Annotated in this window: 56 protein-coding genes (2 of these 56 only partly in view); 7 read left to right on the plus strand and 49 right to left on the minus strand. The window is 44.7% G+C overall.

The window, feature by feature from the left end; genetic code table 11:
* Together essC and BK126_RS01985 are read right to left on the minus strand one after the other, a co-directional pair.
* On the minus strand, positions 1-2,954 hold the 5' portion of the coding sequence (gene essC, locus BK126_RS01980) for a type VII secretion protein EssC (RefSeq protein WP_076311050.1). The gene continues 1,042 nt to the left of window position 1, outside the view; the window shows 2,954 of its 3,996 coding nt (coding positions 1-2,954); its start codon is at positions 2,952-2,954; the stop codon falls past the left edge of the window.
* A 56-nt stretch (positions 2,955-3,010) separates the two neighbouring features.
* Positions 3,011-3,331 carry a hypothetical protein gene (locus BK126_RS01985; protein WP_076311051.1) on the minus strand — a complete coding sequence of 107 codons (321 nt, stop codon included), beginning with the start codon at positions 3,329-3,331 and terminating at the stop codon, positions 3,011-3,013.
* A gap of 443 nt (positions 3,332-3,774) precedes the next feature.
* Between BK126_RS01985 and BK126_RS01990 the strand changes: the two genes are divergently transcribed.
* Positions 3,775-4,014, plus strand: coding sequence for a hypothetical protein (locus BK126_RS01990; protein WP_076311052.1), 240 nt, complete (start codon positions 3,775-3,777; stop codon positions 4,012-4,014).
* Positions 4,015-4,122: 108 nt separating this feature from the next.
* On the opposite strand, the gene BK126_RS01995 is transcribed toward BK126_RS01990, so the two are convergent.
* From BK126_RS01995 to BK126_RS02035, 10 genes are all read right to left on the minus strand, one after another.
* Positions 4,123-5,769, minus strand: coding sequence for an extracellular solute-binding protein (locus tag BK126_RS01995; protein ID WP_076311053.1), 1,647 nt, complete (start codon positions 5,767-5,769; stop codon positions 4,123-4,125).
* A 118-nt stretch (positions 5,770-5,887) separates the two neighbouring features.
* A complete protein-coding gene (locus tag BK126_RS02000; protein ID WP_256702678.1) occupies positions 5,888-7,543 on the minus strand; it encodes a response regulator transcription factor in 1,656 nt (551 codons plus the stop codon).
* Positions 7,540-9,276: a sensor histidine kinase gene (locus tag BK126_RS02005; protein WP_076311055.1), complete on the minus strand. Its 1,737-nt coding sequence runs from the start codon at positions 9,274-9,276 to the stop codon at positions 7,540-7,542. The genes BK126_RS02000 and BK126_RS02005 overlap by 4 nt, the downstream gene beginning before the upstream one ends.
* A gap of 100 nt (positions 9,277-9,376) precedes the next feature.
* The gene (locus tag BK126_RS02010) at positions 9,377-10,267 is read right to left on the minus strand and encodes a carbohydrate ABC transporter permease (protein WP_076311056.1); all 891 of its coding nucleotides are present in this window, start codon (positions 10,265-10,267) and stop codon (positions 9,377-9,379) included.
* Between the two features lie 19 nt (positions 10,268-10,286).
* The gene (locus BK126_RS02015; protein WP_076311057.1) at positions 10,287-11,192 is read right to left on the minus strand and encodes an ABC transporter permease; all 906 of its coding nucleotides are present in this window, start codon (positions 11,190-11,192) and stop codon (positions 10,287-10,289) included.
* Positions 11,193-11,378: 186 nt separating this feature from the next.
* Entirely contained in the window at positions 11,379-11,537 is a 159-nt protein-coding gene (locus BK126_RS29250; RefSeq protein ID WP_177178615.1) for a hypothetical protein, read from the minus strand.
* 190 nt (positions 11,538-11,727) lie between these two features.
* Positions 11,728-12,255 carry a GNAT family N-acetyltransferase gene (locus BK126_RS02020; RefSeq protein WP_076311058.1) on the minus strand — a complete coding sequence of 176 codons (528 nt, stop codon included), beginning with the start codon at positions 12,253-12,255 and terminating at the stop codon, positions 11,728-11,730.
* 71 nt (positions 12,256-12,326) lie between these two features.
* Positions 12,327-12,665 carry a L,D-transpeptidase gene (locus BK126_RS02025; protein ID WP_076311059.1) on the minus strand — a complete coding sequence of 113 codons (339 nt, stop codon included), beginning with the start codon at positions 12,663-12,665 and terminating at the stop codon, positions 12,327-12,329.
* A gap of 51 nt (positions 12,666-12,716) precedes the next feature.
* On the minus strand, positions 12,717-13,829 hold the full coding sequence (gene rsgA, locus BK126_RS02030) for a ribosome small subunit-dependent GTPase A (RefSeq protein WP_256702679.1): 1,113 nt from the start codon (positions 13,827-13,829) through the stop codon (positions 12,717-12,719).
* A gap of 373 nt (positions 13,830-14,202) precedes the next feature.
* Positions 14,203-14,796 (minus strand): DUF2087 domain-containing protein, encoded by a 594-nt coding sequence (locus BK126_RS02035; protein ID WP_076311060.1) that lies wholly within the window; start codon positions 14,794-14,796, stop codon positions 14,203-14,205.
* Positions 14,797-15,018: 222 nt separating this feature from the next.
* On the opposite strand from BK126_RS02035, the gene BK126_RS02040 reads away from it, so the two are divergent.
* The 3 genes from BK126_RS02040 to BK126_RS02050 all read left to right on the plus strand — a co-directional run bounded on the left by BK126_RS02040 (position 15,019) and on the right by BK126_RS02050 (position 17,139).
* Positions 15,019-16,002 carry a YpdA family putative bacillithiol disulfide reductase gene (locus BK126_RS02040; RefSeq protein ID WP_076312506.1) on the plus strand — a complete coding sequence of 328 codons (984 nt, stop codon included), beginning with the start codon at positions 15,019-15,021 and terminating at the stop codon, positions 16,000-16,002.
* A 21-nt stretch (positions 16,003-16,023) separates the two neighbouring features.
* Positions 16,024-16,467, plus strand: coding sequence for a DUF441 domain-containing protein (locus BK126_RS02045; RefSeq protein WP_076311061.1), 444 nt, complete (start codon positions 16,024-16,026; stop codon positions 16,465-16,467).
* Between the two features lie 153 nt (positions 16,468-16,620).
* Positions 16,621-17,139 carry an ADP-heptose synthase gene (locus tag BK126_RS02050; protein ID WP_076311062.1) on the plus strand — a complete coding sequence of 173 codons (519 nt, stop codon included), beginning with the start codon at positions 16,621-16,623 and terminating at the stop codon, positions 17,137-17,139.
* Between the two features lie 112 nt (positions 17,140-17,251).
* On the opposite strand, the gene BK126_RS02055 is transcribed toward BK126_RS02050, so the two are convergent.
* Both BK126_RS02055 and BK126_RS02060 read right to left on the minus strand, forming a co-directional pair.
* Entirely contained in the window at positions 17,252-17,764 is a 513-nt protein-coding gene (locus BK126_RS02055) for an NUDIX domain-containing protein (RefSeq protein ID WP_083655684.1), read from the minus strand.
* 3 nt (positions 17,765-17,767) lie between these two features.
* On the minus strand, positions 17,768-18,061 hold the full coding sequence (locus BK126_RS02060) for a HesB/YadR/YfhF family protein (protein WP_047909628.1): 294 nt from the start codon (positions 18,059-18,061) through the stop codon (positions 17,768-17,770).
* 495 nt (positions 18,062-18,556) lie between these two features.
* Here BK126_RS02060 and BK126_RS02065 point away from each other — a divergent pair, with 495 nt between their 5' ends.
* Both BK126_RS02065 and BK126_RS02070 read left to right on the plus strand, forming a co-directional pair.
* Positions 18,557-20,302 carry an ABC transporter ATP-binding protein gene (locus tag BK126_RS02065; RefSeq protein WP_076311063.1) on the plus strand — a complete coding sequence of 582 codons (1,746 nt, stop codon included), beginning with the start codon at positions 18,557-18,559 and terminating at the stop codon, positions 20,300-20,302.
* Positions 20,303-20,319: 17 nt separating this feature from the next.
* Complete coding sequence (locus BK126_RS02070; protein ID WP_076311064.1) at positions 20,320-22,386, plus strand: ABC transporter ATP-binding protein; 2,067 nt, start codon at positions 20,320-20,322, stop codon at positions 22,384-22,386.
* 77 nt (positions 22,387-22,463) lie between these two features.
* On the opposite strand, the gene BK126_RS02075 is transcribed toward BK126_RS02070, so the two are convergent.
* From BK126_RS02075 to BK126_RS02125, 12 genes are all read right to left on the minus strand, one after another.
* Positions 22,464-22,988, minus strand: a complete 525-nt coding sequence (locus BK126_RS02075; protein WP_179085500.1) for a YdcF family protein — start codon at positions 22,986-22,988, stop codon at positions 22,464-22,466.
* Positions 22,989-23,058: 70 nt separating this feature from the next.
* Entirely contained in the window at positions 23,059-23,559 is a 501-nt protein-coding gene (locus BK126_RS02080) for a hypothetical protein (RefSeq protein WP_076311065.1), read from the minus strand.
* Between the two features lie 82 nt (positions 23,560-23,641).
* Positions 23,642-25,399 (minus strand): cache domain-containing sensor histidine kinase, encoded by a 1,758-nt coding sequence (locus tag BK126_RS02085; protein ID WP_076311066.1) that lies wholly within the window; start codon positions 25,397-25,399, stop codon positions 23,642-23,644.
* Between the two features lie 22 nt (positions 25,400-25,421).
* Positions 25,422-26,585, minus strand: coding sequence for a response regulator transcription factor (locus tag BK126_RS29695; RefSeq protein ID WP_076311067.1), 1,164 nt, complete (start codon positions 26,583-26,585; stop codon positions 25,422-25,424).
* Between the two features lie 119 nt (positions 26,586-26,704).
* Complete coding sequence (locus BK126_RS02095) at positions 26,705-28,378, minus strand: extracellular solute-binding protein (RefSeq protein ID WP_076311068.1); 1,674 nt, start codon at positions 28,376-28,378, stop codon at positions 26,705-26,707.
* Between the two features lie 68 nt (positions 28,379-28,446).
* Entirely contained in the window at positions 28,447-29,343 is an 897-nt protein-coding gene (locus BK126_RS02100; protein WP_076311069.1) for a carbohydrate ABC transporter permease, read from the minus strand.
* Between the two features lie 37 nt (positions 29,344-29,380).
* Positions 29,381-30,244 carry an ABC transporter permease gene (locus BK126_RS02105; protein WP_445321900.1) on the minus strand — a complete coding sequence of 288 codons (864 nt, stop codon included), beginning with the start codon at positions 30,242-30,244 and terminating at the stop codon, positions 29,381-29,383.
* Positions 30,245-30,670: 426 nt separating this feature from the next.
* A complete protein-coding gene (locus BK126_RS30315) occupies positions 30,671-30,871 on the minus strand; it encodes an ATP-binding cassette domain-containing protein (protein ID WP_445321895.1) in 201 nt (66 codons plus the stop codon).
* Between the two features lie 16 nt (positions 30,872-30,887).
* A complete protein-coding gene (gene argS / locus BK126_RS02110; RefSeq protein ID WP_076311071.1) occupies positions 30,888-32,600 on the minus strand; it encodes an arginine--tRNA ligase in 1,713 nt (570 codons plus the stop codon).
* A gap of 97 nt (positions 32,601-32,697) precedes the next feature.
* Positions 32,698-32,898, minus strand: coding sequence for a hypothetical protein (locus BK126_RS02115; RefSeq protein ID WP_076311072.1), 201 nt, complete (start codon positions 32,896-32,898; stop codon positions 32,698-32,700).
* 91 nt (positions 32,899-32,989) lie between these two features.
* Positions 32,990-33,337 (minus strand): four-helix bundle copper-binding protein, encoded by a 348-nt coding sequence (locus BK126_RS02120; RefSeq protein WP_371264508.1) that lies wholly within the window; start codon positions 33,335-33,337, stop codon positions 32,990-32,992.
* Positions 33,338-33,433: 96 nt separating this feature from the next.
* A complete protein-coding gene (locus tag BK126_RS02125) occupies positions 33,434-34,429 on the minus strand; it encodes a CobW family GTP-binding protein (RefSeq protein ID WP_076311073.1) in 996 nt (331 codons plus the stop codon).
* A 107-nt stretch (positions 34,430-34,536) separates the two neighbouring features.
* Here BK126_RS02125 and BK126_RS02130 point away from each other — a divergent pair, with 107 nt between their 5' ends.
* Positions 34,537-35,052 (plus strand): MogA/MoaB family molybdenum cofactor biosynthesis protein, encoded by a 516-nt coding sequence (locus BK126_RS02130; protein WP_076311074.1) that lies wholly within the window; start codon positions 34,537-34,539, stop codon positions 35,050-35,052.
* 140 nt (positions 35,053-35,192) lie between these two features.
* Here BK126_RS02130 and BK126_RS02135 read toward each other — a convergent pair whose 3' ends face one another.
* The 23 genes from BK126_RS02135 to yfmF form a co-directional block, all read right to left on the minus strand.
* Positions 35,193-36,215: an acrylyl-CoA reductase family protein gene (locus BK126_RS02135; RefSeq protein WP_076311075.1), complete on the minus strand. Its 1,023-nt coding sequence runs from the start codon at positions 36,213-36,215 to the stop codon at positions 35,193-35,195.
* Positions 36,216-36,360: 145 nt separating this feature from the next.
* Entirely contained in the window at positions 36,361-37,806 is a 1,446-nt protein-coding gene (locus BK126_RS02140) for a nicotinate phosphoribosyltransferase (protein ID WP_076311076.1), read from the minus strand.
* Between the two features lie 51 nt (positions 37,807-37,857).
* Complete coding sequence (locus tag BK126_RS02145; RefSeq protein WP_076311077.1) at positions 37,858-38,421, minus strand: cysteine hydrolase family protein; 564 nt, start codon at positions 38,419-38,421, stop codon at positions 37,858-37,860.
* A gap of 20 nt (positions 38,422-38,441) precedes the next feature.
* Positions 38,442-39,242 (minus strand): NUDIX hydrolase, encoded by an 801-nt coding sequence (locus BK126_RS02150; protein ID WP_076311078.1) that lies wholly within the window; start codon positions 39,240-39,242, stop codon positions 38,442-38,444.
* Positions 39,243-39,351: 109 nt separating this feature from the next.
* Entirely contained in the window at positions 39,352-39,756 is a 405-nt protein-coding gene (locus tag BK126_RS02155) for a PaaI family thioesterase (RefSeq protein ID WP_076311079.1), read from the minus strand.
* Between the two features lie 170 nt (positions 39,757-39,926).
* The gene (locus BK126_RS02160; RefSeq protein ID WP_076311080.1) at positions 39,927-40,376 is read right to left on the minus strand and encodes a YlbF/YmcA family competence regulator; all 450 of its coding nucleotides are present in this window, start codon (positions 40,374-40,376) and stop codon (positions 39,927-39,929) included.
* A 67-nt stretch (positions 40,377-40,443) separates the two neighbouring features.
* Positions 40,444-41,997, minus strand: a complete 1,554-nt coding sequence (gene miaB, locus BK126_RS02165; RefSeq protein ID WP_076311081.1) for a tRNA (N6-isopentenyl adenosine(37)-C2)-methylthiotransferase MiaB — start codon at positions 41,995-41,997, stop codon at positions 40,444-40,446.
* A 244-nt stretch (positions 41,998-42,241) separates the two neighbouring features.
* A complete protein-coding gene (gene pduL, locus BK126_RS02170) occupies positions 42,242-42,814 on the minus strand; it encodes a phosphate propanoyltransferase (RefSeq protein WP_076311082.1) in 573 nt (190 codons plus the stop codon).
* Positions 42,815-42,923: 109 nt separating this feature from the next.
* A complete protein-coding gene (locus BK126_RS02175) occupies positions 42,924-43,880 on the minus strand; it encodes a dipeptidase (RefSeq protein WP_076311083.1) in 957 nt (318 codons plus the stop codon).
* A gap of 170 nt (positions 43,881-44,050) precedes the next feature.
* Positions 44,051-44,311, minus strand: coding sequence for a stage V sporulation protein S (locus BK126_RS02180; protein ID WP_019005392.1), 261 nt, complete (start codon positions 44,309-44,311; stop codon positions 44,051-44,053).
* A 271-nt stretch (positions 44,312-44,582) separates the two neighbouring features.
* Positions 44,583-45,380: a TIGR00282 family metallophosphoesterase gene (locus BK126_RS02185; protein ID WP_076311084.1), complete on the minus strand. Its 798-nt coding sequence runs from the start codon at positions 45,378-45,380 to the stop codon at positions 44,583-44,585.
* Between the two features lie 118 nt (positions 45,381-45,498).
* The gene (rny, locus tag BK126_RS02190) at positions 45,499-47,046 is read right to left on the minus strand and encodes a ribonuclease Y (protein WP_076311085.1); all 1,548 of its coding nucleotides are present in this window, start codon (positions 47,044-47,046) and stop codon (positions 45,499-45,501) included.
* A gap of 317 nt (positions 47,047-47,363) precedes the next feature.
* Complete coding sequence (locus tag BK126_RS02195; protein WP_076311086.1) at positions 47,364-48,101, minus strand: regulatory protein RecX; 738 nt, start codon at positions 48,099-48,101, stop codon at positions 47,364-47,366.
* Between the two features lie 110 nt (positions 48,102-48,211).
* Positions 48,212-49,273, minus strand: coding sequence for a recombinase RecA (gene recA, locus BK126_RS02200; RefSeq protein WP_047909651.1), 1,062 nt, complete (start codon positions 49,271-49,273; stop codon positions 48,212-48,214).
* Positions 49,274-49,532: 259 nt separating this feature from the next.
* Positions 49,533-50,798, minus strand: coding sequence for a competence/damage-inducible protein A (locus tag BK126_RS02205; RefSeq protein ID WP_076311087.1), 1,266 nt, complete (start codon positions 50,796-50,798; stop codon positions 49,533-49,535).
* A gap of 137 nt (positions 50,799-50,935) precedes the next feature.
* Positions 50,936-51,523: a CDP-diacylglycerol--glycerol-3-phosphate 3-phosphatidyltransferase gene (gene pgsA, locus BK126_RS02210; protein WP_076311088.1), complete on the minus strand. Its 588-nt coding sequence runs from the start codon at positions 51,521-51,523 to the stop codon at positions 50,936-50,938.
* Between the two features lie 231 nt (positions 51,524-51,754).
* Positions 51,755-52,246 (minus strand): YajQ family cyclic di-GMP-binding protein, encoded by a 492-nt coding sequence (locus BK126_RS02215; RefSeq protein ID WP_047909654.1) that lies wholly within the window; start codon positions 52,244-52,246, stop codon positions 51,755-51,757.
* Between the two features lie 157 nt (positions 52,247-52,403).
* Complete coding sequence (locus tag BK126_RS02220; protein ID WP_076311089.1) at positions 52,404-53,399, minus strand: helix-turn-helix domain-containing protein; 996 nt, start codon at positions 53,397-53,399, stop codon at positions 52,404-52,406.
* 78 nt (positions 53,400-53,477) lie between these two features.
* A complete protein-coding gene (locus BK126_RS02225; protein WP_076311090.1) occupies positions 53,478-54,245 on the minus strand; it encodes a DUF3388 domain-containing protein in 768 nt (255 codons plus the stop codon).
* A gap of 187 nt (positions 54,246-54,432) precedes the next feature.
* Entirely contained in the window at positions 54,433-54,687 is a 255-nt protein-coding gene (locus BK126_RS02230; RefSeq protein WP_047909657.1) for a DUF3243 domain-containing protein, read from the minus strand.
* 109 nt (positions 54,688-54,796) lie between these two features.
* Positions 54,797-55,567, minus strand: coding sequence for an elongation factor P 5-aminopentanone reductase (gene ymfI, locus BK126_RS02235; protein ID WP_076311091.1), 771 nt, complete (start codon positions 55,565-55,567; stop codon positions 54,797-54,799).
* Positions 55,567-56,847, minus strand: a complete 1,281-nt coding sequence (gene yfmH / locus BK126_RS02240; protein ID WP_076311092.1) for an EF-P 5-aminopentanol modification-associated protein YfmH — start codon at positions 56,845-56,847, stop codon at positions 55,567-55,569. Before yfmH ends, ymfI begins: the two co-directional genes overlap by 1 nt.
* Positions 56,848-56,850: 3 nt before the next feature.
* On the minus strand, positions 56,851-57,671 hold the 3' portion of the coding sequence (gene yfmF / locus BK126_RS02245; protein WP_076311093.1) for an EF-P 5-aminopentanol modification-associated protein YfmF. The gene runs 460 nt beyond the window's last position; the window shows 821 of its 1,281 coding nt (coding positions 461-1,281); the start codon falls outside the window, past its right edge — the gene reads right to left on this strand; it ends in the stop codon at positions 56,851-56,853.

A 57,671-nucleotide genomic window follows, 5' to 3' on the forward strand; every position in this document is an offset into this window, starting at 1 on the left:
GCCATTTCAAAAGAAACCGCATTAGTTATGTTGCTTCTGATCTTCTCGAAAATGTCGGTTATCCGATTGGCTGTGACTACAAAAGTAATCCCGAGGCTTACGCCTTCCCTTAAGAACAGCTCCAGCTGCTCATTCTCATCCGGGTAAGAATTTCTGAAGGATAAGTACCCGTCAATCCATACGATAATTTGCGGCAAGGTTTGTCCTGTGCTTCGGCGATAGGCTGTAACCGTCTTGACCCCTGCTTCTGCAATTAATTCTCTTCTTTGTGTGAAGACTTTGGCTAAATAACGAAACAGCCGCTTAATTCGGTCATCATCCTCAGCAGACATCACACCACCAATTTGCGGAAGTTGTCTAAAGTCACGCATCATTCTTCCCATATCAATAACATAGCCATGCCAATTGCTGCAGCTTCTGGCAAGCGACATGATCATCGTCTGTACAAAGGTTGTTTTGCCAAGACCAGGCATTCCGTATACAGCCAGATGACCTTGTCCTAAGTTAATGGACATGGGCACCTGCTTCTGGTTCGTCAGATCATCTACAATACCGACAACCGGTTCCAGCTGGTCGGTAAGGGCCGAGCCTGAGCTCTCTGAAACTGCCCCATCCATAACCAGCTCTTCCCATTGAATTAATTCTGGCAATGGAGGGAGCCACGGACCTTGTAATCTCTCAATACCCGCTTGCTCGGCTACCTCTGAGATGTGATCAATAAAGACTTGAAGCTGCTTGGAGGAGCCTTCCGACTGCATCATGGATACTCTCTCGCCCGTTAACAGAGGCTCTCGCTTACCATTTAATCTAACTTCCATAAGGGGAAGTGAAGAAGCACTGTCATCCGTATGTGAGGTATAAGGAGCTCCACTCCATGCAAATTGCATTTCTTCAAATACTTCGTCACTGCCGACCTGGAAATAACCACGGCCCGGCTTCGTGATCCAGGCAGCATTCGGAATCTTGATCATATCCCGGCTGTCTCCCTCGCTTTGAACACGTAAACATATTCTAAATCTGGAGTTACTCCAAATCTTATCGTCAACGACACCAGCAGGTTTTTGCGTGGCCAGGATCAAATGCACGCCAAGTGTTCTGCCGATGGCAGCTATACTGATCAGTTCATCCATGAACTCCGGCTGTTCCCGTTTCAGCTGTGCGAACTCATCAATAATAATGACAAGATGCGGCAGCGGCTCAGCCTGGTGTGAACCCAGCCATTTATAATACTCATCGATGTGCTGCAAATTTCCAGCATCATTCAGAATTTTTTGTCGACGTACCAGTTCTGCACGAAGTGATATTTTTGCTCTTTCCATTAGTGATTGGTCAAGGTTTGTAATCGTCCCGACGACATGAGGCAGCTTCTCAAATGTGTTAGACATCCCACCGCCCTTATAGTCGATCAGCATAAACGCCAAGTCATGAGGGTGAAATTCGGAGGCTAGAGATGCAACGATCGATTGGATAACCTCACTCTTACCCGATCCTGTTGTTCCGGCAATCAGACCGTGCGGACCGTGTCCCTGACGCTCGATCTTGTCATGAAGATTAAGATACACTCTCTTGCCGCCAGCTCTGACCCCCATGGGTACCGGCAATGTGTTAGGAAATCTGTTCCGGGACCATCTGTCTGCTACATCAAGCTGTTCCACTCTGGATACTTCCATCATGTCGAATAAAGGCAGCAGAGGAGGTATTTCGGAAGCAGAGGATCGCTTCAATCGAAGCGGAGCCATATTTCGCGCACAAATTTCCGCCTCGGACCGTGTCATTCGATCGGGTACAAAAGTCTGATGAACGACATCCGCCTGTTCGGTCTTCTTGGAGTAGCTTCCTTCGTTCTTCCGAGCCTCCACCACGAGCTGACAATGCATTGGCAAATGCTCTTTGCGGGAAGCCAGTATAATCGTACAAGTTGTGATTGCTTCAGGATCTTCCAGGATCAGAGGCAGCAAAGGCTCTTCTTCAATAATGTCACGCTCCGACATTAGAACCACATACACCGGAATGTCCGGCCCTTTCTTACCCCGCTCTTTCCTGGAATTCTTACGTCGGTTCAGCGTCGTGTACAGACTATCTGCCAGCTGATGCGCACCGCTGTGTCTGTCCGCCATAAACCGCTGTCCGCGTTCATCATCCCAAATGTGAGGGAACCAGCGCATCCATTCGAATTCATCTGCTTCTTTTTCTTCATAAAAAGCAGCAAGCTTGACCTCATCCGGCGAATGTCTTGTCGTAATCTGTGTAATAATTACACGCAGCATAGACAAGACGTCCTCACGATCACCTACAATACCTACAATTTTAGACTCGTAGATGGGCAGTGCAATGGATGCCCCTTCGACGGTAATAAAATCCTCAGCCAATTTATGAGCAGCCTCGATCAGCGGTTCGCGCTCATAACCATCGAATCTTGGAGGAGCAATTGTAATTCGAAAAGGTTCAGCACCGATACCGGCGCGGACGGCCAGAAAATCATCATCATCCGGTGAACGCTCCCACAAAGAGCTGTGTCTGTTCTTTACAATCTGGCTGCACACTTCTGGATCCCCATGAATTTCATGAGTGATCTGTACCTGTCTTGCGGCTTCTGTCTCAAGCTCTTCACGATGCTTCGCAAGCTGAGATGTGTACATCTCTTCTCTCTCAGCGAGCCGCTTATGATATTCTTTCTTATTACTGAGGTATACAAAGAAAGGAATCGTATACGTTGCGAGCATCACCGTCATCATGACCATTTGAATGGTCATGAAGCTACTGTTGCCCAATCGGCCGGTACGGCTCAAATAGAAATAAACTCCCACTGTAGCCAATGTCATGACGAGTGGTATGATTAATGAAATGATCGAGAAAGAAGGCTTACTGGGCTCCATCGGAGGACGCAGAATCTCCAGTGTCTCCTTCTTGAGCACTTCCTTCATTCGTGGAGAACGCTGATATAACACGTTCAAGAAATTTCCTCCCTTCAAAAAGGCATAAACGCGCTTCACATTTGAATCTCGACTTATTACCCTGAATTTTTATTTTGAAACAACAATCTTCTTCCATGTACAGGGGCTTCGCTTTCCGTCGTCGAAAAAGCCTTTTGCAAACGGACAAAGTTCCCTTCTCTCAGTCCTGTTTCCGTTAATTGTTTTGCGTCAGGCAGCGTAAACCAGTTGCCTTCCGGGAATTTAGCTTCCAATATATATTGAACATTCTCTTGAGGAGGCTCGTTGAATATGCGTACAGAAAGTACAGATTTGAAATACTGGACGGTGCTCTCATCTGGAACCTCAATATCAATCCATTCTCCCTCTCGTCTTGACTGAACGACTGTCAGAATCATCCCATCACACCCTTTTTAGCTATGTCCATCGTCCTAAATCCTTTTATACACATTTTGGCGAATTGCCTTACTATTAATCTACCATATTTTCTAACAGAAGACCCTTTATTGCAATCTTAACTATACATTTTTAAAGCGAAATACCTATATAATCCAACGGACTCTATTACCATAGTCTCAGCTTTTCGTTACCTTACCATTTCAACAATATGAAAATTCGACATTTTTGCTGTCATCCCTCCAAATTCTGATATATTATAGTTTCCTATTCTATTCAGGTTTTTGTACAATTCGATGTCATTACTCCCCTCTCATTTGTGAACAATTTTCAAACACTTATCATCTTTATGTTTCCATAAGCTAATTTTAAGGTAATTTTAAGCAACGTTATTTAGAATTAGCAACATGAAACAACTCTAGTAATCTAGTTGAGGTGATTTCTAATGAGAACATTGATCTTTTTCCAAAACAAAAAAATTCCGGTTTATTTTAATGCTGAGAACAAGCAACCTGTACAAAAAACATTAAAGCTGCTAAGCAGCGCATTAGAAGATAAGATTAATAATGGTAAGCGCGCTTTACAAAAATGTTTGCATACATTAATCAGTATTGAAATTATCGGAAGCGAGGCGATTCTTCACAGTATCAGAGAAGACGACACGCTCGCACTATCCCTTTACTAAAGGGATAGTGTTTTTTTATATCCAGCAATGACAAAGCCACAATACGCAAAAATCGTATTGTGGCTTGCTGGCACCAATCTCATTGGTTAGGTCTGAATCTTGCATTCATCATTTACTTGCGTTAATCAGCTCATTCACTTCCTTCGTAATTTCATCTCCGCCGAGCTTCTTCCAGTTGGCAACGAAATTATCAAACTCATCGATTGGCAGATTACCATATATAATCTTAAGGAAGGTTTCTGCTCTCAGTTTATCCAGTGTTGCTGATTTGGTATTCATCGTTTTGGTTGGTGCATATATGAATTCGTTCATAACAATCAGATCGTTATCACGATAGTGCTTAATTACTCCTTGCGAGCTCTCAGGTCCGAAGATCCGTTCCATATGCCATTTATCCAGGTTACCTGAACGATAATCCATAATATCGTCATAGAACAGCTTCGCCTCAAGACCAAGTCCTGATGTATCCCCTGACTCTAGTGCCTTCTCAACCTCATCCTGAGCCTGCACGTTCTTGTTAGCAGGGAGATTTGATACGGTTGCATTCTGGAAGCCGAGTCCTGTCATACCATTCAGGTAGTCCGCACGCTCTGTCTCCGCCGCTTCTCCAAACATTTTTTCAGCTTGGAAGTTCAGCAGCTTAATTAGTGCTTCCGGATGCTCATATCCTTTACGTACAGCGAATATACCGCCGAGCGTCAGATGGTTCTGAGTCTTGGCCGGCTGATCATCAATGGATTGAACCGGGTATGGAAGCCAATCGACATTAGGGTCATTCTTGATCATCCCGCTGACTTGGAATGGTGCCCATTGCGGCAGGAAGAACATACCTGACTTCCCTGCATTGACGTCCTCCATCATTTTCGCGAAATCCTTCACACCAAATTCGGGATCAATGACGCCATCCTTATACAACCTTTGGAGCTCTTGAAGACCTTCTTTGACTTCAGGCTGGATTGTACCATTCACGACTTGTCCGGATTCGTCCTTAATCCATGTTTCAAGATAACCATGGTAGCCAAGCAAGAATCCATTAATCGGCAGATCTTTGTTCAGTGCAATACCGAAAGTATCCTTTTTGCCGTTTCCATCTGGATCGTTAAATGTAAAGGCCTCTGCAATTTCAATGACATCCTGCATGGATTGTGGAGCGTCAAGACCTACATTCTTAAGCCAATCTTGACGAATCCAGATCATATCCGAGGAATCCAAGGAACCTGGGAAGCTCACCATCGCGTAGATCTTACCATCTTTAGTTACAGGCTTCAGACCCGCACCGTCCTCCGCTGACAGAAACTCTTTAACGAGATCGGAAGCGTATTTATCATAGACCTCGGTTAAATCTTCCAGCATGCCGGCTTCATACAATTGCTCAAACTGCACCGCGCTCACTTTCAGGACATCCGGCAAATCACCGCTGGCAAGCGTAACATTCATCTTGTCATTATAGTTGGCATCCGCTACAACCCAGTCATAGGTAACTTCAATTCCGAGCTCATCCTTATAGCCTCTAAGCCAGATATTATCTGTATGAGTGTCACCTTCAGCTAAAGTTTCTTTTCCCGTCTCGTTCATCGTGGATCTCAGCTTAATTGGCGGATCATATTTGGTAAGCGGACCTCCTGCATCCTGCTGTGGTGTCGTAGGTGTGGATTCTGCCTCTGTACTTCCTGATCCGGATGAACAAGCAGCTAGTGCTGCTGTAAGTACGACAGACATCGATAACATTGTTATTTTCTTAAATGACATTCCCATGCGAATCCCCCTTTATTTCCTCCCCTGAGGTATATACACATCGTACTAAGAAAGCGCTGACATGAGCGAGTGGTACGTCTTTACATCCGGTATCTTTTATTTACCATTTAGGGTCGGATCAGATTTTTTGATCTCGATATTCTTGTGGTGTGCAGCCAATCGCCTTCTTGAAGAAGCGATAGAAATAATGCTGATCACTGAAGCCCACCTTGGCTGATATCTCATGCATTTTATATGTGGACCCCAGCAGCAGCTCCTTGCTTCGCTCCACTCTTTTTTCATAGATATAGTCAGAAATGCCTTTCCCTGTAATCCGCTTGTACCACCTTGATAAATAGGAAGGGTTTAATGATACTTCCTGGGCAATCCGAGTCAGCGAGAGATCATCCTCCAGATGATTTTTGATATAAGCATGGATGGCAATCAGTATTTGAGATTGGTCTGTAATTCGGCTGTCACTTCTCTTGGATACGATCCACTCAAATGAGGATTGGTAGAATCTAACGATATCCGGCCACCGAGTCTGTATATTAAAATGGAGCATTTGAGACAGATCAATCTCTTTCAGAGCCACTTCGTACAAGCCAAGCTCCTGCAGAACTTCCAGCAAGCAGCTTCCTGCAGCTGTATATATTCTCATTCGAACAAACGGATCTTCAAGTCCCTCGGAAGCTGTATCCCTCCATTTGCGGAAGGACTCACTCCAATCCTTATCTCTCGTCGTCACCCTCTGTTTAATCTGCTCTAAATGAAGGGATACGACAGCCAGCTTGTTCATCAGCAGCGGCGTGTGACTAACTTCATTATGAATGTCAACACGCAGCAGCTTCTCCATTCCTTGACCCGGCCCCTCCATCGCGGATAGACGAAGCTGAGCAATGACCTGACTAAGCTTTACCCAGCTCACAGGCTGCTCACTGACCATGATGGATACCGAAATATTGAGACAATTGGCGATGGACTGCTGTACGGTTTCAAGCGTTCCATGCACAAATCGCAGCGTTCGTACCCACTTTTCATCCGGCGAAGGATTCACCACACGATCTTTCATTTGAACAAAACAGGCGATGACCTGATGATCCAGGTCAATGGCTCTCACACGGGTCTTGTCCTGTAAATATTCCTCAGCAATATTCGCCGCTGCATAACGAATCAGACTTCGATCTGAGCCTGTCTCATAGTTGTTCCATTCCTCCACACGTATAATAATGGGCAGCACCCATTCGGTAGAATCAAATGGAAGCTGAATCGCATCGAACTCATCCTGTAAACTGCTGGAATCGAGATTCTCATCTCTCTGTATGATGTCTATTAATAATTGTCTATGAAGCTGGGGTAAAGCCCGCGGAAGCTTGTTTCGAAACCAGCTGGTCTGATATCGAAAGTCGTTCTCCTCCTCAATTTGCTGCATAGCCCGGTCTACCGCCTTACGGATCTGACTCATTCCTTCTGTTTTCAGCAGGTAATCGACAACGCATGGGTTACGAATCGCTTGATGAGCATATTCAAACTCGTTATGACCTGTCAGCAATATGATCTTACAGCGCGGCCAGCGCTCCATAATCTCTTGGATTAGAGCCATTCCATCCATTTCAGGCATACAAATATCGCTGAGTACAATATCAATCTTGACCATGTTCAGCCAATCCATGGCTTCAATCGCGGAATAAGCCTTAATAATTTCTAATTCACTGATCTCTGCCTTCTGAAAATAGGTATACAACCCGTCCAAAATAAGAGGTTCATCATCTACAATAAGCATTCGTTGCATCATCTATCTTCTCCCTTGAATGGTAAGTTGAAAGTAACTCGCAGACCTCCGATAGGGCTGCGGCTCACGCTGAGTCCGTAAGCATTGCCAAATTGAATGCGTAATCTTTCGTGAACATTGATGAGTCCCGTTATTTCTTCACCATCATGCCGATGTGCTGCATGTGATAATTTCTTAGACAATGTACTCAAGGTCTCATCTGTCAGAGCCTCTCCATTATCCTCAACGCAAATTTGCAGCTGGTTCTCATCATTCTTATATGATACTTTCAGCACACCCCCCTGGATCCGTTTGGACAAGGCGTGCTCGTATGCATTCTCGATTACAGGCTGGATTATGACTCTCGGGACCGTCACACTTCTAAACTGATGTTCGATATCAGAGATAATGGCTGTAACTCTCGAACCAAAACGGATATTTTGAATGGCCAGGTATACAAGTGCATGATCAATCTCTTCCCCCAGTGATACCTCCGGCTTAGAGTCTCTCGTCATATAACGGAAATACTGACCCAAATAATCAGTAAATTCCTGAATCAGCTCAACGTTCTCGACCTCTGCCATTTGTTTAATATTAAAGAAGCTGTTATACAAAAAATGCGGCTTAATCTGCGACTGAAGATGCTTGAGTTCCGCTTCACTCGTCCGAATTCGGGCAACATAGTTTTCTTCAATCAGAATATGTAAGCGTTTTAGCATATCATTAAACCGAGAATATAAATAACCAAATTCATCTCTTCTAGAATGAGGAATGTGAATACCCGTCTGTCCCTGCTCTGCCGTCTTAAACCCGCCGATCAGTACGGACAACGGCTTATGAATGGATTTATACACGGAGAAGGAGAAGATAAATATGATGACAATAGACAGTATCGTTAGACCCCACAGCCACAGCGTATATTTTTCCATTGGTGCTCTAAGAACTTGATGCGGAATGCTTGCTGTTAATGTAAAGTAATGTTCACGGTCAAATAGTGAGTAATGGAAAGCTTCCTCTGTATCATATCGTGTGATGCTCTGGGCTGGCTGGGATGCATCCAAGGTGTGTAAGCTTTGTTTAAGATCTGCCACCTGATTCTTAGATGGGATCACCACCTGATTGCCCTGTCCGAAGGACAAAGTGATCTCACTCCCTCCTGTTTCGGAAAACTCTTGAAGCCGGCGTTTCAGCTCATCGCTGGAGAGCCGGATGCCGAGTAAGAAATTGGGAGCTTCCTCACGATTCATATTGTAAGGATTGCTGCGAAGGAGGTATAACTCCTCGCCAACATGAGATAAAGCGCCATGCAGATTCCCCATGGAATCGATAAGGTTCTTCCACTCCGCGTCCTCCACATTTCGAATGCCGTCAACTGCGCTGACCCTCTTATGCAGAGCGGGCACATAATAGACAACATCGCTGATATAAGGACTTGTTTCTTTGATTTGACTCAGCTTGTTATGGATATCGTTCAAATTTGAGGTAACTTCGTAAGTGTTCATGATCGGTATTCGAGTACTCAAGGTGGACATCGTATCGTCAAAGGTATATTCGTTGACCAACCCGGTCATCCGCTGCAGCTCAAACTCAAGATGACTATGGTAGAAATGGAGCTTGGACTCGTGGGCCCTCTCCACTTCAGCCTGCATTTGTGCAGAACTGGACATTGTAATCATGATGCTGATAACATATAACGGTAAAAAAACGAGTACAAACGCCCCCATCAGCTTCACTACGATTGATTTTGATTTCCACATCGCAAAAAACCTTCTCAAGGTAACATCTGCTCCTCTCCTAACGCAAAAAGGAGCCGGAAAACGGCCCCTTTACTGCTAACTGCTGCTCCCTGTTGGAATCTTACCCTTTTACGCTACCTACAACAAGACCATGTACAAAATAACGCTGAAGGAACGGATAAATAAGCAGTATAGGAATGACGGACAAGAAGATCTGAGATGCTTGTGTTGTGCGATCTGAAATTTGATTCAAAAGTGCTGCATCTTCAAAGGTCATACTGTCCGTGGATATCGTCTGCACTTGCTGAAGCATGGACTGAAGATAGGTTGCAAGCGGATAATGTTCCGGACTCTTCATATAGATCATTCCGTCAAACCACGCATTCCAGTGACCGACCAGTGCAAACAGTGTTACTGTGGCGATGCTTGGCAAGGAGATCGGCAAGTATACACTCCAGAGTGTCCGCAGATGACCTGCGCCGTCCATCCATGAGGCTTCCTCCAATTCTTTGGGCAGCCCGCGAAAGAAATTCAGCATCAACAATACGTTAAAGATTGGCACTGCTCCAGGGAGAATTAGAGCCCATATGGTATCCAGCAGACCTGCTTCTTTGACGATTAAGTATCCAGGAATTAACCCGCCGCTAAACAGCATGGTAAAAACGAAGATCCAGGCGTATACCGTTCTTGAACGAAATTTATCGGCTTCCTTGGACAAGGGATAGGCCACAAGAATTGTACAGACGAGATTAACCAGAACCCCCAGCACGACTCGCAGCAGACTTGTGCCGAAGGAGTTAAGAAACTGCTGGTGCTCCAATATATATTGATAGGAGGACAGCGTGAAATCAACGGGCCAGAAGGTCACGCTCCCTGCTTTTACCGCTTCGCTTGAGCTGAAGGAAATCGCCAGGATGTTTACAATCGGAAATAAACAGAGTAGAGCAAGGATGGTTAAGATGACGTAATTAAATAGGATGAAACAGCGATAGGCTTTGGTCGTATGATGCATGTTGTAAGGGCCTCCCTTCCTAAAAAATCCGATAATTCGCAAAACGATAGGCCAAATAATATCCAAGTCCGATAAAGACGAACGAAACAACCGATTTGATAAGACCCAGTGCAGTAGATACAGAGTACTGTGCATCCTGAAGTCCGATCCGGTAGATCATCGTATCTAGAATGTCCCCTGATTCATATACAAGTGGATTATACAAGTTGAAGACTTGATCAAATCCTCCATTAAGAACATTTCCGAGGCTCAGTGTCACCATCAGAATGACAATCGGGCGGATTCCTGGAAGTGTAATGTGCCAGGTCTGCTTCCATCGTCCCGCTCCGTCAATAACAGAAGCTTCGTATAAGGAATGATCTATGCTTGTTAATGCGGCCAGATAGATGATCGTTCCAAACCCAAATTCCTTCCATTGATCCGTAATAACTAATATGTACGGGAACCACTCATTACTAGCAAGAAATTGTATGGGGTCAATTCCGAGGGCTTTAAGAGCCATATTGACAATTCCGCTGCTGGGTGACAATACATCGACAATAATGCTGGCAAGTATGACCCACGAGAAGAAATGAGGCATGTAGATAATGGTTTGAATGGTTCGTTTGAATCCAGTCCTTCTCACCTCATTTAAGAGCAAAGCCACAAGGACAGGAACAACAAGTCCTGCGACTATTTTCATTACGGAGATAAATACTGTATTCCATACCACTTGGCTGAAGCCTGGTAAATCAAACAAATACCTGAAATTATCGAGACCCACCCAGTTCATATTTTTGAAGCCTGCGATCGGGGAAAAATTCTGAAATGCAATAACAAGCCCCGCCATAGGGATATAACTGAAAACTAAGACGAGAATAAGTCCCGGCAGGATCATAAGATGAAGCGGGATGTTTCGAATAAATTGCTTGATGTTAATTCGCATATGCCGTCTCCTCCTTCAAGTTGATTATAGGAGCAGGGTCCATCGCTTTTATAGTGGAGGGTGTTGACATCAGGTATCTTTTGTTGACTTCCTACCGTTTTTATGCCAAAAAGAAAGAACCTCCTATGTAGAAGGTTCCTCCGAAAAACCGTAGATAAACTTTTATGTTGACATAACGACAATGAACTAGTTGATAAAAACAGACTTCCTGCGCTTCATCACTTCCTCAGTTCTGGCCGCCATTTCGATGCGTATCATAAATAACTCAAGCAAATGCTCTCTCGTATTCTCTTCCTTACAGCTGTCTAATTTATGAAGGATAAATCGATCAATGGACGTTGACATAGGTAACAGCCTCCCATTCTTTATTTCTCAGTCCGGCATGACTGTATCTCCCGCTATTGATCCGGTACACCAGAATTAACCATAAATTGTCATTCCAAAACAGTTGTATACCACTTTTTCACAAAATATTTTACCCGTCCCCTCGAAGTTTACAAATGAGAACAAAGGTAGACAAATTCCGCTGTATTATTCATTTAAATCGCAGTAACTCATCGAGGTTATCCCACCCGTATGCAATTTCGGTATAGTCTTCGCCTCCGATTTGAACGAGTTTATCTCCAGAAGCAATCCCGTGCCATTTTTCATAAAATGCTCGATACCGGTTATCCTCGAGCGCCCATAGAAACATAGAATCATGCCCTTGGTCCCGTAAAAATACCGCGATCGATTGCATTAATTGCAATCCGATTCCTTGCCTTCGATAGCTGTCCAATATGTATATCGCGTATAACTCTCCTTCATATGGGAGACTATGGGTTCGGCTCGGCCCCCCGCTCGCAAATCCAATGATGCCCCCTTCCTCCGTCTCAGCTACATACACCGCTGTTTGATCAAGTGCCGGATCCAGCTGTCTCTGCCAGTTCGTCGTCCTCTGTTCCACGGATAACCCGGCTAGGACCTCTTCCTTGATAACTCCCTTATATGCTGTTCGCCAGCTGTCCACATGTACTCTAGCAATGGCTGCTGCGTCTTCGAATACAGCTTGTCTAATGATCATTTGCATTCCTCCTGAATGAGTATCATGATCAGGGTAGTCGCCATAGAGCGAATACCCTCTGTCACATCACCCTACGGTCTTATGGTCACTCTTGTGCCGACAGGAACTTTACTCTCCAGATCAAGCACATCCTGATTGTACATTCTAATACATCCACGGGACACATTCTGTCCAATAGAGGAAGGGTTATTGGTCCCATGAATTCCATAATGAGCTTTGGACAAACCCATCCAAAAAGCCCCGAATGGCCCTCCCGGATTGGGCTGTTTGTTGACAATTGTAAATTCTCCAACCGGTGTCTGTGTAACCATTGCACCAATCGCAACGGGATAAGCTCGAACGACAACATCATAATCAAGCAGATACAGCTGATGATCAGACAGATCTACAATTATTCGATAATTTGGCATGTGCATTCCTCCTGTTTCATCCTATGCACTGCCGTATAGATAAGCGCAGCCTTAATCTTCTATTTCTTTACGCCAGCCACTTTTTTTGTCACGAGTCGTACTATGCTTCGTATTTCTAGTGCTCTTTTTTGCAGCTACAGCCTCTTTTTTGACTTGAAACTGAATTTCTCGCAGCATTTTGTGATAATTTTCCAGCCGCTTCGCCTCCAGCTCTCCCGTTTGAATTGCATCCCTCACGGCACAGCCGACCTCCTGTAGATGCTGACAATCAGAGAATCGACATTGCTGTGCGAGCTGTTCAATATCCTCGAAGGTACGGGAGATGCCCTCTCCATCATCCCAGATCGACAAGGCCCTCATGCCCGGAGTATCAATCAGAATACCGCCTTCCGGGAGTCTAAACATTTCCCTGTGTGTCGTTGTGTGTCTTCCTCTACTATCTTCCTCCCGGACCTCTTGAGTCATCTGATGACTCTCACCTGTGAGCCAGTTAATCATGGTCGATTTTCCACTGCCTGAGGAGCCGACCAGCGCAACCGTTTTACCGGAACCCGTGTAGACTTCCAAGGCTTCTTTCCCTAAGCCATAATGAGCGGATACAGGAATGACGGGTACGCCAGGAGCAATGGCTTCCGTTTCTGTCAGATAGGAAGAGAGATCCTCGCATAGATCACTTTTGCTCAGTACAATGACAGGATTAACCCCGCTATTCCAAGCCATGATCAGATACCGCTCCAGCCTTCTTGAATTGTAATCTCCGTTAAGAGCACACACGATAAATAAGGTATCGACGTTGGCAGCAATAATTTGTTCTTTGGTTTCAAAACCGGCGGCCTGTCTTGAAATCACGCTGTTTCGTTCAAGTACACCATGAATCAAAGCATCGTCATAATCACCATATGTTTTTACGATGACCCAATCACCCACACCTGGCTTACTCCCCTCACTAAATAGGGCTCTAGCCTTTCCTGACAAGCTTCCGAACTTATTCCCTTCCGCTGTTAAGATGCCGTACTTCTGTCCGTAGTCTGTTGTAATTCGAGCAGGCCGGAGTGTTTCTTTCTCAGCATGATTGAATGTGCTCATCACGTCTTCCCACTTCTGATCCCATGATGCAGTCCAGCCAAATTCAATTAACTCTGTTCTCTGAATCTCATTCTTCAAATGTTCTACCTCCATTAATTGGGTGTTCTTTAACTCAAACAGGTCTCCCGAAGCAAACAAAAAACCGCAGGATATATCCCTGCGGCATTATCCTCCAATTCAAGCCGAGCATCCCTCAACATGAGAATTAGAAGTATCACATAAAAAATCCGCACAGGATATACTCCCATACGGATCTTCATCCTCTGATGAATTGACAGCTCTTCCATAGAAGACAGCTGAAACAATTAAATCTGAGATGATTGTTGTCCGATCGGGAGACGATAGTTACAAGCAACAACATATACATTCATCATTAGGTTACTCATAGATATCGCCTCCTTCATCATTTTTCCATATATTACAGGATGGTACATTGTTATGTCAAACCTAATTATTTGACGTTCTCCCATTTCGTCCACATCTCTGTCGGATTAACCTCGTATATTTCTTCCTCCCTGTACATGAAATCATGCATAATAAATTCTCTGCGGATCGTGGCATAATCTTCATGATACGGTTTGATAAATTCATTGATTTCTTTCTCCTGATACTTTCTTCCCTTCTCAAGCTGCTCTACAAGATGCTGAAGTACAATAAGCTTCTTTTTGTATTGAGCGGGAATGGATCTAAGCTTACCTTCCTTCGTAAAGAAATTTTTCATAACGGAATCCTTCAGTTTCTGCTTGCTGTCTGTTTCCACCATCTGGCTCTCTCCCTTAAAAATGAAATGTAGTGATGCTTCTGCGTGCTCCTTAATGAGGTAAGGATAAAGTGTAAAATAAATCGTATTCTTGTCCCTTCGCTCTTTAATGAGTCCTGCTTCTCTCAGCTTGGCAGCATGATGCGTTACAGTAGGCTGGGAAAGATTTAATTTGTCTGCAAGCATTTGTCCATTCATTTCACCTTGAGATAATAACAGCATCATTCGCATCCGATTTGGATCAGCGAGTGCCTTGTGGTAATTTACAATCTTATCAAGCTGCATAACTATTCCTCCACCATATTTATTGAGCCGAGTCTATTCCATTTAATTTGATGATTATAACATTTGATATTTATCTAATTAGATAATATTCTTCTACTTCTCGATTGTCAACTTGAACAAAGAGTGGTTTCGAATTACTGGTATTCAACAGCAGAATACGGTACGATAATAAATACTTGAAAAACATGATTGGAGCAGAAAAGGGAGATGAAATGTAGCATGATGAAAGACGTCATTATCATCGGAGGAGGACCCTGCGGTTTATCTGCAGCCATTGAGTGCGGTAAACAGGGACTATCCTCTGTAATTATAGAAAAATACAATGTGGTGCAGTCGATCTACTTGTATCCAACGAATATGCAGTTCTTCAGTACGGCTGCACTGCTTGAAATCGGAGATATTCCGTTCAGTACACCAAATGACAAGCCTTATCGTTATGAAGCTCTAGCTTATTACCGCAAAGTAGCTGCACACTATAATTTGGAGATTTCACTGTATGAAGAAGCTTATGAGATCCGTCCTCTGGAAGAAGAAGGGTTCCGTGTAAGTTCCAAAAACAGAACTGGCGAGACGGTCTATTACGAAGGAAAAAATGTGGTTGTCGCCACGGGATACTTCGACCACCCTAATTATCTCGGCATACCTGGAGAACAATTAGACAAAGTCACTCATTATTTTCGGGAGGCCCATCCTTATACCAAGACAAAGGTCACCATTATTGGAGGAAGTAATTCTGCCGTAGATGCGGCGATGGAGCTGGCTCGAGTAGATGCCGAGATCGATATGGTATACCGTGGACATAGCATTTCAGAACACATCAAGCCGTGGGTTCGTCCGTTATTTGAAGGTTTGGTCTCCAAAGGCAGAATTAAATTGCATCTCGGATCAAGGGTAACCGAGATTCTTGAAGATCGTGTCATTGTCACTCCGAATGAAGGGGTGGATTTTGAGCTGCCTAACGATTTCGTATTAGCGATGACAGGGTTCAGACCGGATCGAAAGCTCCTCACCTCAGTAGGTGTATCCATGTCCGATGATCTGGATAAACCACTGTATAATTCGGAAACAATGGAAAGTAGTGTTCCTGGAATTTATGTAGCAGGGGTCATTGCTTCTGGCCGGAATGCGAATGAAGTGTTTATTGAATCAGGCAGATGGCATGGAAGATTAATCGCCGAGCATATCAAAGACAAAATGGGATCTTAACGGTGTAGGGAGATGAACAAAATGGATATGACGTCCCTGTTATTACTCGGATTTGCGGCTCTTGGCATCATTAGTAATAATACGCCAATTACGATTGCCGTTGTCGTACTGCTGCTCATCCGGATTACGGGAGCTCAGCAGGCTTTTCCATGGCTTGAGAAATACGGGTTGACCGTCGGAATTATTATTTTGACAATTGGAGTCATGACTCCACTGGCTAGTGGTAAGATTAGCATCGATACCCTATTATCCTCATTCATGCATTGGAAATCGCTTGCCGCCATCGCTGTCGGAATGCTTGTTGCCTATCTTGGAGGACGAGGTGCATTCTTGATGAGTGGTCAACCCACCGTCGTGGCCGGATTGCTGATTGGAACCGTTCTCGGTGTAGCCTTGTTTAAAGGTGTTCCCGTTGGCCCCTTGATTGCAGCGGGTATTCTCTCTCTACTCATAGGTAAGTCATAACCAAGCAAGGGCCATCCTGCTTCTCGATGAAGTTGACCGCCCTTGCTTATTTTTCGTGAACTAATATAGCTGTTTATGGACCCCATTAAACTGTGATATACTCTTATCAATTGTCAAAAAGCAAAATACATAGTTGCAGCAGGAGGATAAGCTATGCCAAGACAACTGGTTACTGAAGCCGTGATGGTCGCAATTTATGGTCAGTTGCTGGCGCCTTCAGCGCCTGTAGAATACCTCATCCCTTATACCACGGTCTTGGAATTGTATGAATTGCAATCCAGCACAGAGCCTTTAATGGAGTCTCCCCAAGAAGATCAGCATGTGAAACAGAAAATCGGAGAACTTATTTCTTACTTTGAGGAACCTTTTAATAGAAAAAAAATAAGCAAGGCACTTCAAGTACCCTGGGCAAAAAGCGCTTCAATCCCGTTAGATGATCATGTGTCGATCATTATTGTCGGAGCTATGGACACTGCTCAGTACGGAGAGTTTTTTGACCCGATTGAAACAGAGCTGCTACTCACCGCCCAACGGTTTCAACAGCCACTCCTCACAGATCAGGTTGAATGGATTGGCCGTATCATTGAAGCTGGAGTACCTGTACAAGTATATGATATCGAGGACTTTGAATTCGCCTTGGAAAACAATGATTTTACAACAGGCCCGGCTTAGTAAGTGGAACTTCGCAACTAAATTAGAGCCGCTAAATGCGGCTCTTTTCTATGCTAGCTTATCCTTATTACATTTTCACAAAAAAACAGCCCCTCCTAGGAGAAGCTGTTCTTTAGTTCAATTCAGTTAAATCTAAATAATCGGACAGTACACGAGCGGTAACTGGAGAAAGCTTAGGAATTTCATTTAATGCAAAAAAACGCATGGGTCCTTCTTGCATTGAACTATAGTTTAGTTCCGAATACAGAACTCCCTGGGCTCTGAAGACTCCAATCACATAGTACTCCTCGTCCCCGGAAGGATAATCACGCTTGAATTCGGGTCCAGAGAGGAGCCTTTCGAATTTCATTTCTTCCGCAGTAAGCCCCGTCTCCTCCCATAGCTCACGATATGCTGTATCCTCCAGCATTTCACCTGGCTTCATTACACCTAAGGGCATATACCATAGACCATCATCTGCGCGCTCTTGGAGCAAAATATGGCCTTGATCATTTACTACGGCTATTGCCGCCTTCACCGTAATCATGGATTTGCTTGCAACATATTGGGCCATATCTTTTTTGGCAGAAGTCACCTCATCGTCCCCTCCCTCATAGGCATAATCGCTGTAAACCATCCAATTCATGCGTTATTCAGTTTCGTAACGGTATATAATATCGTCTTCTGCTTCAATATATCCCACATCCAGACGATGTCCTTTCAAATACCAATGATCGTGCTCTTCCATAAAGAATAAAATACCGGACACCTCTGTGCTCTCCACCGGATACTCTGGCTGTTCGACTGAAATACCGAGTGAGAAGCCCGGATGAAGCCCGCCGCCCGAACTATAACGGGCATAGAAGCGAATGGCTTCGCCATCTTTGACACCCAGCTCTTTTTTGTACCAATTTGCGGCTGATTCCGTCACATGAATGCTCATTTAAAAGGTCAACTCCTCATCGTTTTGTGTCTATATTATCATATCGTTCCTGGGCTTAGATTACAAATGACAGATCTGCATCAATGGGCTGTCAAACTTTATTTGAAACGTCCAAATTGTGAAAAAAGTTTGACAGATATTTAGTCCAGTGGTAATATCCTCTCATACGATTCCTAACGAATTAATTTCCAAATGAAAGGGTGACTCTTATGATTATTCTGAATGATTACGCACTACAGCTCAGACAACTTCATATAGAGCAGCCTGGTAACTGGAAGCTAATTCATACGTTTTAAGATGTTTATTTGAATGCACTTCTACATGAATTCACCCGCAGTTCTGCTCACGCACGTGACTTTGCTGCGTATGAACCTGATAAATAATAAGGCATACCGTTTGCGAAAGCGGTGTGCCTTTTTTGTCGCTTCAATCGGTATTTTCACTGCTAGAAGAAGAGTCGTGTCACATTTTCAGATAGGAAAGGAAGGGATTTACTTGTTTGCTGTATTAAAAAATTTAGGCTGGTATTTCAAGCAAGAACGAAGGCGATACGCAGTCGGTATGCTTCTGCTTATTCTCGTTGGTGTCTTAGAACTCGTTCCTCCAAGAGTACTCGGCATCGCCGTCGATGACATCGTTACCGGCTCGATTACTTGGTCTTCTCTCCTCACTTATATTTTCTTTATTCTCGGCATGCTGTTGATTATCTACCTCATTACATATGTATGGATGCATAAGTTGTTTGGCGGGGCCAATCTTGTGGAGAAGCTTCTGCGTTCAAAATATATGGGGCACCTGCTTCGAATGACGCCGCCATTCTTCGAGAGGAACCGTACGGGCGACTTGATGGCGAAGGCGACGAATGATCTTCGTTCTGTTGCCATGACTGCAGGCTTCGGAATGCTGACACTTACAGACTCTACTGCATATCTCGCTACAGTATTGTTAGCAATGGGATTCCTAGTAAGCTGGAAACTGACCTTAGCCGCAGTTCTTCCACTGCCTTTTATAGCGATTGCCATGATGATCTACGGTAAGAAAGTGCACGAACGATACACGCTCGCACAGGATGCATTCGGAGATATGAATGACCAGGTTCTTGAATCCGTAGCTGGTGTTCGTGTCATTCGCGCCTATGTGCAGGAACGTCATGATGAAAAACGTTTTAACGATATTACCGATGACGTATACCGCAAGAATCTCGCGGTCGCTAAGCTCGATGCTTTCTTTGAGCCGACCATTCGCTTGTTTGTTGGACTCAGTTATATTATCGGTCTTGGATATGGTACTTATCTTGTATTCCAGAATGAGATTACGCTGGGAGATCTCGTATCCTTCAATATGTATTTAGGGATGATGATCTGGCCAATGTTTGCTATTGGTGAACTCATTAATATTATGCAGCGAGGCAACGCCTCTCTTGACCGGGTAAACGAGACACTGTATGTCAAACCTGACGTCGAGGATGCAGAACAGCCCGTTCACGTAAATAAGCCTGATATTATTGAAATGAAACAGCTAACTTTCCGCTACCCTACTTCAACGGTAGACAATCTGACCAATATCAATATTAAGATTAAACAAGGGCAGACCCTCGGCGTTGTCGGACGTACAGGAAGCGGCAAATCGACCCTGCTAAAACAGCTTCTGCATGAGTATCCTTCGGGATCAGGGGAGCTGCTCATCGGCGGGGCATCGATTGATGACATCACCAAAGATCAGCTGCACAGCTGGATCGGCTACGTACCTCAAGAACAAATTCTGTTCTCCAAAACGGTAAGAGAAAACATCCAATTTGGAAGACCGGGAGCAGCGGATAATGTCATTATGGAGGCCATTCGAACAGCTGCATTTGATGGTGATCTTGGCACATTATCGGATGGGCTAGATACCTTAGTCGGTGAAAAAGGCATCGCCCTATCCGGCGGACAGAAGCAGCGTGTGTCTCTGGCAAGAGCATTTATCTCCGACCCGGATATTCTTATTCTCGATGATGCCTTGTCTGCGGTCGATGCCAGAACAGAAGCCCGGATAATTGAGAATATCCGTAACAAACGTGATAGCAAAACGACACTTATCTCGACCCATCGCCTATCAGCGGTAGAGCATGCAGACTATATCGTCGTGCTGGACCAAGGTATCATTACTGAACAAGGCACGCATGATGAGTTAATCCAGCAGAATGGCTGGTACCGCGAACAATATGAACGACAGCAAGTCGAATCTAATCTAGAAGGCTAAGGAGGTGTACCGATCCTATGAAAAAAAGCACCGCTAAACGATTATATGAATATGCACTAAAATCAAAAGGGACATTTATTGCGGCTCTAATCATGCTCGCTATTGGTGTCGCAGCTGATCTGGCCGGCCCATTCATTGCCAAAAACATGATTGACAATCACGTTCTTGCCATTGAAAAGCCTTATTATGAAGCTGCACCCGGAGACGAGTCTGTCTTGTATAATGATCAATATTATAAACGCGGTGATCGATTCGAAGAGGGTGAGGCTCGCGGGGACGAAATTCGTGTGCTCCAGAGCGGACGCACCTTCTACCTGATCGATGAGCCTGTCACTATTGAAGGGGGAGATCGTTCATACTCCAACGGTGAGATGACCATCACAAGAGGTGAAGAAACAGCAACATATCAAGCCACCCCGCTTAGTGCCAGTGAGCTGTTCGCTTTTTACAAACCCGAGCTGCCTGGAATTTACAAGCTGATTGGACTGTACTTTGTATTCCTGATCGTTGCCATCGTCATGGAATTTGGGAAGACCTACTGGCTCCAATCCTCAGCGAACAAGGTCATACAAGGCCTGCGCAGAGATGTATATGCTCATATCCAAAGGCTACCGGTTCATTTTTTTGATAATCTGCCGGCAGGCAAGGTCGTTTCTCGAATTACGAACGATACAGAAGCAGTCAAAGACTTATTTGTCGCTGTTCTCTCCAACTTCTTCTCAGGCATAATTAACATGATTGGAGTGTACATTGCCCTCTTTATTCTGGATGTAAGGCTCGGACTGATTTCGTTGTTTGTCGTTCCGCTCCTTATTGCCTGGATTGTGCTGTACCGGAGATTCGCGACTAAATACAATACGGTGATCCGCTCCCGCTTAAGTGAGATCAATGCGATGATCAACGAATCCATCCAAGGCATGTCCATTATCCGAGTGTTCCGGCGCCAGAAGAAAACATATGAGGAGTTTGAAGCATTGAACGAAGATTATATGAAGCATCAGAACAAAATGCTGAATCTGAACGCCTTCACCTCCCATAACCTGGTTAACGTTCTTCGTAATTTGGCCTTTGCTATCATTCTGCTCTATTTCGGTGCAGGCTCCATTGACGGCACAAGCATAATTTCACTGGGTGTCTTATATGCCTTTGTTGATGTTCTCGGACGTCTCTTCCAGCCGATTACAGGCATGGTCAATCAACTCGCAAGCCTCGATTCCTCCATGGTATCCGCAGGCCGTGTGTTTGAACTTATGGATGAAAAAGGCGAGAATGTCACCGACGGTTCGATGCCGAGGTATCTTGGAAATGTAGAATTCAAGGACGTATCCTTTGCTTACAAGCGAGACTACGTACTTAAAAATATTTCCTTCGAAGCAAAGCAAGGCCAAACCGTTGCCCTGGTCGGTCACACAGGGTCTGGCAAGAGCTCAATCATTAACCTGCTGTTCCGGTTCTATGATCCGCAGAAAGGCACAATCACCATTGACGGCAAGAATGTGCAAGAGCTTCCTAAACAATGGCTGCGTGAGCATATGGGAATTGTACTTCAGGACCCTTATCTATTTACAGGAACCATTGCCTCCAACGTCAGTCTTGGGGATAAGAAAATAGCAAGAGAAACCGTCGTCAAAGCCCTCCGAGATGTAGGCGCAGAGCAGCTGCTCGCTCACTTGCCACAAGGGTTTGATGAACCGGTTGTTGAGAAGGGAAGCACCCTGTCTGCAGGGCAGCGTCAGTTGATCTCTTTTGCCAGAGCACTTGCCTATGATCCGGCGATCCTGATTCTCGATGAAGCGACAGCAAATATTGATACTGAAACCGAAGCCATCATTCAAGAGGCACTTGAAGTATTGAAAAAAGGCAGAACAACCTTCATCATTGCGCACCGTCTATCGACGATCCGCAATGCAGATCAGATTCTGGTTCTGCATAAAGGAGAAATTGTGGAAAGCGGCTCTCATGACGAGCTCATGGAGAAGGGCGGCCGATATTATCAAATGTATCAGCTGCAGCATGGGACTGGAGCATCTGAAACTACAGCTGCGAATACACACAGTATTGCAGGCGTATTGGGTAATGCTTAAGAGGCCGATGATTTCGATTCAGAAAAATCGTAAATAACACAACTTAAATAACTCTCTTGCGAAATATCGCAAGAGAGTTATTTTATCCACTGAATGACCCGGTATCCCATAAGCAAGAACGTTTCTCTCATTAAGAAAGGAACCTTTGTACGAAGACTCTGATATCTTGAATTCGGCGTTGGAGAGGATTTCACATCCATCCCAAGGTGCTCAGCAATGACCACGGCACGCTTCATATGCAGTGGATCACTTACCAGCGTGTAGGTACTTATGAGCTGAGCATCACCCAGCTTTTTTGCTTGAATCAAGTTTGTTTCTGTAATGCGTGAAACATCCTCTATGTAGATATCCTCTGGTACTACTCCATGTTGAATCGCATATCTTCGACCTACCTCAGATTCCGCATGGATATCCCTCTCGCTCCGTCCACCTGTAAATATGATCTTATCCGCATCACCGGTTTGATACAAATGAATAGCATGATCAATTCGCGATTGAAAGACAGGTGAAGGTGATAGGCCATAAACCGCTGCACCGAGTACAACTGCTGTATCTCCGTGACGCCGATGGTCCTTATGACTGTAAGAGACAATCTCCCACATCGTCATGCATATCCAGACAAATAACATTCCTATGAATAGGACACAAGCATATCGTATGGTTCTCCATTGTTTACTCCTGTGCGCTCGATTCTTCGTCGCTCGGATCTTGATCGATCTCCTCTTCTTCAAGCTCAAGGGAATTTAACAATTCCCTCGTGTAATATAACAGCTTCTGCTCTAGATTCTGAGCCTGATCCTTGAATTCAATCAGTTCGTCAATCATTTGGCTGCGACCTTCACTGCTGAAAGTCTCCAGAATGCGTTCCTTGAAATAATCATGCACAATGTAATTTCGTTTCTTCCAAATATTGTTAAGAAGGGCGCTTTCCTCTTCTGTAAAAGCGAAATTGTGCTGTATTTCATTAACCAGTTGTCCGAGAGAGTTCCCTAATTTCTTATAGTATAACGAAGTTAACTCTTCCTCGGGGCTGACCTTACCTTGCGTGAGCTTCATAAGCACCAGCAAATTGACGAGTTGTTGTTCTAAAGCCTGTGAGTAATATACCGCCAAACCGTAATAAGAGAACAATTCTTTAGAATGCTCACTATCCAGCAGCCGATGCTCCTGCATACCTTGTCTCTCCTTTTTGCTTTCTTACATTTATGTTACTCGGAAAGCTGTGGAAAGATCAACCAAAATCTATCATACTTGGTCAAATCACGTTCTTTTCTTGGATTGGAATGGTAATTGATATGTTGGTTCCTATCCCGGGCCGGCTGTATATGGATACGCCATACTCATCTCCAAAGGACAACTGGATTCGTCTATGCACATTAAGAATGCCATAGCCCTTCTGTCGATCATCCCGCGATTGCAGCAGCTGAGAAGCGTATGTCTGTGTCATGCCGACGCCGTCATCAATAATCTGAAGCAAAATATGCTCATCCTTCCGTTCACCAACGACTCGAATGTAGATTCGATCGCCAACCCATGCATGCTCCAGTGCATTTTCAATAAATGGCTGAATAATCAGTTTAATGGTATTAAACTTTAAAATTTGTGGATCAATGCAATAGTCCACCTCGAGTCGATCTCCATACTTTACTTTTTGAATATCCAGGTATGCCTTCACCTGATCAAGCTCATCATGAATCGAGATGATCGTTCTTCCATCATTTAAGGTCAATCTGTAGAATTTCGCCAGATTCATAATCATTTGATGCTGCTGCTCTACACGGCCAAACTTTGCTAAACGGCTAATCGACGAAAGTGTATTATATAAAAAATGAGGATTGATCTGAGCCTGTAACGATTCCAATTCTGCTTGCTTTTTCTTCAGATTGGTCTCGTATACTTCTTCAATTAAACGTTCGGTCTGCTCCCCCATTCGATTCAGTGCATCTGCAATAATGGCAAATTCATCGTTGCCCTTGTATGCGATTCTCTTGTGAAAATCACCTTGCTGGAACATCGTAAGTACAGATATCACTTTTGCGAACCTTCTGGAGAAAAAGCGGGAAATATATCCAGCTACCACACTGATAAGAACAACAAATAACAAGCTGATGAACAAAGTCATTTGATTGACCTTTTGCACACCGATCTCAAGCAAATCCTGCGGAACATAAGCATTAATCGTCCAGCCCAGCTCCGGCAGCTGTTCCGTAATAAGCAGGTGACCCGATCTGCTCTCAATGGGCTGTCTGCTGTGCTTCTCGGTTTGCATCTCCCCAGAGGAATACATCGTGCTGCCTCCTTGGTCAACCACTTCGAGCAGACTTCCCGGTCCAATTTTTTGGTAGTCAAGACTTGCAAACAGCTCGGAGAGATACACACTGCCGCGTACAAAACCAATCTCCTTCAGATCAAGAGGGTTCATTGTGTTCACAAGCCGCCGAAGAAGTGAGATTCTTCCGAATTTAGCATCATCGTCTACCTGTGTCCAAGTCTGCGTCTTACCATATTGTTCCTTCGGAAAATCCCTATACCAATCTTCATTCTGTATGCGGCTGATGTGATATACATCAAAATACTGCTGTTTAACCCGCAGCAAATCTATATTACCAGAGTCATAATAAATTTCTGGGAGATTATCATCTTTTAAATATATAGACAACCATAATTTCTGATTGGTGGATTCGACCGCTTGTCTGAACTTGGGCAGAAGAATCGTGGATGTCGTCTCGTAGCTGATCCACCCTTCTTCATAACGCATTAAATTGAGGGCAAGTGTTTCATCATAATAGAGCATATCTGCGATTCTTTCTGTATCATCCAGCTTATACCTTACATTATCCCTCATCTGGGATAACGTTCCTTGCAGGTTGTTTCTCGTTTGAGTCAGCATGGATTCAACTAAGATTGCATTTGCAGTGAAGCCGAGGATGGCCACAGGTAGGATAATAAGAATTAAATAAGAAATGAGAAGCTTCCAACCAAATGGAAGAAATTTCGGCTTAGGATTGTACATGATTACAAAACCCCATTCTTTATTATGCTTTTCTTCGATACTCTACTGGGGTCATTCCATAGGTTTCTTTGAACTGCTTGCTGAAATAAGGCATATACCTGTAGCCTACGCGATCTGCTACTTCATAGACCTTGATCTTTGGATCTTTGAGGAGATGACATGCTTTTTCCATCCTTAAATGGACAATGTATTCGTTATAGCTTTTTCCGGTCTCTTCCTTAAATATGGCTCCCAGGTAGTTAGGGGAGAAGCTTAGCTCATCTGCAACCTCACGCAGGGTGACATTTAAATGAAGATGAGCTTCCACATATTCTATAATTTGACCGACGATCTTCGTGTGCTTTTTTTGCTTCAGTCTCGGATGATTGCTGATATCAAACAGATCCATAAGATGCTTCGACAGCCAGCTTACTAATTCAGCTAGTGAACCTTTGCTCTTAATCGCCTCCACATCATGCTCTCCAAACGGAATAAAGCCTTCCGGATAACCAAGCCTCGTCCTCACGTAGTGATCGATTTTAATGAGTAAGGAAATCACTATAAAATGAAGCTGTGACAGCAGGTTAAGTCTGTGTACAGGCTCCATAAGTTCGGTAATTTGCGCTTGAACCATATCTTTATCTTGAGCAAGAAGATAGGTAACCAGCAGGTCAAGAGGCTTATCAAAAAACAGCTCCTCGCTGTCCAAGTTAATATGGGATAAGGCAGGATGCTGCTCCGTTACGTTGATGCGTCCGCCCATGATACGATATTCAATCGTTTGTATCACAGCCTCACTGAACTTGTGATCGAGTTCGGTCCGGAGAAGCTGTTCATCCAGTTCACTCGTAATTTGCTTAAGCACGGATATGAGCTCCGTATCATCCATGGGTTTCAGGACATAACTGTATGCATGAAGTGTTAACGCTTCCTTCACATAGCGAAAATCTTGATAGCCGCTGACAAAAATAAGCTTCAAATTTTTATTCACCTTTAGCGCCGTTCGTGCAAGCTCAATTCCTGACATGCCCGGCATATGTACGTCGGTTACCAAAATGTCGATTGCCTGATTCTTGATGATTTCGAGGGCATCGAAACCATTATTCACGGCATCAACAATCCGAATCCCCAAATCATCCCATGGGATAAACCTTACCATCCCCTCAAGATCTAAAATTTCATCGTCAGCTATCAGCACTTGATACATATGACCACTCCCTGACTAAGAAAATAGAGAAAAATGATAAACGTGAGCACCGCTCACTTCAAGGAACGGTGCACGTTTATCATTATTATACTAGGATGAGCCTGCTTATCGTGAAGAAATTATTGACCACTGATTTGTGCTTTATTTTCTTGCCATTTTTGTGTCTTGAAGGCCAGCAATTTATCATAACCAACGGCCATTGCATCTTCCTGAGCCTTATCCAGAATACTTAGCACTTCCTCATCATTTTGTGCGTACAAGGCTTTGGCTCTGGCTTCATTGAAGATTTCATTTACTTGCTGCTGGATAATTCCTTCCTCGGATTCTGGAAGCGGAGCTAAGTTAATGAATTCAGTCGCATTGTATTGTGTCTTCCAGGTAATCTCAGATTGGTATCTAGTTTCCCAGTTCTGATCTTCGGGTGCAAGAGTTTGCTCAAACTTCATTTTGGAGTTATCGACGAAGACTGTATTTCCGTTCCACTGAAGGTTAACCGTTGCATCCATCATCTTCGAACGACCTTCGACATCCGTTACGAATGCATCTGTAAACAGAGGAGATCCTTCTTCATCAGTACCATCCCAATAGATCCCTTCTGGTCCCCACATAATAACCCGTTGACCTTCAGGACCTGTATACCAATCCAGGAAGGCAAAGATTTTCTCTGGATCTTCCGCGCCTTTAGTAATTACACTAACGTTCCAGCCAAGGCTGTTATACGTACCCGTCCAAATTTTGTTTTTATCAAGCCCTTCTTTGTGCACCGGCCAGATCATGAAGTAGCCATCATTCGGATCCTTCTTCTTCAGCTCCGTGTCACCTACCGAACCGTATTCCGTAGGACTTGCCCCTGCGGCAACAGCTACACGTCCTGTATATACTTTTTCCTTAACCTGATCTTTGGTTTGAGTAAGGGCATCCTGTGCCATCAATTTCTCGCGGAAGAGCTTGCTCGCGTATTGAGTTGCTTCTCTGAATACAGGATCCGTGAAGATCGATGTCAATTGATCCCCATTGGGAACCGCTCTATTGCTTACAAATGCGGGTGGGTGATCCTCACCGAATGCACCGTAGAGGACATCCAGACCTTGGCCATCGACTGCAAGATCCGGCTCAAAAGGAATCACATTCGGGTATTTCTCTTTCACTTGTACTAGGTAGTTGTACAGATCGTCTGTTGTCTCGAGCTTAGGCTCACCCAGCTCTGTGTAAATCTTCTTATTAACAATGTAGCCTGCATTACCGTTAGGCTGTGAAGTATACCAGTTCGGGAACTGATACAGCTTGCCGTCGCTTGAACGAAGCATATTAAGTGTTTCTTCGCCTGCCCATTCTTTCAAATTAGGGTATTTGTCAAGATATTCATCAAACGGAACGAGTGCTCCAGCTGCCCGAAGACGCTCTACATCCGCGCCGCGATCGGTCCAAATGACATCTGGAAGTTCAGACGAAGCAATCATCGTATTCAGTTTCTGAGCCGCATTTCCGCCAGAATTAATGGCGGTAATATCCACTTTTTTGTTTTCTTTAATCCATTTGCTGGCCTCGTCTCCGCCCCACTGAGGCATCGTATACCAGTCATAATTACCATAGAAGGAGAAATTCAGCGGTTCTGCACCAAGCTCAAAATTGGTGGAAGCAGTCTCCTCCTTCGTTGTTTCAGGTGCTGGTTCGGCTTCCGGTGTATCCGTCGTCCCCCCGCTTCCTCCACCTGAACAGCCCGCAAGCCCGATGACCGAGGCCAGAAGCAAAGTCAGTGCACTACTCGTTCGATTCTTTTTACTTTTCCACATCTTCCATAACCCTCCCTTGTTTATACGGCGAATCAATCTATGGTCCAAAGTCTAGTGACTTTAAACACCTACTCTTTAAGTGAACCGACCAATACACCTTTAACAAAATACTTTTGTACAAAAGGATAAACCATAATAATCGGCAGGGTAGCGACCATCATTGTGGCCATCGATAAAGATTTTGATGTTACTTCTCTCATTTGTGACATTCTCGATTGAGCTGCCGAGTCCAGCTGTGACATCTGTTCTGTCATAATGTTCGAATTTAATATTTGCTGAAGCATCGATTGAATGGGCAGTAAATTCTCATTATTGATGTAGATGCTCGGCAGGAACCATTCGTTCCAGTGTCCAATTGCGGTAAAGAGCGACAAAGTAGCGATCACAGGCCCCGATAGAGGAAGGACGATCTGAAAGAACGTTCGAAACTGACCGCAGCCATCAATTTGAGCAGATTCCATCAACCCATCCGGAAGTCCTTTGAAAAAGGTACGAAAAATAATCATGTTCCAAACACTGATCAATGATGGGATGATAAACACCCAGAAATTATCCATAAGTCCAAGTGAACGTACAACCATAAAGGTTGGAATTAGGCCGCCGCTGAAATACATGGTGACAATGAAGAAGACCATATAAAATTTCCTGCCAATCAGCTCACTCTTCGACATTGCAAATGCCAGCAAGGCAGTTAGTAAGACCGACAATACTGTCCCAATTACTGTTCTCATGATGGATATGTAGAAGCCATTTAAGATACGGCTGTCCTGAAATACAATGGCGTAATTCTCAAGTGTCCATACCCGCGGCCAGAAAGTCACACCGCCTAGAGCTGTATCCAGTCCCTGATTAAAGGAAATGACAAGCGCATTCCAGAATGGATAAAAGGTGGTGAACCCCAGGAGGATCAGAAACGTGTATATAAAGAGCATCAACATTCGATCTCCAAAGCTCCTATACTTCATCTAAATACCTCCTTATTGCGGTAACTGTGCTTGATATCTACCATAGACTATTCCCCGACTTTCTAGCTACATAGTTAGCAAGTGTCAATAGCAAGACGCTGACAACTGCTTTGAACAGACCTGCTGCTGTAGCGTAGGAGAACCGCTGATTCTCAATCCCTGTCCTGTATACATAGGTATCCAGCACGTCGGATACATCGCGTAGTACCGGATTACCACCGAGCAGTAATATGTCTTCGAATCCTGCATTCAGCAAATTGCCGATCGCCAGAATAAAGAAGATGATGACTACAGGCATGATGGATGGAATCGTAATATATCGGATCTGCTTCAATCTGCTTGCTCCGTCCATTTGTGCGGCCTCGTACAGGTTGGGATTAATTCCGGCAATCGCTGCCAAATATACGATCGAGTTAAACCCGATCTCCTTCCACACATTGACGCTGACAAGAATTCCCCAGAAATATTCAGCGATCCCCAGGAAGCCGATCGGCTCATCAATCAAGCGAAGCTTCTGAAGCAGAATGTTCAAGCTACCGTTATCTGTGGACAAGATCGACATCGCAAATCCAGCAACGATAACCCAGGACAAGAAATGAGGCAGGTAACTAACCGTTTGGATGACTCGTTTAAAGGCCATCTTCCGCACTTCATTCAGCATCAGGGCTAGAATGATCGGTGCAGGAAAACCGATAAACAGCTTAAGCGCACTAATAATAAGCGTGTTTCTCATAATCGTCCAGAAATCAGGTGAAGAAAAAAACATTTCGAAATGCTTGAGGCCAACCCATGGACTCGCCCAGAACCCGTCAAAAATGCTATAGTCCTGAAAAGCCATTAGTACTCCGTACATCGGAATATAGCTAAATATGAATACGAGAATGAGCGCAGGGATGACCATAATCTGTAACTCCCATTGCTTCTTCAATCGAACAGCAAGACCTCTGGATCTTTTGTGCTGTGCCAGTTTTGTATTCGTAGAGATCTCTGACATTGCTCCCCCTCCTCTTGTTATCCATTGTAAAATCTGGAGGATGCAGATTCTATATCTGTAATTAACGAAAAATTATAAAAATCAATGATAGTGTAAGAAATAATAACACATTTCTGTCTTAAAATAATAAAAAAAGATCTATACTGCCGATATTCTTCGACAAATATAGATCTGCGTCATAATGTAAGCGTTACAACATAACATCCTTTCTTTTCACAGAAACATAAACATAACATGATAACAAAATGATAACGTATACAATCACATGCAATGTAGAAGCTGACATGGTAACAACATCATTTGGATTTAGCATCGCTTTAATAAATGGTAGAGCTAGGTTAAAAAGTACAAATGAGGCAGGAGTCGATCTATAGCATAGCCTGTTCGAACTTCCACTATATTACCAGTAGCGCTCCATGCGGTAATTTTTCCGCTCGATGGAAAAAGCAGCGCTGCTAATATTTTAGCAGCGCTGCTTTTACCCGATCCATTATGATCCGTGAGGACAATACATTCAGCAGCACCTAAATACATATGAGCAATCTAGTTATTACATCCGTTCCGGTGTCTGCACGCCTAGCAGACCAAGTATGCCTTTAATTCGTTGTCCAACAATCTCGCTGAGCTTTAGCTTGTAAGTCTGTTCATTCTTAGGGCTCCCCAGAATTTTTTCTTGATGATAGAACCGATTATACAGCTGTGCTAGATCAATGACGTATCTTGCCAGCACAGAAGGCTCCTTTAAACGAACCCCTCTTTCGAGCTGTTCAGGGTAACGGGATAAATGCTTCATGACTGCCCAGGCTGCATCACTAATCTGTACCTGGTCTAGGTGTTCGTCAGCTGCAGATTTCGAAGTTTCCTCTATTTCCTCATCCGTGTTGGTATTTGCTTTGGACAGCAGGCTTTGAATTCTGGCGTGAGTGTACTGAACGTAAGGTCCCGTCTCTCCTTCAAAGCTGAGCGCTTCCTCTAGTGAGAAATCCACTTCGTTTAATCGGTGATTCTTCAAATCACCAAAAACGATCGCTCCAAGTCCGACCTGCTCAGCTACCTCAGCAGCGTTCTGGAGGTTTGGATTTTTTTCGTTGATAATTTGGGCTGCCCGCTCTACGGCTTCATCCAGCACTTCCTCAAGAAATACAACCTTGCCGCGTCTTGTAGACATTTTTCGTCCCTCAAACTTCATCAGACCGAAGGGGACATGGATGAAATGCTCGGACCACTTCTCTCCCATCTTCGCGAGTACAGCAAACACCTGCTGAAAATGAAGCTTCTGCTCGGCACCCACGACATAGAGCACTTCATCTGCCTTCATGACCTCATGACGATAGTATGCGGTGGTTAGATCCCGAGTTGGATAGATGGTTGTTCCATCCTTCTTAATAATTAAACAAGGCGGCATCCCTTCCTCATCCAATCTGACGACCATGGCTTCGTCACTTTCCGTAAGCAGACCGGACTGTTTTAGCTTGGTCACTGTATTGTCCGTTAGATCAATATAATAGCTCTCTCCGAGCACATGATCGAATTTAACGCCCAGACGGTCGTACATCCGGTTAAATTCCTGCATGCTGATATCGACAAAATACTTCCACAAGGATACAGCTTCCTCATCCCCTTGCTCAAGCTTCTTGAACCATTCTCTAGCTTCCGTTCCCAGACTTGGGTCGTTCTCTTCTTCATCGTGGAATTTCACATACAATCGCAGCGATTCCTTTATCGGCTCTTTCGCGAGTCGTGCATCTTCACCCCATCTTTTGTAAGCCGCGATCTGTTTGCCAAACTGAGTCCCCCAGTCCCCCAGGTGATTCACACTTTCTACTGTATAGCCTGCCTCTTCATACATTCGATACAGCGCTGCCCCAATGACTGTGGAACGCAGATGACCGATACCAAAGGGCTTCGCAATATTAGGAGATGACATGTCAATCACCATTTTTTTGCCTGCACCGACCTGTAATTTACCAAACTGCGGATCAGCAAGCCTTGTAAGCATAGCCGAAGCCATATTTGTGCGTTCAAAATAAAAATTGATGTACGGGCCTGCAGCCTCAGCCCGAAGCTCGGGACTTGTCAGGCTGGCAGCCAGTTCTGCTGAAATAACAGCCGGAGCCTTTCTCATTGTCTTAGCAAGCGTAAAGCAAGGAAAAGCCAAATCCCCCATCTCTGGACGCGGTGGTACCTCCACCATCGCTTTAATCTCCACTCTCGGTAAGTCCAACATCGGTTCTAACAAATCGACAACCTTATTTATCAGCATATACATACACTCCTATTCCAATATATACAAAAAAGCTCCCGCCTCTGTATATTACAGAGACGAGAGCTATGGATTAACATATTCCCGCGGTACCACTCTATGTGAATACGAACGGCTTACCCGCAGTGCTTCCCGCAGCTGGCAACCTGTTCGATTCCTCTCTAAGCGGATAACGCCCGCTGATGACGAGTACACCTACTGATGTTTCAATGTACCTTCTCACGGGTGCGCTTCCTGTCAGATCCTTCATACCGGCTTGCACTATCCCGGCTCGCTGAAACATGAGGTGTTCTGTCATTACTCTCCCGATCATTGAATTTATAATTTTGTAACATTATATCTTGATTATCCATCCATTTGCAACACTAATTCATTCGGGAGTATTGTAATTATACAGCAAGACCAGCTGGGCTACATACTTCTGCACATTTGCGGCAGCTGTCCACACAGGCTTTGCAGTGCAGATGCTCATGCTTCTCACACTCCGCTACACATGCTCTGCAGGCCTTAACGACAAGAGCCAGAATCTCGTCCTTGTAATCTGTACCCCGGCTGAGCGCAGAAGCCGCAAAGCTGCAAATTTCGGCAGCTTCTCTGTTCAGCCTGATACTTTCTTTTAACATGCCTAGATCATATTCCTTCAAACTTGAGACATAACATTTATTACATGCATTCATCGCTTCCAAACAAGCTGCAATCTGTGTCTGTGTCTCCATCTCTATGTTTGTCATTGCCATTGTTACATCCCTCCGCGTAATCTCATTATTCATTCTATTACCCGTAAGATCGGTATGATAATCAATATGCAATAACTTTCCTCTGAATTCGACTTTTTATGATTTAATCTTCGAACTTTCTTCTTCAAGCCGATGCAGCAGCTGGATCAGCTCTGTCTTGGAAAAATGCTCACCTATAAATACTCCCACATCCTTCAGCTCTTCCCCTGAGCCCAGCTTGGTAAAATCCGGCTCACGATAAGCATACTGAAACAAGAAGCGGCTTCCTGTATCGGAAAAATGAACAATTCCTTTGGCTCTGTAAATATCACGCGGCAGCTCCCTCAACCATTGCTCAAACAATACGCTATTAATCTTGCTGTTAAAGTAATGCGTATAGACCATTACATGATTATGAGAGTGATGAAGCTGATGTTTCTCCTGTGCTCGGGAGTCTGAAGCTGATCCTTCGCTATTCACCAAATAAATGGCGTCCTCTGTTAAGAGTGCCGGATCAATATTGCAATGCTCTGTAAAATGTATAGCTGCATGCTCATTCCAATCCTTAACCAGGCTGAGTAATTCTGGCCGATCCTTTTCTTCAATCCGATCTGTTTTATTGAGAAGAAGGATGGAGGCAGCGCGGATCTGCTCTTGCATAAGCCGGAATGTTTTGCCTTTCTGCAGGCGATACGTTTCTAGCAAATGAATGCTGTCAACCACGGAGATGAGACCTTTCACCTCCAGCGTTATGTAGAGGGATGTATCAGCGATTCCGTCCAAAATCTCAATAGGATTCGCTGCGCCCGTTGCTTCAATCACAATGACATCAGGTGATGTATTCTGTACGAGCTGGACAAGCTCTATACCTAGATTATCTCGGACAGAGCAGCAGATGCAGCCGCCGAGCAGCTCAGCCATGGGGACACGTTGATCAATGAGCTTGCCGTCCAGATTGACCTCGCCCAGCTCGTTCATGACAACAGCGGGAGTGAGGTTTTGGCTTTTCCAATATTCAAGCAGTTTCACAAGCAGTGTTGTTTTGCCGCTTCCTAAAAATCCAGACAGGATATATACGGGAATGGGAGCTGAAGATGTCTGTTTTGGTTTCATAATATCATGATCCTTTCTGAATATATGTTGATCTTGAATCCGATGATTGCTTACTTCTCTTATATCGTCTATTGTTATGAATAGATTATACTGGAGGGCTGATAGAAATGAATTCTGTCCAAGAGCACCGTAACGAGGCACCTGAAACAGTCCAGTGCATGGTAATCACAGTATCGGATACCCGCACGAAGGATACGGATAAGGGCGGTCAGCTTATGCAGGAGCTGCTGCGAGATGCCGGATACACTGTCGTCGATTATATCATTATCCCTGACGATACATCCACTATTCAATCCGTAATCCACCAATCGGTGATTCGAGATGATATTGAAGCCATTCTACTAACTGGCGGCACAGGGATCTCACCTAGAGACAATACATATGAAGCTGTACATTCTTTGCTTGACAAAGAGCTTCCTGGCTTTGGTGAAATCTTCAGATACCTCAGCTTTGCAGAGGATATTGGAACTGCCGCTATACTAAGCCGCGCTGTGGCTGGTGTCATTGGCTCCAAAGCGATATTTTCAATGCCAGGTTCAACTGGAGCAGTTAAGCTGGCCATTACACGAATTATCGCACCTGAGCTGGGACATGTCATGCGCGAAATCTACAAGACCAAGTAGTAGTATGCGGCATAATTGAAACCAATCTGGCTTCAAATAGAATGGTGAATATGATAACTACAAGAGATACAAAGAAACCAGGATCGCTGATCATATACAATGAGCGACCCTGGTTTTTATCATTCTAGACAATAACCAGTCTATTCAACTGAATTCAGTCTGACAACTGATCTGCCTACAGCTCTGCCTTCGAGAATCCGTGACAAAGTTTGTGGCAGCTCTTCAAGGCAAATTTCGTTTACGCCTTGGACAAGTGCAGTCTCCGGCTTCCATTCCTTACCCAGCAGTCTCCACAGCTTCAGTCTTCTATCCCGAGGACAGTATACGGAATCAATTCCAACCAGTGATACACCTCTCAAGATAAACGGAAATACCGTTGATTCAAACGTGTTCCCTCCGGTCATGCCTGATATGGCCACAGCGCCTCCATATTTAACTGATGCGAGTACAGCATTCAGAGCAGATCCGCCAACCGGATCAATGACGCCGGCGAATCGCTCAGCTGACAATGGGCCTTTACTTTTTTGATAAGCTTCCTCTCTTGTAATCACTTCAGTTGCACCTAGTTGTTTAAGGAGCTGTTCTTCAGCATCTTTCTTCCCTGTACTTGCGATAACATCAAGTCCGAGCTGGGCCAAGATGGAGATCGCCATCGATCCTACTCCACCGCTTGCACCCGCGACGAGAATAGGACCCATTTCTCTTGTGACACCCGCTTGAAGCAGAGCCTCTACAGACATGGCCGCTGTAAATCCAGCAGTTCCTATAGACATGGCTTCCTTCGTTGTCAGCCCTTCCGGAAGCGGAATTAACCAGTCTGCCGGCAGCTTCGCATAAGGACTATACCCACCGTCCTGCAGAACCCCCAGTCCATACCCAGTCGCTAATACTTTGTCTCCCTGCTTGAAGCGATCATCAGCAGAAGAAACAACAGTACCTGCAAGATCAATGCCTGGTATGATTGGATAAGATCTCACCACTTTTCCATTTTCTGTACTTGCCAAACCATCTTTATAGTTCACACTGGAATACTCCACCTGTATCGTTACTGCTTCATCCGGCAGCTCCGCAAGAGTGCGCTCCTCGATTCCAACTCTGAAGCCTTCTTCGTCTTTACGCACCACATAAGCTTTAAACCGAGTTTCGTTATCTATGCTGTTCATTGCCAGGTCCCCTTCCTAAATTGTCCTCAAATAAAAATAAATCAATTTAATCTACTATCCTATTTCAACGAAACGAATCAAAACACCTTCCCATACCCTAATATAATCTAGGCTGAGAAGGTGTTCTATTACAATAGCTATAGCATTACGACTGAATATATTCCGCCAGCATTTTTTGCTTCAAATTCCACGCTGCAGGGCTGATATGAACCCGATAAATTTCAGGGTTTAGTTTTCTTAAATATTCCGGCCAGAACATTTCCTTCTGCTCCTGATGATAAGCTCTGATCTCCTCTAAGGTTGGGAGCTCGTAGACTCTCCGCCCATTTACGAATATCGGTTCAAGCATATTAACCGCATTATACCTTTTCAGCTTTTTCTTCATGTACGGATGAACCGGATTAAACAGCTCCAGCGCTTGCTGGTCTTTCGGCTGATCATCATCAGGATAGGAAATATAATCTGCGATCGCTTTGTTCGTCTCCGGATCAATTAAACGGTATACCTCTTTCTTCCCTGGTGTTGTCACCTTTTCGGGATTGGCCGAGATTTTAATGGTTGGCTCCATCTTTCCGTTCATTTCGCGCTCGACAAGCTTGTACACCCCACCTAGGGAAGGCTGATCAGCAGCGGTAATTAATTGGGTTCCCACACCCCACGTATCAATTTTGGCACCCTGTGCCTTCAAGTTGAAGATCGTATGCTCATCCAGGTCATTGGAAGCGACGATTCTAACGTAAGGCAGACCTGCATCGTCCAGCATCTTGCGTGCCTGAATGGACAGATAAGCAAGATCTCCGCTGTCGAGTCGGATTGCATTCATCTTCTTACCCTGGGCTTCCAGCATCTTGGCCGTAGCTATGGCATGCGGAACACCGCTCCCCAAGGTATCGAATGTATCGACCAGCAGTGTGACCTGATCGGGCATTACTTTGGCATAAGCGTCAAAAGCCTCCTGCTCTGTCTCAAAGCTCTGAACCCAGGAGTGGGCATGTGTGCCTGCCGTCGGAATGCCGAACTGCTCCCCTGCCAGCATATTAGAAGTCGCATCAAACCCAGCAACATAGGCAGCACGTGCTCCCCATATTGCTGCATCGGCCTCCTGAGCTCGCCTAGTCCCAAATTCAAGCAGAGCGTCATTTCCTGATACTTGCTTGATTCTCGATGCTTTGGTTGCAATCAGGGTCTGATAGTTCATAAAGTTCAGAATGGCGGTCTCTACCAGCTGTGTTTCCATAATGTTTCCTTCAACCCGAATCAGCGGCTCATCCGGAAATACCATGGCTCCTTCTCTCATCGAATGGATCGTTCCCTGGAATGAAAATTGAAGCAGCTCCTCCAAGAAAGCAGGGTCATAATTCTCTTCCTGGCTGGACAAATATTTAATATCCTCCATCGTAAACCGAAGATTGCTAATATAACGTACAATTCGCTCCAGGCCGGCAAACACAGCATACCCGTTCTTAAACGGGAGCTTGCGAAAATAGGCTTCAAATACCGCTTTGCGCTTGTGTGTGCCATTTACCCAATGAGCATACATCATATTAATTTGATATTTGTCCGTATGTAAAGCCAGGCTAATCGTTTGCATCTAACTCATCCTCTCAAGGCCGATAAAAAAAGCCAAAACAAATTCATATGGTTAGAGGTTTGTATCCTCTTTAATGTTAAACCTTATTACATCAGCCCCGAGGCTGCCTTTGAAATGACCAAGTGCCCAAACATGTCCCGCCTCATTAAAGCTAGCAACTGCATCCTCGTACACCGTAATCGAGAAGTCTTTGTTGTAGGCGTCTACCGCTGTATGAAGCACACAAATATCGGTGCACACCCCAATGAAGTGAACCTCTGTTATACCACGCTCACGCAGCTTCAGCTCAAGATCGGTACCAGCAAATGCACTGTATCTGGTCTTGTCCATCCAATAGATCGAGCTCTTGTTCGCTTCATACAGCGCCGCAAGCTCTCCATAGAGCTGTCTCCCTTCCGTGTCCCGTAGGTTATGAGGAGGAAACAGCTTCGTCTCCGGATGGTAAGGATCCTTCTCTTCATGCAGATCAACTGCCATTACAACCAGCTCTCGATTATCTATAAATTGTTTCGTTATTTGTACCACAGCTTGTTCAATCGCAATCCCAGGCTCGCCAACAGGAAGTTTACCGTCCACAAAATCATTCGTATAATCAATAACAACCAGAGCTCTCACATTCTTCACTCCTTAGATAATCAAGTATAAATAGATAATCTCGGCACAAGCTCTGTGAAGCGATACAGCTGTGCTGGCCGCTGAGAATATTGATTAGAACTGACTGGGTTTCCTTCTTCATCCTTCACATCTTCAATTATCCCCTGACGGCTTCGAGTTGATGTAATTTTTCGAATAAAATTAGGCTCCTCAAAATCGGGTACTACGCTTTGAATAACCTGATATAGCTCACTTAAGGTGAAATGCTGAGGCAGGAACTGTCTGGCGATCGTGGTTTGCAGCATTTGCTGCTGAATTCTTTTGTAAGCATCTTCAATAATCGTTCTATGATCAAATCCGAGCTCCAATTCATTTAATGCTTCCTGAATGGTAAATAATCCGACATCCTCAGCATCATCTGCGGCTTGCCTATGCTCCAGCATCCATTCTTCAACAAGCGCAAAAAAAGCATGGGAGATGATCCACCCACGCGGATCCCGGCCCGGCTGGCTGTATACACCTAAATATTCGAGGTGACCGCCATCAACCCCGGTTTCTTCCATCAGCTCTCGCTTAGCTGCGTCATAAATCGATTCGTTCTCCTGGCAAAAACCACCCGGCAAAGCCCACTTACCTGCAAAAGGCCAAGATTTACGCTTAATCAGCATCACTTTTAGTTCACGGATGGGTAATGTCTTGGTTACTGTCTTGCGTTCTCGCTTCGTAAGGGTAAACATGACAATATCTGCCGGTACACCATCCGGCGTACGGTATTTCTTCTTCTGACCAACGGGTACGGATCGATCTTCTTCATGTTCTTTCTCGTATAGTTCTTCATTCATGGATTATCACCGCTATGATTTCATTTTGATATTTTCATTATGACATCATGATACTGTTTGTCAACCTTACCCAGGAGTTATCGCGATAATGATTCACCTACAGACATTGCTATTTCTTAGGAATAACCAAACGGAAAGAGGCGGTTGCCATACATCCGATGACTCCATCGGCATTTCTAACTTCTGAAGTCGTGGTCAGACTTCTCCCCGCCTCATGGATAACTTTGGCTGTCACGATTAATTCCCCTTCTCTCATCGGAGCAAGATAGTGGACATTCAGATTCGTTGTGACACAGTGATCCAGCTGCTTGGCATGAACAGCAGCCATTCCCATCGTTTGATCCATTAATGACGATAATACTCCGCCGTGAATGATTCCCATTGAATTTGTATGCTTCTTTCCTGCCGTTATCGCTATTGTAATTTCATCCTCTGTTACACTGATGAGCCTGCACCCGAGTAATCCCCAAAAGCGTTCATCAGCATCCTTTATCATTTCTTCTACAATATTCATGGATGTCCCCCCTAGATGTAAAATTATAATTCCCTGAATCAATTTCATAATACCGTCGTTATTTAATAAAGGGATATCATTATATATTTAATGTTTCATTGGTTGTTCGGTTGTGCTTGTAATTTTACATAAAAAGAGCGCGGAAATGTTGAAATTCCGCACTCTTGTCTTTAGTCACATCTTGACGGAGGAGCTTCCGTACCCGTCTCGACATTTACTTTTTCCGACACGGTATCATGTATTACTGAAATGACAAGCTGCAGCAGATAATTGATGTCACTCTGGCTTTGCTGAAATTCCGTTACCAGAGGAATATTGTCAATTTCGTCCTGAAGCTCCTCAATTTCACGTTCAATTTTTTCAACCATTTCTTTATTTTGAAACGATTCGAACGCAACGATTTCTTTTTGCTTTTTCTTCATCTTCTGAATTAGGCCTTGAACTCGCTCATGCTCACGAATCTTTAGCTCCGCCTGTTTAAAGTGCTGCACTTCTTCACTAGTGCCGATCAAATCGGCCAGTTCTTTTGCCTTTACCATAATATCATCGCGTATAATGAGATCTCGCGTATTAAATGAAGGCATACCATATTGATTGACTTTAACTCTATCTTCTGCCATGAATGATCGCTCCATTCTTGATTTGAATTTCTCACCCTGCAATGTCATGCTGTCTGTTGGTGTGTGGTTACTGGTTCGCTGCTTGAGGCAGAGACACGAGTTCACCTTTAATATACCATGATTTAGCGTCTGTAATTTCAACCTGTACGAAGGTACCGATCAAATCCTTGGATCCTTCGAAGTGAACCAGCTTGTTGCCGCGTGTACGACCCGAGAGCACGGCTTCATTGTTCTTACTCTCGCCCTCAACCAGAACCTCAACGACTTGTCCCTTCATCCGCTCGTGTGCCTCATAGCTGTACTCCTGAACCGCTTTGTTCAGACGCTGCAGCCGTTCCTTTTTAACTTCCATCGGTACATTGTCTTCCATGACCGCCGCAGGTGTTCCCTCACGTGGAGAATAAATGAAGGTGTATGCAAAATCATATCCCACTTCACGAACGAGCGACAACGTTTCTTCAAATTGCTCATCGGTTTCGCCCGGGAAGCCCACAATAATATCCGTTGTAAGCACGGCATTGGGAATCGACTGTTTAATTTTACTTGCGAGCTCTAAATAACGCTCTCTTGTATACTTGCGGCTCATTTTCTTCAGAACTGCTGTGCTGCCGGACTGAACCGGCAAATGGATATGCTCTACCAAGTTTCCGCCCTTAGCAAGAACTTCGATCAGATGATCGTCGAAATCACGTGGATGTGAAGTCGTGAATCTGACCCGTGGAATATCAATCTTGCGAATCTCATCCATGAGATCACCGAAGCCATACTTGATATCCGTGAAGTCTTTTCCGTAAGCATTCACGTTTTGTCCAAGCAGTGTAATCTCTTTGAAGCCCTGACGAGCAAGATCCCGAACTTCCGCTATAACATCCTCCGGACGGCGGCTCCGCTCCTTACCACGCGTAAATGGTACGATGCAGTATGTACAGAATTTGTCACAGCCGTACATAATGTTGACCCACGCCCGCATTCCTTGACGCTTCTTCGGCATATTCTCAATAATATCGCCTTCTTTGGACCAGACTTCTACCACCATTTCTTTACTGAAGAATGCTTCATTAATGAGGTGCGGCAGTCTGTGAATATTATGAGTACCAAAGATCATGTCTACGAAACCATGCTTTTGGAGAATTCGATTGACTACAGTTTCCTCCTGAGACATACAGCCGCAAACGCCGAGCAGAAGGTCAGGCTTCTCTGTCTTCAGATGCTTCAAATGGCCAAGCTCTCCGAACACTTTATCTTCTGCATTCTCACGAATAGCACAGGTATTAAGCAGAATGATATCCGCCTCTTTGCGATCCTCTGTTGGCTGGTAGCCCATTTCCTCCAGAATCCCCTTGATCGTTTCTGAGTCGTGCTCATTCATTTGACAGCCATAGGTATATACAAGATAATGCTTCCCTTTACCGATCGTTCTCATCTCTTCGGGAACTGCGCTCTCATATATGACCTGAATGTCTTCTTTACCCCGTTGCTTCTCACGTCTATGGTCAGGCTCCGAAATAATATTGATCTCCCGTCCACGAATCCGGATTTTCTTACCAAACTCATCTTCCGAAATGACTTTCGCATCCGAAAAATCAAAATATTTGGAGTAATCTTTCTTCTCTTTCGCCATGGTCACACGGTCACTCCTTACGCTGAATCTATTTCACAATGATAAGCATCAATGATTGAAACACAAGTGCCTCCACTAACAAAAAAGGCATTACACCAAATTATAACATGCTTTATTATGCATATCCACAATCCTTCACTGAAGGGATTTTTAAAATCGGCACTCTTATAAGAAAATGAGGGTTGTCCCTCTGGAATAAAGCTCCAAAGTGAACAACCCTCATAATATAGTCGTTAATTAACTATTAATCGATGATTTCAGCTACGTCGCCAGTTTTAGCTCCAGCGGCATTCGCTTCATCTGTATCAATGTGCATATCCAGTGCGAAGGAATCAGATACACGGGCGATGACATTCTCAAGAACCAAGCCACGCTCGCCGCCGAGACGAACCTTCAGCATTTCTTTATCCTTGATATTCCATTTCTCCGCATCCGAAGTATGGAAATGAATGTGTCTAGCAGCAACAATGACGCCCTCTTCAAGTGTAACCTCACCTGCTGGCCCTTTCAGTGTCACACCAGGTGTTCCATCAATGGAGCCTGATTCACGAACAGGTGCTTTAATACCGATCGCAAAGGAATCTGTACGTGAAATCTCAAGCTGGCTCGCAGGACGAGCTGGTCCAAGAATACGCACTTTATCGAATTGACCTTTCGTGCCGATAACGGCAACAGTCTCATTTGCAGCAAATTGTCCAGGTTGGGACAACGGTTTAAATTCAGTCAATTGGTATCCAGCGCCAAACAGCACCTCAATGTGCTCTTGCGTCAAATGGATATGGCGTGCTGATACGCCTACAGGTACAGTTTTACTCATGTTTACTAACACTCCTTGTCTCTCTATCTGTAATGCTCCATCCATTATTATACCCATATTAAGAACAAAATGAAAAGTCATCCCGACATTTCGGATGACTTTAATCGCTTCAACGTCCTATGGTCTTCAAGTTTTCCTCCATAAATGACAAAATATTGTCATACATGAAGCCTCTTACGACGGATTCGGGATAATGCTTCACCAGCGAGTTTACGAGTTCTGGATATTGTCCCGGATGCTCCAGCCCGTGTATCCATTCATAAATTCCATCAAAATCCGATCCGAACATCAAATGCTTCTCTCCTCCAAGCTCACAGACTCGTTCAATATGCTTCAGTAGATCTGAGATCTTCACCGTTCCCTTCTCCTTGACAAACCATGGGACGAAGGTCATTCCCATTCTTCCATCCAAGGCGACGATGGCCCGAATCTGATCGTTAGTCAAATTTCTCGGATGCGGGCAAATACTTCGGGCATTGGAATGTGAAGCAATAAAAGGCTGAGATGAAGCATCTGCCAGCTCCCAAAATCCTGCCTCGGACAAATGGGAAACATCCATTAGCATGCCAATCTCATTACATCTGTGAATTAGGGTTCTTCCTTTGTTCGTGAAACCTCCATTTCTTGCTTCGAGGATGCCGTCTGCTGCCCAATTGGCATGATTCCAAGTGATGCCGACAAACCGGACACCAAGAAGGTAGCACAGCTCCAAATAAAAGAGATTGCCTTCCAGTCCGTCAACGCCTTCAAGTGATAGAAGCCCCCATTGTCCACCCCTCAAGTTGTCGAAGCTCTTCCGAAGATAAGCTGCATCTTCTTTGGACTGCACCAATTTTAAGCCGAGCTGGTTGTATATCTCTATCTGTTTCATAATATGCTCAAATCGAAGAGTCCCCAGCTTCTCCGATAGATATATAGCAAAGGTTTGCAGAATGACATTACCTTCTTCGAGTCGATGGTGAGTTACGTCGAGGCCCGGACCGTTTAAGAACTGAAGCTCCGAATTCATTTGGATTTTGCTGAGCACATCACAATGCATGTCAACCACAGGTATTCGATTCGCCATGACCGTCTCTCCTTGATCGGGATTAAACACTTTCTATTTATATATGCAGTTCCTAAGTGTGGCCAACCTATATATTTCTTCTAGAGCTATCCATCGTGCCGCAAATAACGCAAAAAAGCCTGTTTGCATCAATGGCAAACAGGCTTCAAGACGAGTAAGGAATCAGCATGCTATCTCGGCTCAACAATCAGTTTGATGGCTGTTCGATCCTCCCCATCAATGACGATGTCCGTGAAGGCAGGAATACAGATCAGATCAACTCCGCTCGGTGCCACGAATCCCCGGGCAATGGCAACTGCTTTTATCGCTTGATTAAGAGCTCCCGCTCCAATCGCCTGTAACTCAGCATTTCCTCTTTCTCTGAGAACACCGGCTAATGCACCTGCGACTGAATTCGGATTGGACTTGGCTGAAACTTTTAATACTTCCATGATAAGTACCTCCCCTGGGAATAGGATGATGGAATGTTTTCAAATGCATGGTCCAACAAACATGTGACAAATGCAGCAACTTGAACAGCTTGATCCACGTTCCTTTTTGTTAGCACGGAAGTCCGTTTCAATACATCGGTGCGATCTTTTTGTTGAACAGACTCTAATAAATGTTATTCGCGAGATACAAAAAAATTCCTTCTTTTTTGCATTCCATCCCATGATGCACTGAACGGTGAAGATGAAAGCCCCGCCTTGTTATGAGGAGCTTTTATTCCATGCGCCACTCGTCTTCCATAAGTCTGATCTTCTCGATCTTCATTGCTCTGCCGGTGGACTCCTCGATCTCAACGACTACCGCGTGGAAGTGCCACTTCCCTTCATCGACATTGAACCGAACCGGCAAGCCCGTAAGGAATTTCTGCAGTACAGCATCCCGCTTCATGCCGAGTATGCCGTCTCTTGGTCCTACCATGCCAACGTCTGTAATCACAGCCGTTCCTTCTGGCAGGATACGCTCATCATTGCTTTGGACGTGTGTGTGCGTCCCTACAACCATGGAGGCTCTTCCGTCAAGATACCAGCCCATCGCAATCTTCTCCGAAGTGGCTTCTGCATGGAAGTCGACTAGAATGCACTTATGCTTCTTCTTGAGCTCATCCACCAACTCATCTGCTTTGCGGAAGGGACAATCCAGCGGCGGCAAAAAGGTACGGCCTTGAAGATTAACAATGGCTAGCTCTTTACCGTTAGCCTTGATTACGGCATGACCGTTGCCTGGAGTCGTGTTATCCGGAAAATTGGCCGGCCGAATCAAACGCGGCTCATCCTCAATGAACTCGAAAATATCCCGATTATCCCATGTGTGATTCCCCATGGTAATGCCGTGAATTCCCCAATCGAAAAATTGTCTGGCGATCGCTTGAGTGATACCGCGGCCAGACGCTGCATTCTCACCATTGGCAATAATGATGTGAGGATTGTATTTCGATTTGAGATAAGGTAAATTTTCTTTCACTGCTGTACGACCAACGCTGCCTACAATGTCACCTATGAATAAAACTTTAATGTGCGTTGCCTCCTTATTAACCCAATTAATAAATCAAGAATCATCTATGAATGAGAAAAGTGGCCGTTATCCGGCCACTTTCTTACGTTCATTCTTATTCAAGGATTATGCATAATCCTTATTTAGCATATTCCACTGCACGTGTCTCTCTAAGGACCGTAACCTTGATGTGTCCAGGGTAATCCAGCTCATTCTCGATCATTTTGGAAATATCTCGAGCTAAGCGGAATGACTCTGCATCATCAATCTTGTCCGGCTGAACCATAACACGAATCTCGCGTCCTGCTTGAATGGCATATGATTTCTCAACACCTTCAAACGATTCTGAGATCGCTTCGAGCTTCTCCAGACGCTTGATGTAGGTTTCGAGCGTTTCACGACGTGCACCTGGTCTTGCTGCTGACAGAGCGTCAGCTGCACCCACCAGCATCGCAATCACTGAAGTTGCTTCCGCATCTCCATGGTGAGAGGCAATACTGTTGATTACAACCGGATGTTCTTTGTATTTCTTCGCCAGCTCCACACCAATTTCCACGTGTGAGCCTTCCACCTCGTGATCCAGTGCTTTACCGATATCATGAAGGAGCCCGGCACGTTTGGCAAGCACGATGTCTTCGCCAAGCTCTCCAGCCATAAGCCCTGTTAAATATGCGACTTCCATCGAATGCTTCAGTACGTTCTGTCCATAGCTTGTACGGAATTTCAAACGGCCCAAAATCTTGATCAAATCCGGATGAAGACCGTGTACTCCCACTTCGAAAGTAGCTTGTTCTCCATACTCACGAATGCGTTCATCCACCTCTTTGCGAGACTTCTCAACCATCTCTTCAATTCGAGCTGGATGAATACGTCCATCAGCCACCAATTTCTCCAAGGCGGTACGGGCAATCTCACGGCGAATCGGATCAAATCCAGACAATATAACCGCTTCCGGTGTATCATCGATAATGAGGTCAATCCCAGTAAGGGTTTCAAGAGCACGAATGTTACGGCCTTCACGACCGATAATACGGCCCTTCATTTCTTCATTAGGCAGTGTTACAACAGATACGGTTGTTTCCGCAACATGGTCTGCTGCACAACGCTGAATCGCCAAGGTAATAATTTCACGAGATTTCTTGTCAGCTTCTTCCTTCGCCTGCTGTTCAATCTCTTTAATCATCTGAGCTGTTTCCAGTCGAACCTCTTGCTCTACGTTAGACAAGATGATGCTTCTCGCATCCTCCATCGTCAGATTAGAAATTCGCTCAAGCTCAGTGACCTGACTCTTGTAGATCATTTCAATTTGCTGCTGTGTTTCATCAATACGTTTCTCTTTGTTGGCCACTTGTTCTTCTTTGCGTTCCAAGGACTCCAATTTTTTATCCAGCGACTCTTCCTTTTGCAACAATCGTCTTTCTTGTCGTTGAACTTCATTTCGACGCTCACGAATGTCTTTTTCAGCTTCGGTACGTACACGATGGACTTCGTCCTTTGCTTCTAGTACCGTTTCTTTCTTCAGCGCCTCTGCATCCTTTCTCGCATTCTCTACGATTTGGACAGCAGCTTCTTCAGCGCTAGAAATTTTAGCCTCAGCTAAAGATTTGCGAATAAAATATCCGGCAAGGAACCCAATAACCCCAGTAGCTAAAGCGGCAACAACGAGAATCAAGATGTCTACACCCATTATGTTCACCTCCTCGTTGATTCCTCCAAGGGATTTATCCTTGGGATATTTGCAATTGTTGTGTTCAAATCTTACACATTTTACAAAAATGGAAACGGTCGCAATCACCGTCTTCTTGTTGTACACGCAAAGCATGTACATATTACCATCGACAAAAGCGATGGTCTTACATCAATAAATGAGTGCACCATACGAAGGTCGAACAAAGGATTTTTTTGGAAGGAAAAAATACTTATTCGCATATGGTACTCATGTACATTTTAGTATTCGTGTTAAGAAATTGTCAAGAGAATGCGCTTTTTATGGTATGGGCCTATTTAGTCGATCATATCCTCTTCATCCACTTCCCCTGCATACTCATCCGCATACTGTGATTGAAGCTGTCCGATGACCTTCCTTGTGACCTCTCCAGAATATCCACGGCGCATTAAGAAGGGGTAGGTTTTACGTTTCTTCTCGAGCAGATCTCCTTTAACCTGATCCCACTTCTTGCGTCCAGCAGTCATCGCGCTGTCCCATTCTTCCTCTAGACTGACTTCGCCAAGAGCAACCTGAATATGTTCTTTGGCTATCCCTTTTTGCCGGAGCTCCTGCCCTACCCACAGTTTCCCCTTTCGGTGGTTGGAAATACGCTGTCTAGCCCATTCTTTTGCATAGAATGAATCATCAATCAGCCTCTCTTGCTCCAGCCTTGATAATACATCTTCAATTATTGAATCCACATATTCCTTTTGCTTCAGCTTCTGTGCCATCTCATGCCTTGTCCGCGGCTTCCGTTCCAGGAATTTTAGACTTTGTACATAAGCTCGCTGTTTCTCATCAGCGATAACAATTTCTTCAAGCTCCGTTTTGTGAAATGAATTTCCCTTGATCATTCGGTACTTGATCATTACGTCTTCCAATACAGACAGCTCATATGAACCAAATGATATCATATACCTCGCTTCACGCCCTCGCAGCTTCTCCACTCGGGTGATCTCTAGTGATTCATTAGGAAAATGGGAGACACCCTGCTCTATGTCCTGGATCATATCCTGCTCGTAATTGTCGTTCATCCTGTGTCTCTCACTTCCCTCATAACTAAATTTGTGGTGCATTCGTATAACTAGACAAAAAACCGCAGATCAAAGTGAGCTGCGGTTTACAGAAAATCAAAAGAATACTATTATTCTATTTCGAACAATTCCTGTTCTTCTTCAGCTTCCTTCGCTTTCTCAGCATCAGACTGAGCTGGAACAGTCGTTGTCAAGTTGCTTGCTTCACGCACTTTCAGCTCAATAGTTTGTGTAAGCTCAGGATTCTCCTTCAAGAACTGCTTCGAATTCTCACGGCCTTGGCCTAAACGATCACCGTTATAGGAATACCACGCACCACTCTTATCCACGATGTTGTATTCTGTGGCGATATCGAGCAGACTTCCTTCTCTGGAAATTCCTTCACCATACATAATATCAACTTCTGCTTGCTTAAATGGAGGAGCAACCTTATTCTTCACGACCTTAATCCGAGTCCGGTTCCCGACAACATCGTTCCCCATCTTGATGCTCTCTACACGGCGTACGTCAAGACGTACAGTGGAGTAGAATTTAAGAGCACGACCACCAGGAGTGGTCTCTGGGTTACCAAACATGATGCCGACTTTCTCGCGAAGCTGGTTAATGAAGATCGCAATCGTCTTCGATTTGCTGATCGCACCAGACAGCTTACGAAGAGCTTGAGACATCAGACGTGCTTGCAGACCCACGTGGGAATCTCCCATATCGCCTTCAATCTCTGCCTTCGGCACGAGTGCAGCTACAGAGTCGATAATAACGATATCAACCGCGCCACTGCGTACGAGCGCCTCTGCAATCTCTAGACCTTGCTCACCTGTGTCCGGCTGGGACAACAGCAATTCATCAATGTTAACGCCTAACTTTCTAGCGTATTGCGGATCAAGTGCATGCTCTGCATCGATAAATGCAGCTTGTCCACCTTGCTTCTGTACTTCAGCAATAGCATGAAGCGCAACGGTTGTTTTACCAGAAGATTCAGGTCCATATATTTCAATAATCCGGCCTCTAGGGAAACCGCCGGTTCCTAGTGCAATATCCAAAGCAATTGATCCACTGGGTACAATTTCGACTTGCATGTGAGTTGATTCACCCAGTTTCATAATTGAACCTTTACCAAATTGCTTCTCTATTTGACGGAGCGCCATATCCAGCGCAGCACGACGATCTGACAATAAACTCACATCCTTCTTTGTTTATAAGTATATGATACTCTCTTTATGGTCGTTTGCCAAGCATTTTTTGAGAACATACATTCGTTTTTTTTGGAGGAGCGGGCGCCCACCTGTCTCACTCTCACTTTCATATTTGGAAACAATAAAATAAAAAAGGAAGAACCAGCGCAAAACGAGTTCGCTTCGGTTCTTCCGATACATACAGTATACTGCTTCCCACGCTGGTCGTCAAACGGGTATGACCCAGGCCACAATAGCGTCAGTCCAGCTTCTCGTTCTCAACAAGCTTGCGCCACAAACGGTATAGCAGCGTTTTGGCAGAACGAATTCGAATCGTTTCCCGGTTGCCGCTCAAGTTAAGCTCGTGAATCTCTGTTTCTCCCCCGCGCTCCGCTATGCCGATATATACAAGGCCGACTTTCTTGCGCTCTGAATAACCAGGACCAGCTACTCCCGTAACCGCCAAGCCATAATCAGCATCCGTTATCATCCGAACTTGTTCTGCAAGCACTTTGGCCACTTCAGGACTAACCGCGCCAGGAGCATCCTCCCCTTCTAAGTATGCATGGGGAACGTTCAACAGCTTCTCCTTCATTTCATTTGTATAGCACACGATCCCGCCACGAAGCATGGTCCCGCTCCCCGGTATGGATGTCAGAAGCTCCATGAGCAGGCCTCCTGTACAGCTCTCTGCAGCCCCCAACGTCAGTTCACGGTCAGCCATCATCTCTACAATGACATGCTCAATAGGAATATCATGGCTTGCATACAAATGCTCCGGCAACCGCTGTTGAATCTGCACTTCAAGCTCATTCAACTTGACCATCGCTTCACTTTCGCTTCCGGCTTTGGTAGAGATACGAACCGTCACTTCACCTTCTCCAGCATACGGAGCAATCGTCGGATCGGTCTGTGCCGAAATAAGATCCTTCAGCTTATCCTCCAGCATAGATTCACCGATCCCCGCAAACTTCAGCATTTTAGAGTAGATCGGCATCTCGCCAGTAAGCGCATGCTGCTGAAGCCATGGCACAGCATGATTTGTAAACATGGGTTTCAACTCTTTGGGAGGTCCGGGCAAAATAATATAATAATGATCATCTTGAAAAATCGCATTTCCGAGAGCAAGCCCTGTCTCATTCGTAAGCGGGGTTGCCCCTTCTATTAATGTCGCTTGACGCTTGTTGTTCTCGGTCATCAGCGTTCCGCGGCTCGTAAACATTTGCTCAATCTTATCCAGAGACCGCTGTTCGATATGAAGCTCTCTGCCCAGCAGCTCAGCTACAACATCCTTTGTAATATCATCCTGAGTCGGACCAATCCCACCCGAGAAAATAATGATATCGGCTCGGCTTTGTGCCGTCTCGATCGACTGCTTCATCCGCAGCGCATTATCACCTACGACGGTTTGAAAATAAACATCAATACCGATCGCGGCAAGCTCTTTTGATAAAAACTGTGCATTCGTATTTACAATTTGTCCAAGCAACAGCTCCGTGCCTACTGCAATAATTTCTGCTTTCATGACGATGCCCCCATTTCCACTGTGTTGAATAGCTTCTATATTAGAAGCTGTTTCTCGGATACATAATTATAACTTTGAATAAAACTTTCAAAAAAAGCAATAGGATCACCTATTGCTTTTGTCAGAGAGCCCCTATTTTACGCTTTGGTTTGGGTCAGAAGATGCTTGTTCTTCACGAAATAATCAATGCCTGAGTATATCGTAATCAAGGTTGCCAGCCATATTAATATGGTATCCATCGGTATTCCGATAAAGGCAAACGGGAAATTGTTCAGCAGCAGCAGCGAAATTGCCACGATCTGAACAATCGTTTTGATCTTTCCCCAGGCACTCGCAGCAACGACAGAGCCGTCAAGCAGTGCAATCTGCCGAAGACCTGTAACCGCAAACTCTCTACTCACAATAACAACGGCAATCCACGAAGGAATGCTACCCATTTCAACCAGAGATACGAGCACAGCAGTAATAAGGAGCTTGTCTGCGAGTGGATCTAGAAGCTTGCCCAGGTTAGTAACTAGATTATGCTTTCGGGCTATATATCCATCAATACCATCCGTGCTTGCCGCAATAATGAATATTATTGCTCCAATAAGCTGGTTGTACGGCAATGTATAGTCCCCAATCTGAATCGGCGAAGGATACATATCAAAATCAACAAGCAAGAACACCATCATGACCGGAATCATAAAAATTCTTGCCAGTGTAATCCGGTTAGGTAAATTCAAAAAAAAGCGCCTCCCCTTTACATCGTACTATTAGGAACAAGCATCAGGCTGCTCCAAGTCTTTTCTGCCTGAGATATGTAATAGTAATAACAAACATACATGTCTGTATAGAAGTCCCCACCGAGTATATTATACCCCAATTTACATGTCAAAAAAGACATACGTTAAGAGGAACGCAATGAACAGCATCATTTGCATCATTTACATAGGCGATAGTGTAAGAACAGCAGTTTACTTCATATTCGTAAATTGCAGATCCAGTGGAAGATCACTTGAGCGCAGCAATTGAATAATCGCTTGAAGATCATTTTTACTCTTTCCGGTTACACGGATTTGATCTCCTTGAATCTGGCTCTTCACCTTCAGTTTGGAATCCCGAATCAGAATATTAATCTTCTTCGCATTGTCCTGATCAATTCCCTGTTTGAAGCCAAGACGCTGCCTTACAGTTCCCATAGAAGCAGGTTCAATCTTGCCGTAATCCAAATTTTTGAGAGGGAGACCTCTCTTCACCATCTTGGATTGCAGTACGTCAATTACTGCATTCAGCTTGTATTCATCATCCGAAACAATGATGAGTGCGTCCTTCTCAATCTTCAGGCTGCTCTTGCTTCCCTTAAAATCATACCGACTCCCTATTTCCTTCTCTGCTTGTGTAACTGCGTTCGTTAATTCTGCCAAATCGAGTTTGGATACAATATCAAATGAACTTTCTGAACTCATGTTAACAACACTTCCCTTCGATGTAATTTGACCTTGTGTACCATTATATTAAAACCATAGATGTGAAGTCTAATCATGGCGTTTAAGGTATGTCCTACACGATATCTCGTAAAAACATGTACAGCGAATGCGCTGTACATGTTCGATGAGACCTATTTTATTGACCGTCTTCAGAGCCCGGTTCACTATCGCTGTTCGTACCCTCTTGTGCAGAACCATTATTTTCGCCTTCAGCCAGCCGAAGTAAAATACGATTCGTCGACTTGCCGTCCGTCACCACTTGACCATTTACAGTGATTTCCGTCGCTGGGGCATAGCCTGACTTGATGTACATCCCTTCCGAGGTCAACTCGAAGCTATGATTGTCTCCAGCTGTTGTGTTGCCATATACCAATTGTTCCCCGCTTGAATTTTCACCTTTATAGACCTCCAGCCAACTTCCACCTGAAGCGTTAATCTCAACGGTAATTGGTTCTTCCGCACTTCCGCCGGTCACATCAAAAATGGTAATGTTGCCTGAAGTGCCGCTTTCTGTAACGGTCACGGGAATATCCTCTACTGGTTCTTCGTCCACAGGTTCTTCTTCCTGGCCTGTCCCTTCTTCAGGTGCTGTTGCATCTGGATTCTCCTCACCGTTCGGATCACCACCGCCTACTTCAGATCCAGGATCTTCCGCATCTTCACCAGCATCTGGCTCAGGTGTAGTCGTTGAAGGCTGGTTATCCGTTTGTTCTGTAGATGGCTCGTTTGGATCTTCTGCCTGGTTTAAGGTAGGCACCCAATAGAAATAAATAAGTACCAATATTAATGCTAAGAAAGTCCATGGCAGCACAATAGACAGCCATTTATTGTTCCGTTCTGCCTGCGGACGGCTGGAACGCTTCTGCATGACAGGTTCCATGGTGGCTTCCTGCTCCGGAGCAGGAACATCCTTCTTGTGACCCTCCAGCAGCTCCTCAGGATTCAAGCCCACCGTCTCTGCATAGGTTTTAATAAACGCCCGCACATAGAAGCTGCCTGGCAGCACTTTGTAGTCACCCGATTCAATCGCTTCGAGATACCTTTTTCTAATCTTAGTCATCTCTTGAACGTCATCAAGACTCAATCCTTTTTGCAGCCGGGCCTCCTTCAACTGCTGACCCAGTTCAGACATGCCAATTCCTCCTCATTCTTTCGTATTCGCTAAGATGTTTGTATATATAAACACATTTCTTTAAATTGTCATTTAATCTTATAGATCGTCTGTATAATTTGCAGTAAATGTATCATATAAAATTTCTTCATCCGGATTATTGCGAAGCTCAATAATAATATCAAAATTATTGTAGTCGTATTCAGACTCCTGAACAAAAATATCCGGATGCTCAATGACCTTGGTGCTCGGCATATTCATAATTTCCTGCAGCAGATTATAATGCTTTTCATTGGATCTAATGGTGCTCACAATACCATCAATGATAAATACATTGTTCGGATTCATCTCGTCCTCCGACATTTGACTTCTGATCGTTTGACGAAGGAGCGTAGAAGAAACAAAAGTCCATCGCTTCATAGCACAAACACTGCCTGCAATAATAGATTCCGTCTTGCCCACTCGCGGCATCCCGCGAAGACCAATGACATGATTACCTTCTCTCTTGAATACTTCACCCAAAAAGTCCACAAGGAGACCCAGTTCGTCACGGGTAAAGCGGAACGTCTTACGGTCATCCGAATCGCGATCAATATATCTGCCATGACGCACGGCCAATATATCAACAAGCCTCGGCGCACGAAGCGCAGTCACCGTAATATTGTTAACCTTCTTGAGCATTTCTCCAAGAAGCTTTATTTTCTCATCGTCGTCAGATTCAAGAAGCATACCTCTTGTCTTGCCCTCGACTCCGTTTATTGTCAAAATGTTCACTTCGAGCATACCCAGCATTGATGCAATATCACCTAATAAGCCAGGTCTGTTCTTATGTATTTTATACTCCATATACCACTGTTTGTACTCCATTTAAACACCTCTGAAGCCTTATTCCTCATCATTCGACATAATCAGCACATTTTTATATAAAAATGTTGCATCTGACATCCATCAAACACGGGTCTTACTTATGATATATAAAATAAAAATGAATTACAAGAACACGAATGTAACAATTAGAGAAAAGCCCCCTTGCGGGAGCTCTCCTATGCACGAGTTATGCATTTTTCTTGGCCAATTTGACCATAAGTTTTGCGATGGTGCGACGTTCTTCATCATCGCCCACATCCCACAGTTCTTTTAATGCGCGGTTGGATTGGTTAGCAGGATCGACTTTCTCATCAAGGAAATCACCAATCTCATAAGCCAATTTGTTAATTACATCCTGGCTCATCCCCAATTTTTCGGCTTGCACGACACGCTCACCTAGAAACTTCTTCCATGCATCATAGTTACTCACTACTGTTGACATTATTAAATCCTCCTTTGCACAAAGCATGAGATTTAAAAGTGGGCAGTAGTTAATATGAGCAGATGAAGTTCCTTATATACTGGTTAGTTTATACAACAGTGCAACCGTGTTATGTCAGCCAGCCGCCATTCGGCGATATGATCTGACCATTAATGTAGCCCGACTCCGGCAGTGCCAGGAAGTAAACAAGCGAAGAGATTTCATCCGGTTTTGCCAGCCTGCCTGCTGGAATCTCCTCTTCGATCGATTTGATCTCATCCGGATCAAACGACTGCATCATTTCAGTCTCTACAGCACCTGGGGCAACAGCATTAACGGTAACGCCTGAAGGAGCAAGCTCCTTGGCCAGTGCTTTGGTGAAGGCATTGATGCCGCCCTTGGTTGTTGAATAGAGCACCTCACAGGAGGCGCCCGAGATTCCCCATATCGAAGAAACATTGATAATGCGTCCATAACGCTGCGATATCATGTGCGGCATAAACATTTGGGTACACAAAAACACACCCTTTAAATTCAGCGCCATAACCGCGTCCCATTCTTCTTCTGACACATCGCTCAGCAAACCATAGTGACTCACTCCCGCATTGTTCACTAGAATATCGGGCAGCATGCTATGTGCTTTAAGCTTCTCATACATTCTTTCGATCTGTTCCTTGCTCCGCAGATCAGCAGATACAGTCATGATTCTGCCGCCGTGATCCATGCAGCGTCTCGCCACTTCATTCGCAGCCTCGTGTGAGTTCATGTAGTGAATGACCACGTTCATCCCAATGCTTGCAAATCGTTCTGCTATGGATGCTCCAATTCCCCTGCTTGCTCCTGTAACCAGAACCGTAGTCTCCAGAATAGGCTTCATGAAGGATCCGGTTTCTCTCTCCATTAAGGACTCACCACCAATGATACGGCTAACTGTTCCCAATTCACATGCTCTTTAAGACGTCTGTTGACATCCTCCAGTGTAATCGACTCATAGATCGGCAGCACGTTGAATAAGTCCCCGCCTCTAAACTGATAACGGGTAAATTCATGTGCAATACTCTCGGGTGAATTCAGCATTCGGAGATAACCGCCCATTTTCTTTTTGCGTGTGCGTTCAAAATGAGCTGCATCAAAGCCGCTCTTCTGGATCTCCTCGACTTCCGCACGCACTCGGGAGAGCAGCAGATCCGGATCCTTGGTGTCCCCTCCGATGGCAGAGAATCGATACTGCGGTGAGCTGTTGTACTCATGACCAAAGCCGTCAGATATGAGATCTTCATCATACAGCTTCTGATACAGCTCCGTACTCGAGCCAAATAACAAATCCATCATCAATCTCGTCGTCAAATCTTCACGCAGAAGCTCTTCTCCGCGCAGCCCCTTGGTATCTTCCTTGAAACCGAATAAGCATTTAGGAAGTGAAACCGCCAGTTTTGCTTCACGCCGCTTCTCTCCTACTTCCGTCGGTTCTTGTTCAAACAAGCGCTCAATTTTTCCTTGCTTGTCATAATTTTTGCCTGCTTGATTATTTCTCACAAGGTCCATCACTTCACCTGCATCCACACCGCCTACCACAAATAACAGCATGTTGCTCGGATGATAAAATGCATTGTAGCAATCGTACAACGTTTCCTTCGTAATGGTACTGATGGACTCAACCGTTCCCGCAATGTCGATCCGAACCGGGTGCTTCTGGAACATAGCCTCAATCAATCCAAAATAAACTCGCCAGTCTGGATTATCCTGATACATGTTAATTTCCTGACCAATAATTCCTTTTTCCTTGTTTACATTCTGATCTGTGAAGTACGGATTTTGCACAAAATTAATCAACGTTTCGATATTTTTAGTGACATTCTCCGTAGCCGAGAACAAATACACGGTTTGATCAAAGCTTGTAAAGGCATTGGCGGAAGCTCCATTCGAAGCAAAGGTAGCAAAAATATCGCCTTCCGGCTCTTCAAACATTTTATGCTCCAAAAAATGGGCAATTCCATCTGGAACGCGCTGCTCCTGTTTACCCTCTACTTGAAAGTGATTATCTACGGACCCAAACTTTGTCGCAAACGTAGCATAGGTCTTCTCGAAGCCCGGCTTCGGCAGTACATATACGGAGAGTCCGTTGTCCATCACTTCATAATACAAAGTTTCCTGCAGGTGTTCATACCGTATGCTCTCCACCGGTCATTCCCCCTTCTGATCTCTCAAGAAATAAATCGTATCCAGCTCAAACGTATCCGCTGCCTTCTGGATATCTGATTTGGATAATGCTTCGATCTGTTCCAGCAGCTCCTGCGTCGTGCGCTCCTTGCCGGATAATACCCGATTGAAATCATACGAGATCATCTCAAACGCAGAATCCTGAATCTCCTTCAGCAAATTACGAATCATTGCCTTGGTCTGATTCAGCTCCAGATCACTGATGACGCCTGCCTTCAGATCAGCAAGCTGCTGATGAATGATCTCGACTGCTTTTTCATAATTCGGAATTTCAATCCCTGACTGAATGGTTGCGATGCCCTTGTGACCGTCATATCTAGAGGATGCGTAATACGCCAGGCTGTGCTTCTCACGAACATTTACGAAGAGCTTGGAATGTGGATAACCACCCAATATTCCGTTATAGGTTAATGCTGAAGCGTACTGGTCATCCCCATATGTGATCGAGGTTCGCAGGCCCATATTCAGCTTGCCCTGGCTTACATTCAATTTTTCCACCACGGTCTGAACATCACGGCGATCATGATGACCTGCTTCCGTCTTGTACTCAAATGAATGATCCCGATTCAAATGGAAGTATTTCTGAACAAGGCCCTCTACCTCTTCGAGCGTGGTATCCCCGACAACGTACAAGTCCATTCCAGCATTATTAATCCATTCTTCGTATGAAGAATATAGTGTAGCCGCATTAATCTGATCCAGCTCTGAGCGTTCACCCAGTGGATGCAGCCGGTAAGGTTCATTCTTGCACATCTCTTCTATACAGCGTTCAGCTGCATATCTCA

The organism is Paenibacillus sp. FSL H7-0326 (assembly GCF_001955535.1).
Lineage (GTDB): Bacteria > Bacillota > Bacilli > Paenibacillales > Paenibacillaceae > Paenibacillus > Paenibacillus shunpengii.

What these genes read in the sequence shown, in the direction of transcription:
- BK126_RS01985 (WP_076311051.1), bottom strand. Translation starts at nt 3,331, where the DNA reads ATGATTCTGACAGTCGTTCAGTCAAGACGAGAGGGAGAATGGATTGAT.
- BK126_RS01990 (WP_076311052.1), top strand. Translation starts at nt 3,775, where the DNA reads ATGAGAACATTGATCTTTTTCCAAAACAAAAAAATTCCGGTTTATTTT.
- BK126_RS01995 (WP_076311053.1), bottom strand. Translation starts at nt 5,769, where the DNA reads ATGGGAATGTCATTTAAGAAAATAACAATGTTATCGATGTCTGTCGTA.
- BK126_RS02000 (WP_256702678.1), bottom strand. Translation starts at nt 7,543, where the DNA reads ATGATGCAACGAATGCTTATTGTAGATGATGAACCTCTTATTTTGGAC.
- BK126_RS02005 (WP_076311055.1), bottom strand. Translation starts at nt 9,276, where the DNA reads ATGTGGAAATCAAAATCAATCGTAGTGAAGCTGATGGGGGCGTTTGTA.
- BK126_RS02010 (WP_076311056.1), bottom strand. Translation starts at nt 10,267, where the DNA reads ATGCATCATACGACCAAAGCCTATCGCTGTTTCATCCTATTTAATTAC.
- BK126_RS02015 (WP_076311057.1), bottom strand. Translation starts at nt 11,192, where the DNA reads ATGCGAATTAACATCAAGCAATTTATTCGAAACATCCCGCTTCATCTT.
- BK126_RS29250 (WP_177178615.1), bottom strand. Translation starts at nt 11,537, where the DNA reads ATGTCAACGTCCATTGATCGATTTATCCTTCATAAATTAGACAGCTGT.
- BK126_RS02020 (WP_076311058.1), bottom strand. Translation starts at nt 12,255, where the DNA reads ATGATCATTAGACAAGCTGTATTCGAAGACGCAGCAGCCATTGCTAGA.
- BK126_RS02025 (WP_076311059.1), bottom strand. Translation starts at nt 12,665, where the DNA reads ATGCCAAATTATCGAATAATTGTAGATCTGTCTGATCATCAGCTGTAT.
- BK126_RS02035 (WP_076311060.1), bottom strand. Translation starts at nt 14,796, where the DNA reads ATGCAGCTTGATAAGATTGTAAATTACCACAAGGCACTCGCTGATCCA.
- BK126_RS02040 (WP_076312506.1), top strand. Translation starts at nt 15,019, where the DNA reads ATGAAAGACGTCATTATCATCGGAGGAGGACCCTGCGGTTTATCTGCA.
- BK126_RS02045 (WP_076311061.1), top strand. Translation starts at nt 16,024, where the DNA reads ATGGATATGACGTCCCTGTTATTACTCGGATTTGCGGCTCTTGGCATC.
- BK126_RS02050 (WP_076311062.1), top strand. Translation starts at nt 16,621, where the DNA reads ATGCCAAGACAACTGGTTACTGAAGCCGTGATGGTCGCAATTTATGGT.
- BK126_RS02055 (WP_083655684.1), bottom strand. Translation starts at nt 17,764, where the DNA reads ATGAATTGGATGGTTTACAGCGATTATGCCTATGAGGGAGGGGACGAT.
- BK126_RS02060 (WP_047909628.1), bottom strand. Translation starts at nt 18,061, where the DNA reads ATGAGCATTCATGTGACGGAATCAGCCGCAAATTGGTACAAAAAAGAG.
- BK126_RS02070 (WP_076311064.1), top strand. Translation starts at nt 20,320, where the DNA reads ATGAAAAAAAGCACCGCTAAACGATTATATGAATATGCACTAAAATCA.
- BK126_RS02075 (WP_179085500.1), bottom strand. Translation starts at nt 22,988, where the DNA reads ATGTGGGAGATTGTCTCTTACAGTCATAAGGACCATCGGCGTCACGGA.
- BK126_RS02080 (WP_076311065.1), bottom strand. Translation starts at nt 23,559, where the DNA reads ATGCAGGAGCATCGGCTGCTGGATAGTGAGCATTCTAAAGAATTGTTC.
- BK126_RS02085 (WP_076311066.1), bottom strand. Translation starts at nt 25,399, where the DNA reads ATGTACAATCCTAAGCCGAAATTTCTTCCATTTGGTTGGAAGCTTCTC.
- BK126_RS29695 (WP_076311067.1), bottom strand. Translation starts at nt 26,585, where the DNA reads ATGTATCAAGTGCTGATAGCTGACGATGAAATTTTAGATCTTGAGGGG.
- BK126_RS02095 (WP_076311068.1), bottom strand. Translation starts at nt 28,378, where the DNA reads ATGTGGAAAAGTAAAAAGAATCGAACGAGTAGTGCACTGACTTTGCTT.
- BK126_RS02100 (WP_076311069.1), bottom strand. Translation starts at nt 29,343, where the DNA reads ATGAAGTATAGGAGCTTTGGAGATCGAATGTTGATGCTCTTTATATAC.
- BK126_RS02105 (WP_445321900.1), bottom strand. Translation starts at nt 30,244, where the DNA reads ATGGTCATCCCTGCGCTCATTCTCGTATTCATATTTAGCTATATTCCG.
- BK126_RS30315 (WP_445321895.1), bottom strand. Translation starts at nt 30,871, where the DNA reads ATGTATTTAGGTGCTGCTGAATGTATTGTCCTCACGGATCATAATGGA.
- argS (WP_076311071.1), bottom strand. Translation starts at nt 32,600, where the DNA reads ATGCTGATAAATAAGGTTGTCGATTTGTTAGAACCGATGTTGGACTTA.
- BK126_RS02115 (WP_076311072.1), bottom strand. Translation starts at nt 32,898, where the DNA reads ATGACAGAACACCTCATGTTTCAGCGAGCCGGGATAGTGCAAGCCGGT.
- BK126_RS02120 (WP_371264508.1), bottom strand. Translation starts at nt 33,337, where the DNA reads ATGGCAATGACAAACATAGAGATGGAGACACAGACACAGATTGCAGCT.
- BK126_RS02125 (WP_076311073.1), bottom strand. Translation starts at nt 34,429, where the DNA reads ATGAAACCAAAACAGACATCTTCAGCTCCCATTCCCGTATATATCCTG.
- BK126_RS02130 (WP_076311074.1), top strand. Translation starts at nt 34,537, where the DNA reads ATGAATTCTGTCCAAGAGCACCGTAACGAGGCACCTGAAACAGTCCAG.
- BK126_RS02135 (WP_076311075.1), bottom strand. Translation starts at nt 36,215, where the DNA reads ATGAACAGCATAGATAACGAAACTCGGTTTAAAGCTTATGTGGTGCGT.
- BK126_RS02140 (WP_076311076.1), bottom strand. Translation starts at nt 37,806, where the DNA reads ATGCAAACGATTAGCCTGGCTTTACATACGGACAAATATCAAATTAAT.
- BK126_RS02150 (WP_076311078.1), bottom strand. Translation starts at nt 39,242, where the DNA reads ATGAATGAAGAACTATACGAGAAAGAACATGAAGAAGATCGATCCGTA.
- BK126_RS02155 (WP_076311079.1), bottom strand. Translation starts at nt 39,756, where the DNA reads ATGAATATTGTAGAAGAAATGATAAAGGATGCTGATGAACGCTTTTGG.
- BK126_RS02160 (WP_076311080.1), bottom strand. Translation starts at nt 40,376, where the DNA reads ATGGCAGAAGATAGAGTTAAAGTCAATCAATATGGTATGCCTTCATTT.
- miaB (WP_076311081.1), bottom strand. Translation starts at nt 41,997, where the DNA reads ATGGCGAAAGAGAAGAAAGATTACTCCAAATATTTTGATTTTTCGGAT.
- pduL (WP_076311082.1), bottom strand. Translation starts at nt 42,814, where the DNA reads ATGAGTAAAACTGTACCTGTAGGCGTATCAGCACGCCATATCCATTTG.
- BK126_RS02175 (WP_076311083.1), bottom strand. Translation starts at nt 43,880, where the DNA reads ATGGCGAATCGAATACCTGTGGTTGACATGCATTGTGATGTGCTCAGC.
- BK126_RS02180 (WP_019005392.1), bottom strand. Translation starts at nt 44,311, where the DNA reads ATGGAAGTATTAAAAGTTTCAGCCAAGTCCAATCCGAATTCAGTCGCA.
- rny (WP_076311085.1), bottom strand. Translation starts at nt 47,046, where the DNA reads ATGGGTGTAGACATCTTGATTCTCGTTGTTGCCGCTTTAGCTACTGGG.
- BK126_RS02195 (WP_076311086.1), bottom strand. Translation starts at nt 48,101, where the DNA reads ATGAACGACAATTACGAGCAGGATATGATCCAGGACATAGAGCAGGGT.
- BK126_RS02205 (WP_076311087.1), bottom strand. Translation starts at nt 50,798, where the DNA reads ATGAAAGCAGAAATTATTGCAGTAGGCACGGAGCTGTTGCTTGGACAA.
- BK126_RS02215 (WP_047909654.1), bottom strand. Translation starts at nt 52,246, where the DNA reads ATGAGTTCAGAAAGTTCATTTGATATTGTATCCAAACTCGATTTGGCA.
- BK126_RS02220 (WP_076311089.1), bottom strand. Translation starts at nt 53,399, where the DNA reads ATGTCTGAACTGGGTCAGCAGTTGAAGGAGGCCCGGCTGCAAAAAGGA.
- BK126_RS02225 (WP_076311090.1), bottom strand. Translation starts at nt 54,245, where the DNA reads ATGGAGTACAAACAGTGGTATATGGAGTATAAAATACATAAGAACAGA.
- BK126_RS02230 (WP_047909657.1), bottom strand. Translation starts at nt 54,687, where the DNA reads ATGTCAACAGTAGTGAGTAACTATGATGCATGGAAGAAGTTTCTAGGT.
- ymfI (WP_076311091.1), bottom strand. Translation starts at nt 55,567, where the DNA reads ATGGAGAGAGAAACCGGATCCTTCATGAAGCCTATTCTGGAGACTACG.